Source organism: Pseudomonas sp. SWRI51 (assembly GCF_014268825.1).
Classification (GTDB): domain Bacteria; phylum Pseudomonadota; class Gammaproteobacteria; order Pseudomonadales; family Pseudomonadaceae; genus Aquipseudomonas; species Aquipseudomonas farsensis.
Window position 1 is genome coordinate 1 of record NZ_JABWRG010000018.1, and the last position, 55,508, is coordinate 55,508.

The 55,508-nt window shown below is 64.7% G+C and carries 54 protein-coding genes; 27 read left to right on the top strand and 27 right to left on the bottom strand.

Annotated elements, in window-relative coordinates; all coding sequences use genetic code 11:
- Positions 1-176: 176 nt before the first annotated feature.
- The 3 genes from HU720_RS08555 to HU720_RS08565 all read right to left on the bottom strand — a co-directional run bounded on the left by HU720_RS08555 (position 177) and on the right by HU720_RS08565 (position 3,124).
- Positions 177-821 (bottom strand): oxidoreductase, encoded by a 645-nt coding sequence (locus tag HU720_RS08555; protein ID WP_186519110.1) that lies wholly within the window; start codon positions 819-821, stop codon positions 177-179.
- Between the two features lie 27 nt (positions 822-848).
- Positions 849-2,582, bottom strand: a complete 1,734-nt coding sequence (locus tag HU720_RS08560; RefSeq protein ID WP_186519112.1) for a C13 family peptidase — start codon at positions 2,580-2,582, stop codon at positions 849-851.
- 86 nt (positions 2,583-2,668) lie between these two features.
- A complete protein-coding gene (locus tag HU720_RS08565; RefSeq protein WP_186519114.1) occupies positions 2,669-3,124 on the bottom strand; it encodes a MaoC family dehydratase in 456 nt (151 codons plus the stop codon).
- A 148-nt stretch (positions 3,125-3,272) separates the two neighbouring features.
- Between HU720_RS08565 and HU720_RS08570 the strand changes: the two genes are divergently transcribed.
- Genes HU720_RS08570 through HU720_RS08580 form a run of 3 tightly spaced genes read left to right on the top strand, consistent with a single transcriptional unit; the run spans position 3,273 to position 4,948 of the window.
- A complete protein-coding gene (locus tag HU720_RS08570) occupies positions 3,273-3,635 on the top strand; it encodes a CidA/LrgA family protein (RefSeq protein ID WP_186519116.1) in 363 nt (120 codons plus the stop codon).
- Positions 3,632-4,348, top strand: coding sequence for an LrgB family protein (locus HU720_RS08575; RefSeq protein WP_186519118.1), 717 nt, complete (start codon positions 3,632-3,634; stop codon positions 4,346-4,348). The genes HU720_RS08570 and HU720_RS08575 overlap by 4 nt, the downstream gene beginning before the upstream one ends.
- Before the next feature lie 9 nt (positions 4,349-4,357).
- Positions 4,358-4,948 carry an LON peptidase substrate-binding domain-containing protein gene (locus HU720_RS08580; RefSeq protein WP_186519120.1) on the top strand — a complete coding sequence of 197 codons (591 nt, stop codon included), beginning with the start codon at positions 4,358-4,360 and terminating at the stop codon, positions 4,946-4,948.
- Between the two features lie 176 nt (positions 4,949-5,124).
- Here the strand turns inward: HU720_RS08580 and HU720_RS08585 are convergent, their stop codons facing one another.
- Together HU720_RS08585 and HU720_RS08590 are read right to left on the bottom strand one after the other, a co-directional pair.
- Positions 5,125-6,441 carry a bifunctional DedA family/phosphatase PAP2 family protein gene (locus HU720_RS08585; RefSeq protein ID WP_186519122.1) on the bottom strand — a complete coding sequence of 439 codons (1,317 nt, stop codon included), beginning with the start codon at positions 6,439-6,441 and terminating at the stop codon, positions 5,125-5,127.
- A gap of 3 nt (positions 6,442-6,444) precedes the next feature.
- On the bottom strand, positions 6,445-7,131 hold the full coding sequence (locus HU720_RS08590) for a DNA-3-methyladenine glycosylase (RefSeq protein WP_186519124.1): 687 nt from the start codon (positions 7,129-7,131) through the stop codon (positions 6,445-6,447).
- A 251-nt stretch (positions 7,132-7,382) separates the two neighbouring features.
- On the opposite strand from HU720_RS08590, the gene HU720_RS08595 reads away from it, so the two are divergent.
- The 13 genes from HU720_RS08595 (at position 7,383) to HU720_RS08655 (ending at position 19,880) form a co-directional block, all read left to right on the top strand.
- A complete protein-coding gene (locus HU720_RS08595; RefSeq protein WP_186519127.1) occupies positions 7,383-8,654 on the top strand; it encodes a glutamate-5-semialdehyde dehydrogenase in 1,272 nt (423 codons plus the stop codon).
- Between the two features lies 1 nt (position 8,655).
- Positions 8,656-9,315 (top strand): nicotinate-nucleotide adenylyltransferase, encoded by a 660-nt coding sequence (gene nadD, locus HU720_RS08600; protein ID WP_186519129.1) that lies wholly within the window; start codon positions 8,656-8,658, stop codon positions 9,313-9,315.
- 43 nt (positions 9,316-9,358) lie between these two features.
- Positions 9,359-9,784 (top strand): ribosome silencing factor, encoded by a 426-nt coding sequence (gene rsfS / locus HU720_RS08605; RefSeq protein WP_186519131.1) that lies wholly within the window; start codon positions 9,359-9,361, stop codon positions 9,782-9,784.
- Positions 9,785-9,794: 10 nt separating this feature from the next.
- Positions 9,795-10,262 carry a 23S rRNA (pseudouridine(1915)-N(3))-methyltransferase RlmH gene (gene rlmH / locus HU720_RS08610; protein WP_186519133.1) on the top strand — a complete coding sequence of 156 codons (468 nt, stop codon included), beginning with the start codon at positions 9,795-9,797 and terminating at the stop codon, positions 10,260-10,262.
- Positions 10,263-10,279: 17 nt separating this feature from the next.
- Positions 10,280-12,178: a penicillin-binding protein 2 gene (gene mrdA / locus HU720_RS08615; protein ID WP_186519135.1), complete on the top strand. Its 1,899-nt coding sequence runs from the start codon at positions 10,280-10,282 to the stop codon at positions 12,176-12,178.
- 38 nt (positions 12,179-12,216) lie between these two features.
- Positions 12,217-13,320 carry a rod shape-determining protein RodA gene (rodA, locus tag HU720_RS08620; RefSeq protein WP_186519222.1) on the top strand — a complete coding sequence of 368 codons (1,104 nt, stop codon included), beginning with the start codon at positions 12,217-12,219 and terminating at the stop codon, positions 13,318-13,320.
- Between the two features lie 17 nt (positions 13,321-13,337).
- Complete coding sequence (mltB, locus tag HU720_RS08625; protein ID WP_186519137.1) at positions 13,338-14,348, top strand: lytic murein transglycosylase B; 1,011 nt, start codon at positions 13,338-13,340, stop codon at positions 14,346-14,348.
- Positions 14,348-15,352, top strand: coding sequence for a septal ring lytic transglycosylase RlpA family protein (locus HU720_RS08630; protein ID WP_186519139.1), 1,005 nt, complete (start codon positions 14,348-14,350; stop codon positions 15,350-15,352). Before mltB ends, HU720_RS08630 begins: the two co-directional genes overlap by 1 nt.
- Positions 15,353-15,628: 276 nt before the next feature.
- Complete coding sequence (locus tag HU720_RS08635) at positions 15,629-16,789, top strand: D-alanyl-D-alanine carboxypeptidase family protein (RefSeq protein WP_186519141.1); 1,161 nt, start codon at positions 15,629-15,631, stop codon at positions 16,787-16,789.
- 73 nt (positions 16,790-16,862) lie between these two features.
- Positions 16,863-17,138, top strand: coding sequence for a DUF493 domain-containing protein (locus HU720_RS08640; protein WP_186519143.1), 276 nt, complete (start codon positions 16,863-16,865; stop codon positions 17,136-17,138).
- Entirely contained in the window at positions 17,138-17,785 is a 648-nt protein-coding gene (gene lipB / locus HU720_RS08645; protein WP_186519145.1) for a lipoyl(octanoyl) transferase LipB, read from the top strand. Before HU720_RS08640 ends, lipB begins: the two co-directional genes overlap by 1 nt.
- 2 nt (positions 17,786-17,787) lie before the next feature.
- Complete coding sequence (gene lipA, locus HU720_RS08650; RefSeq protein ID WP_225917238.1) at positions 17,788-18,804, top strand: lipoyl synthase; 1,017 nt, start codon at positions 17,788-17,790, stop codon at positions 18,802-18,804.
- A gap of 137 nt (positions 18,805-18,941) precedes the next feature.
- On the top strand, positions 18,942-19,880 hold the full coding sequence (locus tag HU720_RS08655) for an LD-carboxypeptidase (RefSeq protein ID WP_186519148.1): 939 nt from the start codon (positions 18,942-18,944) through the stop codon (positions 19,878-19,880).
- A gap of 146 nt (positions 19,881-20,026) precedes the next feature.
- On the opposite strand, the gene HU720_RS08660 is transcribed toward HU720_RS08655, so the two are convergent.
- From HU720_RS08660 to leuS, 5 genes are all read right to left on the bottom strand, one after another.
- Positions 20,027-21,340 (bottom strand): lytic murein transglycosylase, encoded by a 1,314-nt coding sequence (locus HU720_RS08660; RefSeq protein ID WP_186519150.1) that lies wholly within the window; start codon positions 21,338-21,340, stop codon positions 20,027-20,029.
- Positions 21,341-21,401: 61 nt separating this feature from the next.
- On the bottom strand, positions 21,402-21,566 hold the full coding sequence (gene arfA, locus HU720_RS08665; protein ID WP_186519152.1) for an alternative ribosome rescue factor ArfA: 165 nt from the start codon (positions 21,564-21,566) through the stop codon (positions 21,402-21,404).
- Positions 21,567-21,651: 85 nt separating this feature from the next.
- A complete protein-coding gene (holA, locus tag HU720_RS08670) occupies positions 21,652-22,689 on the bottom strand; it encodes a DNA polymerase III subunit delta (RefSeq protein WP_186519154.1) in 1,038 nt (345 codons plus the stop codon).
- Between the two features lie 36 nt (positions 22,690-22,725).
- Complete coding sequence (gene lptE / locus HU720_RS08675; protein ID WP_186519156.1) at positions 22,726-23,331, bottom strand: LPS assembly lipoprotein LptE; 606 nt, start codon at positions 23,329-23,331, stop codon at positions 22,726-22,728.
- 58 nt (positions 23,332-23,389) lie between these two features.
- On the bottom strand, positions 23,390-25,996 hold the full coding sequence (gene leuS, locus HU720_RS08680; protein WP_186519158.1) for a leucine--tRNA ligase: 2,607 nt from the start codon (positions 25,994-25,996) through the stop codon (positions 23,390-23,392).
- A 241-nt stretch (positions 25,997-26,237) separates the two neighbouring features.
- Between leuS and HU720_RS08685 the strand changes: the two genes are divergently transcribed.
- On the top strand, positions 26,238-26,546 hold the full coding sequence (locus tag HU720_RS08685) for a hypothetical protein (protein ID WP_186519160.1): 309 nt from the start codon (positions 26,238-26,240) through the stop codon (positions 26,544-26,546).
- A gap of 125 nt (positions 26,547-26,671) precedes the next feature.
- Positions 26,672-27,433, top strand: a complete 762-nt coding sequence (locus tag HU720_RS08690) for a YdcF family protein (protein WP_186519162.1) — start codon at positions 26,672-26,674, stop codon at positions 27,431-27,433.
- A 48-nt stretch (positions 27,434-27,481) separates the two neighbouring features.
- On the opposite strand, the gene lnt is transcribed toward HU720_RS08690, so the two are convergent.
- The 8 genes from lnt to HU720_RS08730 form a co-directional block, all read right to left on the bottom strand.
- On the bottom strand, positions 27,482-28,999 hold the full coding sequence (gene lnt, locus HU720_RS08695) for an apolipoprotein N-acyltransferase (RefSeq protein WP_186519164.1): 1,518 nt from the start codon (positions 28,997-28,999) through the stop codon (positions 27,482-27,484).
- Positions 29,000-29,007: 8 nt separating this feature from the next.
- Positions 29,008-29,847 (bottom strand): HlyC/CorC family transporter, encoded by an 840-nt coding sequence (locus HU720_RS08700; protein WP_186519166.1) that lies wholly within the window; start codon positions 29,845-29,847, stop codon positions 29,008-29,010.
- 26 nt (positions 29,848-29,873) lie between these two features.
- The gene (ybeY, locus tag HU720_RS08705; protein WP_186519168.1) at positions 29,874-30,347 is read right to left on the bottom strand and encodes an rRNA maturation RNase YbeY; all 474 of its coding nucleotides are present in this window, start codon (positions 30,345-30,347) and stop codon (positions 29,874-29,876) included.
- Positions 30,340-31,338 (bottom strand): PhoH family protein, encoded by a 999-nt coding sequence (locus HU720_RS08710; RefSeq protein ID WP_186519170.1) that lies wholly within the window; start codon positions 31,336-31,338, stop codon positions 30,340-30,342. The genes ybeY and HU720_RS08710 overlap by 8 nt, the downstream gene beginning before the upstream one ends.
- Positions 31,339-31,643: 305 nt before the next feature.
- On the bottom strand, positions 31,644-32,189 hold the full coding sequence (locus HU720_RS08715; protein WP_186519172.1) for a tetratricopeptide repeat protein: 546 nt from the start codon (positions 32,187-32,189) through the stop codon (positions 31,644-31,646).
- A gap of 154 nt (positions 32,190-32,343) precedes the next feature.
- Positions 32,344-33,627: a glutamate-1-semialdehyde 2,1-aminomutase gene (gene hemL, locus HU720_RS08720; RefSeq protein WP_186519174.1), complete on the bottom strand. Its 1,284-nt coding sequence runs from the start codon at positions 33,625-33,627 to the stop codon at positions 32,344-32,346.
- 17 nt (positions 33,628-33,644) lie between these two features.
- Complete coding sequence (gene thiE / locus HU720_RS08725) at positions 33,645-34,268, bottom strand: thiamine phosphate synthase (RefSeq protein WP_186519176.1); 624 nt, start codon at positions 34,266-34,268, stop codon at positions 33,645-33,647.
- Positions 34,269-34,282: 14 nt separating this feature from the next.
- On the bottom strand, positions 34,283-35,080 hold the full coding sequence (locus HU720_RS08730; protein ID WP_186519178.1) for a hydroxymethylpyrimidine/phosphomethylpyrimidine kinase: 798 nt from the start codon (positions 35,078-35,080) through the stop codon (positions 34,283-34,285).
- Positions 35,081-35,343: 263 nt separating this feature from the next.
- Here HU720_RS08730 and HU720_RS08735 point away from each other — a divergent pair, with 263 nt between their 5' ends.
- The 4 genes from HU720_RS08735 (at position 35,344) to HU720_RS08750 (ending at position 41,388) form a co-directional block, all read left to right on the top strand.
- Complete coding sequence (locus HU720_RS08735; protein WP_186519180.1) at positions 35,344-37,335, top strand: hybrid sensor histidine kinase/response regulator; 1,992 nt, start codon at positions 35,344-35,346, stop codon at positions 37,333-37,335.
- 85 nt (positions 37,336-37,420) lie between these two features.
- Entirely contained in the window at positions 37,421-39,064 is a 1,644-nt protein-coding gene (locus tag HU720_RS08740; protein ID WP_186519182.1) for an acyl-CoA dehydrogenase family protein, read from the top strand.
- A 200-nt stretch (positions 39,065-39,264) separates the two neighbouring features.
- Positions 39,265-40,752, top strand: a complete 1,488-nt coding sequence (gene amn / locus HU720_RS08745) for an AMP nucleosidase (RefSeq protein WP_186519184.1) — start codon at positions 39,265-39,267, stop codon at positions 40,750-40,752.
- Positions 40,753-40,758: 6 nt separating this feature from the next.
- Complete coding sequence (locus HU720_RS08750) at positions 40,759-41,388, top strand: pseudouridine synthase (protein WP_225917239.1); 630 nt, start codon at positions 40,759-40,761, stop codon at positions 41,386-41,388.
- Positions 41,389-41,566: 178 nt separating this feature from the next.
- Here the strand turns inward: HU720_RS08750 and HU720_RS08755 are convergent, their stop codons facing one another.
- Positions 41,567-41,770, bottom strand: coding sequence for a DUF2788 domain-containing protein (locus HU720_RS08755; protein ID WP_186519186.1), 204 nt, complete (start codon positions 41,768-41,770; stop codon positions 41,567-41,569).
- A 53-nt stretch (positions 41,771-41,823) separates the two neighbouring features.
- On the bottom strand, positions 41,824-42,300 hold the full coding sequence (locus HU720_RS08760; protein ID WP_016712159.1) for an Lrp/AsnC family transcriptional regulator: 477 nt from the start codon (positions 42,298-42,300) through the stop codon (positions 41,824-41,826).
- A gap of 378 nt (positions 42,301-42,678) precedes the next feature.
- Between HU720_RS08760 and HU720_RS08765 the strand changes: the two genes are divergently transcribed.
- Positions 42,679-43,509: a DUF6515 family protein gene (locus tag HU720_RS08765; protein ID WP_186519188.1), complete on the top strand. Its 831-nt coding sequence runs from the start codon at positions 42,679-42,681 to the stop codon at positions 43,507-43,509.
- Positions 43,510-43,512: 3 nt separating this feature from the next.
- Here the strand turns inward: HU720_RS08765 and HU720_RS08770 are convergent, their stop codons facing one another.
- A complete protein-coding gene (locus tag HU720_RS08770) occupies positions 43,513-44,382 on the bottom strand; it encodes a cation diffusion facilitator family transporter (protein ID WP_186519190.1) in 870 nt (289 codons plus the stop codon).
- 25 nt (positions 44,383-44,407) lie between these two features.
- Entirely contained in the window at positions 44,408-44,827 is a 420-nt protein-coding gene (locus tag HU720_RS08775) for a polyribonucleotide nucleotidyltransferase (RefSeq protein ID WP_186519192.1), read from the bottom strand.
- 117 nt (positions 44,828-44,944) lie between these two features.
- Between HU720_RS08775 and hrpB the strand changes: the two genes are divergently transcribed.
- Entirely contained in the window at positions 44,945-47,470 is a 2,526-nt protein-coding gene (hrpB, locus tag HU720_RS08780) for an ATP-dependent helicase HrpB (protein ID WP_186519194.1), read from the top strand.
- A gap of 148 nt (positions 47,471-47,618) precedes the next feature.
- Here hrpB and HU720_RS08785 read toward each other — a convergent pair whose 3' ends face one another.
- Both HU720_RS08785 and HU720_RS08790 read right to left on the bottom strand, forming a co-directional pair.
- Positions 47,619-48,686, bottom strand: coding sequence for an endonuclease/exonuclease/phosphatase family protein (locus tag HU720_RS08785; protein ID WP_186519196.1), 1,068 nt, complete (start codon positions 48,684-48,686; stop codon positions 47,619-47,621).
- Between the two features lie 60 nt (positions 48,687-48,746).
- Entirely contained in the window at positions 48,747-49,403 is a 657-nt protein-coding gene (locus HU720_RS08790; protein ID WP_186519199.1) for a YciC family protein, read from the bottom strand.
- A 155-nt stretch (positions 49,404-49,558) separates the two neighbouring features.
- Between HU720_RS08790 and HU720_RS08795 the strand changes: the two genes are divergently transcribed.
- The 3 genes from HU720_RS08795 (at position 49,559) to HU720_RS08805 (ending at position 52,135) form a co-directional block, all read left to right on the top strand.
- Positions 49,559-50,182: a DUF2076 domain-containing protein gene (locus tag HU720_RS08795; RefSeq protein WP_186519201.1), complete on the top strand. Its 624-nt coding sequence runs from the start codon at positions 49,559-49,561 to the stop codon at positions 50,180-50,182.
- An 87-nt stretch (positions 50,183-50,269) separates the two neighbouring features.
- Positions 50,270-50,749, top strand: coding sequence for an NYN domain-containing protein (locus tag HU720_RS08800; RefSeq protein ID WP_186519203.1), 480 nt, complete (start codon positions 50,270-50,272; stop codon positions 50,747-50,749).
- 54 nt (positions 50,750-50,803) lie between these two features.
- Positions 50,804-52,135, top strand: coding sequence for a DEAD/DEAH box helicase (locus tag HU720_RS08805; RefSeq protein ID WP_186519205.1), 1,332 nt, complete (start codon positions 50,804-50,806; stop codon positions 52,133-52,135).
- 185 nt (positions 52,136-52,320) lie between these two features.
- Here the strand turns inward: HU720_RS08805 and HU720_RS08810 are convergent, their stop codons facing one another.
- From HU720_RS08810 to HU720_RS08820, 3 genes are all read right to left on the bottom strand, one after another.
- Complete coding sequence (locus tag HU720_RS08810) at positions 52,321-53,556, bottom strand: TIGR03862 family flavoprotein (RefSeq protein ID WP_186519228.1); 1,236 nt, start codon at positions 53,554-53,556, stop codon at positions 52,321-52,323.
- Positions 53,557-53,705: 149 nt separating this feature from the next.
- Complete coding sequence (locus HU720_RS08815; RefSeq protein WP_186519207.1) at positions 53,706-54,620, bottom strand: histone deacetylase; 915 nt, start codon at positions 54,618-54,620, stop codon at positions 53,706-53,708.
- A gap of 70 nt (positions 54,621-54,690) precedes the next feature.
- The gene (locus HU720_RS08820) at positions 54,691-55,356 is read right to left on the bottom strand and encodes a histidine phosphatase family protein (protein ID WP_189660053.1); all 666 of its coding nucleotides are present in this window, start codon (positions 55,354-55,356) and stop codon (positions 54,691-54,693) included.
- Positions 55,357-55,508: the final 152 nt, after the last annotated feature.

The following is a 55,508-nucleotide window of genomic DNA, read 5'->3' on the forward strand; positions in this document are numbered from 1 at the left end:
GGGCTGCGAAGCAGCCCCAGGATCTGTGCACCCACCAGAATAGCTGGGGCTGCTTCGCAGCCCATCGCGACACAAGGCCGCTCCTACACTGACCGCGTAAAACGGCACCGATATAGCGACAAGCCACATTCTGTGGGAGCTGGCGATAGCCTGCGATGAGGCCCGAACAGTAAGACCTAGTTCTTGCCCAGCCTGCGCAATTCATCCGACTCGATCACCCGCACGCCGTCTTCCTCCTCCAGTGCCAAACGCCACAGCGCCCGGGCCAGGGTGCAGGCTTCGATGCCGCGATACTTGCCCGGGATCAACTTGGAAAACGGCGCCGCCAGGGTTTCGCCAAGGCGCGGCTCCAGCCGTTCGCCCAGCAACAGCGACGGCCGCACGATAGTCAGTTGTGGCCAGTCCTGCTGCCTGAGCGCCTGCTCCATCTCGCCTTTGACCCGGTTATAGAACACCGACGATTTAGGGTCTGCCCCCAGCGCACTGACCACCAGCAGGTGCCGCGCGCCCATTTCCCTGGCGCGCTTGCTGAAGGCCACCACCATGTCCAGGTCGACTGCGCGAAACGCCGTCTCGGAACCTGCCTGTTTGAGCGTGGTACCCAGGCAGCAGAACGCGATATCGACCCTGCCACCGAGCTGCGGCAGAAATACCGCAGGGTCGCCCACTGGGTTTTCCAGGTGCGGATGTTCGGCCAGCGGGCGGCGGGTCGGCGCCAGCACGCGGCTGATGGTGGGCTCGTTGAGCAGGCGGTCGAGCAGGTGTTCACCTGTCAGACCCGTGGCACCGGCAAGCAGGACATGCTGAGGCGTCAAGTACATGATGTCTCTCCCTTGTTACAACACAGCTTAGTGGGCGCGAGGTGTTTTTGCCTGCGCCCCGGCTGCAGGCTGGGCTTCATTGCGCAACGCGGTTTCGGCCTGTTGCTTGCGTAACCGCTGCCAGTGGGCAAGCACCGCTGGCGGTGCCCAGAGCTGCGGCTCGGATGCTTCAAACCCTTCCCGTCGTTCCCTTTCGGCAACGCTTTGCCGCGCCAGTTCAAACGCCTGTTTCAGGTCGTCGGTCTGGTTCAGTGCCTGGGCGAACAGGGCATCGCCGAAATAGGTGAAATCGGCCTCTTCCGAGCAGCCGAACGACACCCGGTCGGGGCGCGCGGCGGTCATGATCAGGGTCCGGTCATCCTTGAGCGGGGTGATATAGCCACCGGAATAACAGGCTGAAATGACAATCACCTTGTCGCGGTTCTTCAGCGGCGCCAGGGCGCTGGCCAGCTCGCGGGCGGACAGGTCGGCCAGTTGCAGACGCGGCTGGTCGAGTACCAGTTGGTGGTCCTGGCTGCCGTGGCTGGTCAGGTAGATGAATACCAGGTCCTCGGAACCTGTGCGTTCGGCCAGCACCTTCGCGGCGCGGGCAAGGCTCTCGCGGGTGGCCATGGGGCGGTCGGCCATGTGGTCGCGGTGGTTGACCAGCGTTACCTGGCCATAGGCGCCAAAACGCACCTTGAGCATGTTGCTGACGTAATCGGCCTCGCGCATGAACACGCTCTGCTGGCCGTCCCCGGCCACCACCAGGCTGTAAAGCTGCACCGGCGGCACCGATGCCGGCACCTTGGCCAGCGCCTCGTCGAGCAGCTTGCCTTGCTTGAGCAGGGCAAGGTCCAGCGGGTCGGGCAGGGCCTTGCCTTGCTCGTCGCGGATGCGCACGCCGTTGGCCCAGTAACCGGCTTCAACCTGCCCGTCGGGCTGGGTCAGGCGCCCTTGGCCTTGATAGACATCATCACGCAAGCCGCCGCTGTAGTGGCTGCCATCGGCCAGTTGCAGGGTGCCCATGCCGTTGAAGCGCCAATCGCGAAAGTCGCCTTTGTACTGGCTGCCGTCGCTGCCCAGCAGTTCGCCTTCGCCCACCAGCGAGCCGTCCTTGAAATGGCCGATCCATACGTCACCGTCGGCGCTTTCGTATCGGCCACGGCCTTCCAGGCGGTTGTCCTTGAAATCACCGATGTACTGCTCGCCGTCGGCGCTGTCGTAAGTGCCGGCGCCTTGCAGTTGGCCATCGACGAAGGTGCCGCCATAGCGGTTGCCGGCGGCATCGCTGCGCACCCCGGCGCCGTTTGGCTTGCCGTTGGCGAACAGGCCTTGGTAGCGGCTGCCATCGGCAAGCTCAAGCTGGCCTGCGCCGTGGTACTGGTCGTCCTTGAACTGGCCGCTGTAGGTCTGGTCGTTCTGCTTGAGGGTGCCTTCGCCATCGCGGCGGCCATGCTTGAAAGTGCCGGCATAGCGGCTGCCCGGTGTGGTCAGCTCGCCCAGCCCTTCGAACAGCCCTTGGCTGAACTGGCCGCGATAGACTTCGCCGTTGCTGCCATGCCATTCGCCCTGGCCGTGCCACTGGCCGTCCTTGAAAGCGCCGGCGTACCAACTGCCGTTGGGGTAGTCGATACGCCCCTCTCCCTGCAGCAGGCCATCGACCACCTGGCCTCGATAGCGCCCGCCGTCGGGCAGGCGGGCGTCGGGTGGCGATAGCGGTTCACCGTCGCCACAGGCAGTGAGCAGCAGGGCAAAGGTCAGGGGGAGCAAAGGGCGCATGGCGTTTTCCGGGTGGAACGATGCGCCGAGTATGCCGCACCGGCCTCATTGCAGGCTATTGCCAGCCTGCGATGAGCCGGTTGCCGTCAAACGAAGCAGAGCGACAGCGGTTCGGCGATGTAGGCCGGTTTCTCTTCGCCTTGGATTTCCAGCGTGGCAGTAGCCTTGAGTAGCCACTGGCCGGGCTTTTTCTCGGTGACCTCTTTGAGTTCCACCTTCAGCCGCACCTGGCTGTCGACCTTGACCGGCTGGATGAAGCGCACGCTGTCCAGCCCGTAGTTGACCACCATCTTCAAGCCTTCAGGCAGCACGAGGATGTCTTCCATCAGCTTGGGGATCAGCGACAACGTCAGAAAGCCATGGGCGATGGTGCTGCCGAATGGGGTTTTGGCGGCCTTGGCCGGGTCGACGTGGATGAACTGGAAATCGCCGGTGGCCTCGGCGAACAGGTTGATGCGCTGCTGGTCGATCTTCAGCCACTCGGAATGGCCCAACTCCTTGCCCACATATTGCGAAAGCTCTGTAACCGGTACATAAGGCATCGCGACTCTCCAGGTTGTCATTTGGCACGAGGGTGCAAGATCAGCACGCCGAACCGTTTCAGTCAAGTTGAGGGTTTTTCGGCGAATATCGCCTTATAGCCACTTGCTTAGCGTGCTTATAATGGCCACCTGCTTTGGGGAGGTCCGTATGTTGTTGCGTGGTTTGACCTGGCTGGTGCTGTTCCAGCTGCTGGGGACGGCGATCAATCACCTGTTCCTGCCTATTCTGCCTGGGCCGATCATCGGCCTGTTGCTGCTGTTGGCTTACCTGATGATGCGCGGCGAAGTGGGCAAGCCGCTGAACGAGGCGGCCAGCAGCCTGCTGCGTTACCTGCCATTGCTGCTGGTGCCGCCGGCGGTCGGGGTGATGGTGTACGCAAGCGACATCGCTGCCGATTTCTGGGCCATCGTCGGCGCGCTGTTTATTTCCTGCCTTTTGACCCTGGTGTTCGTCGGCGTGCTGATGCAAAAGCTCATCCAGCGCCAGGCCCGGCGCGAGGAGCGGCCATGATCCTCGACTGGCACGGCGCCCTTGAGGCGGTCATTCATCACCCGTTGTTCGGTATTGGTGTCACCCTGGCGGCCTACCAATTGGTGCTGGCGGCTTACGACAAAACCCGCTGGATCTTCCTGCAACCGGTGTTGGTATCGATGCTGGTGGTGATCGCTGTGCTGCTGGTGTGCGGAATCGACTACGCCGAGTACCGCAAGAGCACCGAGATCATGAACATTCTGCTCGGCCCTGCCACCGTGGCGCTGGCGGTGCCGCTGTACCTGAACCTGCGGCGCATTCGCCAACTGTTCTGGCCGACCTTTACTACGCTGGTACTCGGGGGGCTGTTTGCCACCGTGGCCTGCGTGGCGCTGGGTTGGTGGTTCGGTGCCGAGCACATGATCCTGATGACCATGGCGCCCAAGTCGGTGACGTCGCCCATTGCCATGCTGGTGGCCGAACAGATTGGCGGCGTCGCGGCGCTGGCGGCGGTGTTCGTGTTGATCACCGGGGTTGTCGGGGCGATCTTCGGCCCGGCGCTGCTTAGCCGCTTCGGCGTGCTCAGCCCCGAGGCGCGCGGCATGGCGCTGGGCGTCACGGCCCATGCGGTGGGGACTTCGGTGGCCTTGCAGGAAGGGGATGAATGCGGCGCTTTTGCCGCGTTGGCAATGAGCCTGATGGGTGTGGCCACAGCGGTGTTCCTGCCGTTGGCGGTCAGCCTGGTGGCTTGAGGACAGGACATGACGCTACCGCTGTTTCCGCTCAATACCGTGTTGTTTCCTGGCTGCCTGCTTGATTTGCAGATATTCGAGGCGCGTTACCTGGACATGATTGGCCGCTGCATGAAGCAGGGTGAAGGGTTCGGTGTGGTGTGCATTCTTGAAGGCGAGCAGGTGGGCAAGGCGCCGCCGCTGATTGCCTCGGTCGGCTGTGAAGCGCTGATCCGCGATTTCGAGCAGCAGGACAACGGCCTGCTGGGTATTCGAGTCGAGGGCGTGCGGCGTTTTCGCGTCGAGCAGACCGAGGTGCGCAAGGACCAGCTACTGACCGCTGAAGTGCATTGGCTGCCAGAGCTTGCCGATACCCCGCTGCAAGAAGACGACGATGACCTGCTGGCGCTGCTGGTGGCGCTTGGCGAGCACCCGATGGTCGAGGCGCTGGGCATGCCGCGCGATGTCGATGGCCGTCAGGCGCTGGCCAATCAGCTGGCCTACCTGCTGCCGTTCATGGAGCAGGACAAGGTTGACCTGCTGGCGATGGACCCGCCGCAGGCCCGGCTGCAAGCCATCCAGACGCTGCTGGAGCGGATGCAAGGCGAGTTGTTTGCCTGACGGCGCGCGGGCCTGTGTAGGAGCGGCCTTGTGTCGCGAAAGGGCTGCGAAGCAGTCCCAGCGATTCTGCATGATGCGCAGATCCTGGGGCCGCTTCGCAGCCCTTTCGCGACACAAGGCCGCTCCTACAATTACCCTTATGGGGTCCGAGGGGTGAGGCCTCCAGCGAAGCGCTATCAGTACTGATAGCGCACCAGTGCCTGCGGCAGCGCATGCAGCGCAAAGAACGACAGCAGCGCCACACATGCCGGCAGCACCAGCCACCACACCCGCTGCGGCAGCGCCGTGAGCGGCTGGCGATACTGCACCAGCGTCAGGCTGAGCGCGCACAGGCAGCACGCCAGCAACGCCCCTGCCAGGATATCGGTCGGCCAGTGCGCCCCCAGGTAAACCCGAGACAGCGCAATGGCCAGCGCCGGAATACAGCCCAGCATCACCCAGGTCAGGCGCATGCGCGGCGGCTGGCTGCGCCCGGCCAGAATCGCCAACACCAGAAAGAACGCAAACGACGCCGAACTGTGCCCGCTGGGCATGCTGTAGCTGGTCAACGGGTCCGTGAGCACTTCGGGCCGGGCGCGGGCGAACAGCCATTTCAGCGTGCCATTGGACGCCGCCGTGCCCACCAGCGCAGCACCTGCAAACACGGCGTGGCGCCATTGCCGGGTCAGTAGCAACAGGCCGGTCAGCAAACCGCCAAGGAAGAACTGCGTACGGAAATCACCAAGCCGGGTGATCACCACCACGATGCCGTCCAGCGCAGCGCTGCGGTGCTCCTGCACCAAGGTCATCACACCCTGGTCGAACTCATGCAGGTAAGGCCAGCCAACGAACAGCGCCGCCACAGCAATCCCGCTGAGCCCGGCGATCAGGCGGGTGCCGTGGCGCTGGTCGCGAATGCTGCTGGTCAGGCTCAGGCCGATCAACACGGCCAAGGTGCCGAATACGATGCCGGCGTCCAGCCAGAAGCCTTCTGGCAGCGGCAGGCGCATGGCCGCGCCGGTTGCCCAGCCCGGCAGCAGATAGGCCACCGACCAGCCAGCACCGGCCAGCAGGCTGACACCGATGAAGCGCGGCACGGGCATGTCCAACATGCCGGCAACCATCGGCAGCATGGGCCGCAACGGGCCGATAAAGCGCCCTACCAGCAGGCTTGCGATACCGTAGCGCTGGAAGTACGCCTCGGCGCTGCCAACCCACTCCGGGTGATTGCGCAGCAGGGGCAGGCGGCGGATGTTCTGGTGAAAGTACTTGCCGATGCAGAACGACAGCACGTCACCCAGCAGGCCCCCCAGAAACCCCAGCAGCAGGGTTTCGCCGAGGCTGAACGTGCCGCTGCCAGCCAGCACCGCGACGGCAAACAACAGCACCGTGCCGGGCACGATGATGCCGGCAATGGCCAGGCATTCCACGCAGGCCACCACAAAAATCGCTACACCCAGCCACTGCGGGTTGGCGCCCAGCCAGGCGGTCAGGCTGTCGAGCCATTGGCCCATGGTTCAGTTTCCTTGTTCGAGAATGAAGAAATCCTGCCCTTCGACCTGCCCGCGGCGCAGAGGGTTTCGCGTGCAGTGGCGGGCGTATTCGGCGTCGACGAAGCGGTACGGCAGATGTTCGTCACGGCCGTGGGGGATGCCCAGGCGTGGGGCCTGGATCACCCTCGGCACGGCAATGCCGCAATCCTCGACATACAGCCGCTCGGGGTCGAAACGTTGCCCGTCCCAGTGCGGCACCTTCAGGCCCAGCGCCCGGCACAGCAAGGTTTGCCCGGCGCACAGGCGCTCAGGCGGGCGCAGTTGGCCGCGGGCATCGGGGTTGTTCAATTGCATTTGCGCCAGGCTGTTTGCGCCTGACAGCGCATCGACGTAGGGGTAAGCCGACTTGATCAGCACTGCGTTGCCGGGGCCGTGGGCGCTGAAGTTCAGCGAGTCGCCGCCGCGTGCGTAGTACATATAGATGTGCCCGCCATCGAGAAACAGCGCCTTGCGCTTCTCGGTGTAGCCCAAGGATGCGTGACTGCCTTTGTCGGTGAGGTAATAAGCCTCGGTCTCGATGACCCGCGCGGCCAGCCACAGGTCGCCGTGGCGATGGCGGATGACCTTGCCCAGCAGGGCGCGGGCGAGGGTTTGCGCATCGCGGTCAAAAAAGCGGTCGGGCAGCGCGCGGGCAGGGCTGGGCGTCGGCATACGGGCGGTTCGTGGGGGCGATGGCGCAGATGATAACAATTAATCGCTTAATCGAGGCTGAATGGCCATTTTGCTACCGCCACCCCGCAGCCGCCGACAGGGCAGGGCTGTCAGGGTTTTCCGGCCTGGTCGCTACATATTTCCTAAACATTACTGACAGCCATTTTCTACCATCCGCCACCCGCCGCTGGGCGTACCGAGGCGCGCCAGTTATAATCAGCCGATTTCCCCTTTGCCAAGACACCGAACCCATGACCGAGTCCGTTCTTGACTATATGACCCGCCTGGGTCGCGCCGCCCGTGAGGCCTCGCGAGTGATCGGCCGTGCCAGCACCGCGCAGAAGAATCGCGCCCTGCAGGCCGCCGCAGACGCTCTGGATGCAGCCCGCGACGCGCTCACCGCAGCCAATGAACAGGACTTGGCCAATGGTCGCGCCAATGGCCTGGAGCCGGCGCTGCTTGATCGCCTGGCACTCACCCCGGCCCGCATCGACGGCATGATCACCGGCCTGCGCCAGGTGGCAAGCCTGCCCGACCCGGTCGGCGCCATCCGCGATATGAGCTACCGCCCGTCGGGCATTCAGGTCGGCAAGATGCGGGTACCCTTGGGCGTTATCGGCATCATCTATGAGTCGCGCCCGAACGTGACCATCGATGCCGCCAGCCTGTGCCTGAAATCGGGTAACGCCACCATTCTGCGCGGCGGCTCCGAAGCCATTCACTCCAACCGCGCCATTGCTACCTGCATCCAGCGCGGCCTGGCCGAAGCCGGGCTGCCGCCAGCGGTGGTGCAAGTGGTCGAAACCACCGACCGCGAGGCGGTCGGCGCGCTGATCAGCATGCCTGAGTACGTCGATGTGATCGTGCCCCGTGGCGGGCGCGGCCTGATCGAACGCATCAGCCGCGATGCGCGGGTGCCGGTCATCAAGCATCTGGACGGCATCTGCCACGTCTTCGTCGACCAGCACGCCGACCTGGACAAGGCCTGGCGCGTGGCATTCAACGCCAAGACCTACCGCTATGGCATTTGCGGCGCCATGGAAACCCTGCTGGTCGATGCTGCCGTGGCCGAGCGCTTCCTGCCGGAAATGGCCCGCCGCTTCGCCGAAAAAGGCGTCGAGCTGCGCGGCTGCCCGCGCACCCAGGCGATCATCGACGCCAACGCGGCCACCGAAGACGACTGGCACACCGAGTACCTGGACGCGATCCTGTCGGTTCGCGTGGTCGACGGCCTCGACCAGGCCATCGAGCACATCAACCATTACGGCTCGCACCACACCGATTCGATCATCACCGAACACCAGGGCCAGTCGCGGCGCTTCATCGCCGAAGTCGACTCGGCCTCGGTCATGCTCAATACCCCGACCTGCTTTGCCGATGGCTTCGAGTACGGTCTGGGCGCTGAAATCGGTATTTCCACCGACAAGCTGCACGCCCGTGGCCCGGTCGGCCTCGAAGGCCTGACCTGCGAAAAATACGTAGTGATCGGCGACGGCCAGCTGCGCGGCCAGGAGTCCTGCTGAGTTGAGCAAGGCGGCGGCAGTCCGGCGTATCGGCATTCTTGGCGGAACCTTCGACCCGGTGCATATCGGCCACCTGCGCAGTGCGCTGGAAGTGGCCGAGTTCATGGGCCTGGACGAGCTGCGCCTGCTGCCCAACGCCCGGCCACCGCACCGCGACACCCCGCAGGTGACGCCGCAGGACCGCCTGGCCATGGTGCGCTGCGCCGTGCAGGGCGCCGGCCGGCTGAGCGTCGATGCCCGCGAGCTGTCCCGCGACAAGCCGTCGTATACCATCGACACCCTGGAGTCGGTGCGTGCTGAACTGAACCCTGAAGACCAGCTGTTCCTGCTGCTGGGCTGGGACGCATTTTGCGGCCTGCCCAGCTGGCACCGCTGGGAAGAGTTGCTGCAACACTGTCACATCCTGGTGCTGCAACGCCCGGATGCCGACGTAGAACCCCCTGACGAGCTGCGCAATTTGCTGGCAGCCCGTTCGCAGAGCGATCCCACCGCCATGTCCGGCCCGGCGGGGCATATTTCGTTCGTCTGGCAGACCCCGCTTGCGGTGTCTGCCACACAGATCCGACAGCTGCTGGCCAATGGCAAGTCGGTTCGGTTCCTGGTGCCGGACGCCGTATTGGCTTACATCGAGGCGCACGGTCTGTATCGTGCGCCGAACTGACGGCGCTTGAGGCGCCTCATCCAACGAGTTGAACGAGTTTTATATGAGCAAGAAACTGAACACCGTGCACGGCGAAGAACTGGTCAAACTGGCCATTCAAGCGCTGGAAGACGTCAAAGCCCATGACATTCAGATCATCGACGTGCGTGACAAGCACAGCCTGACTGACTACATGATCATCGCCACCGGTACCTCCAATCGCCAGATCAACGCGATGCTGGAAAAGGTCCGTGAAGTGGTCAAGGCCAAGGGCGCACAGCCGCTGGGTGAAGAAGGCAAGGGCGACAGCGATTGGGTGCTGCTCGACCTGAACGACGTCATCGTGCACATGATGACCGCCGCTGCTCGCCAGTTCTACGACCTCGAGCGTCTGTGGCAGGGCGCCGAGCAGAGCCGTGCCGCCGATGGCAAGCACCACAACCCGGAAAACGCCCACGAGTACTCCGAAAAGCTCAAGGACCGGGAATAAGGAAAGCGCCGTGCGTCTGCGTCTGATCGCGGTCGGCTCGCGCATGCCCAAGTGGGTCGAGGAAGGCTGGCATGAATATGCCAAGCGCCTGCCCTCGGAGCTTGCGCTGGAGCTGGTGGAAATCCCGCTGAACACCCGCGGCAAGAACGCCGATATCGCCCGCCTGATTCGTCAGGAAGGCGAGGCGATGCTGAGCAAGGTGCAGCCCGGCGAGCGCATCGTCACCCTTGAGGTGAACGGCAAGCCGTGGAGCACCGAGCAGCTTGCCGGCGAACTGGACCGCTGGCGCCTGGATGCGCGCACGGTCAACCTGATGGTGGGCGGCCCGGAAGGGCTGGCACCGGAGGTCTGCGCGCGCAGCGAACAGCGCTGGTCGCTGTCGCCGCTGACACTGCCGCACCCGTTGGTACGGATACTCATCGGCGAGCAGATCTACCGCGCCTGGACCGTGTTGTCCGGGCATCCTTACCACAAATGAGCCTGTAAGCCCGCCCGATGCCGCAGCAGATCCCCCTCAAGGACCACGAGAAAGACGCCCGCCTGGTGCGTAACCGCGTCGTCGTGGGCGCCGTGGCGATCATGCTGCTCATCTGCGTGCTGATTGCGCGGCTTTATTTCCTCCAGGTCATCCAGTACGACTATCACTCGACGCTGTCGGAAAACAACCGGGTGCATGTGCAACCGATTCCACCGACTCGCGGGCTTATTTTTGACCGAAACGGCGTGATCGTCGCCGATAACCGGCCAAGCTTCAGCCTGGTGATGACCCGCGAACGTGCCGGCAGCCCCGGCAGTTGGGCGCAGGTGCTGGATGTCATCGTCGAGGTGTTGCAACTGACTCCCGACGACCGCGCCCTGTTCGAAAAGCGCATGCGCCAGGGGCGCAGGCCGTTCGAGCCGGTGCCTATCCTGTTCGAACTCACCGAAGAGCAGATCGCCCGTATCGCCGTGAACCAGTTCCGCCTGCCCGGCGTCGAGGTGGCTGCGCAACTGGTGCGGCACTACCCACAGGGCGCGCACTTTGCGCACTCGGTGGGGTATGTCGGGCGCATCAACGAAAAAGAGCTCAAGACCCTCGACCCGGTCAACTACAGCGGCACCCACCATATCGGCAAGACCGGCATCGAGCGCTTCTACGAAGACGATCTGCACGGCCAGGTGGGTTACGAAGAGGTCGAGACCAACGCCCGTGGCCGCGTATTGCGCGTGCTCAAGCGCACCGACCCCAAGCCTGGCAAGGACATTGTGCTGAGCCTGGACATCAAACTGCAGGAAGCTGCCGAGCAAGCCCTTGGCGGGCGGCGCGGTGCCATCGTGGCGCTTGATCCGCGTACTGGCGAGGTACTGGCGATGGTCAGCCAGCCAAGCTTCGACCCTAACCTTTTCGTCACCGGCATTGGCTTCAAGGCCTATGCCGAACTGCGCGACTCGATCGACCGGCCGCTGTTCAACCGCGTGCTGCGCGGGCTGTATCCGCCGGGCTCGACCATCAAGCCAGCGGTCGCTATCGCCGGCTTGGACAGCGGCGTGGTCAATGCCAGCAGCCGGGTATTCGACCCCGGTTACTACCAACTGCCCAACTACGACCACAAGTACCGCAACTGGAACCGCACCGGTGACGGCTGGGTCGACCTGGACCTGGCGATCATGCGCTCCAACGACACCTACTTCTACGACCTGGCGCACAAGATGGGCATCGATCGCCTGTCGAGCTACATGAACCGCTTTGGCCTCGGGCAAAAAGTGGCGCTGGACATGTTCGAAGAATCCTCAGGCCTGATGCCGACCCGTGAATGGAAACGCGCCACCCGCCGCCAGGCCTGGTTCCCCGGCGAAACGTTGATCCTCGGCATCGGCCAGGGCTACATGCAGACCACGCCGTTGCAGATGGCCCAGGCTACCGCGCTGATCGCCAGCAAAGGCAAGTGGTACCGGCCGCACCTGGCCAAGACCATCGAAGGCCAGCCGCCGGTGGATGAAAACCCCATTGCTGACATCGTGCTGCGTGACCCGTCCGACTGGAACAAAGTCACCCACGGCATGGAGCAGGTGATGCACAACGCCCGTGGTACCGCTCGGGCGGCGGCAACCGGTGCGCAGTACCGCATCGCCGGCAAGAGTGGTACCGCGCAGGTGGTGGCGATCAAGCAGGGTGAAAAGTACGACCGCAACAAGGTCCAGGAACGCCACCGCGACCACGCCTTGTTCGTCGGCTTCGCCCCCGCCGAAGCGCCACGCATCGTGATTTCGGTAATGATCGAGAACGGCGAGGCGGGCGGCCGTGTTGCTGCCCCGGTGATGCGTCAGGTCATGGATGCCTGGCTGCTCGATGAGAACGGCCTGCTCAAGCCTGAGCCCGGTCCTGCCACAGTCGCTCAGGAAACGGCCCCGTGATAAACAACTTTGATCGCATGCTCTCAAGCGAAGACGTGATGCGCAGGCGGGCAAGCTTCCTGCAGCGCATCCACGTCGACGGCCCCTTGCTGCTGATTTTGCTGACGTTGGCAGCCGGCAGCCTGTTTGTGCTGTATTCGGCCAGCGGCAAGAACTGGGACCTGCTGATGAAGCAGGCCAGCTCGTTCGGTATTGGCCTAGTGTCGATGTTCATCATCGCCCAGCTCGAACCGCGCTTCATGGCGCGCTGGGTGCCACTGGCGTACCTGACCGGCGTGCTGTTGCTGGTGGTGGTCGACGTGATGGGCCACAACGCCATGGGCGCCACACGCTGGATCAACATCCCCGGGGTGATCCGCTTCCAGCCCTCGGAATTCATGAAGATCATCATGCCGGCAACCATCGCCTGGTACCTGTCCAAGCGCACCTTGCCGCCGCACCTCAAGCACGTGGCGATCAGCCTGGTGCTGATTGGCGTGCCGTTCATCCTGATCGTGCGCCAACCCGACCTGGGTACCGCGCTGCTGATTCTGGCCTCCGGCGCCTTCGTGCTGTTCATGGGCGGCTTGCGCTGGCGCTGGATCATCAGCGTGATCGCCGCGGCAGTGCCGGTGGCGGTGGCGATGTGGTTCTTCGTCATGCATGACTACCAGAAGCAGCGCGTGCTGACCTTCCTCGACCCCGAGAGCGACCCGCTTGGCACCGGCTGGAACATCATCCAGTCGAAGGCGGCCATCGGTTCGGGCGGCGTGCTAGGCAAGGGCTGGCTGCTGGGCACCCAGTCGCACCTGGACTTTCTGCCGGAAAGCCACACCGACTTCATCATCGCCGTGCTGGGCGAGGAGTTCGGGCTGGTGGGTATCTGCCTGCTGCTGATCATCTACCTGCTGCTGATTGGCCGTGGCCTGATGATCACCGCCCAGGCGCAAACCTTGTTCGGCAAGCTGCTGGCGGGCAGCCTGACGATGACCTTCTTTGTTTATGTATTCGTCAATATCGGTATGGTCAGCGGCCTCTTGCCTGTAGTGGGCGTGCCGCTGCCCTTCATCAGCTATGGCGGAACTTCGTTGGTGACGCTGCTGTCAGCGTTTGGCGTTCTGATGTCGATCCACACGCACCGCAAGTGGATCGCGCAAGTTTGAAAAAGGTGAAGAATTCAATGCAAGCAGTGCGTGGCTGGGCTGCCCGACTGGCGCCGTGGATCGGCGCGTTGGGGTTGTTTGGCGCTGTCCAGCAGGCCCAGGCCGGTGACTACGATGGCTCCCCCCAAGTGGCCGAGTTCGTCGGTGAGATGACCCGCGACTACGGCTTTGCCGGCGAGCAACTGATGGCGGTGTTCCGCGAGGTGCAGCGCAAGCAGGCGATCCTCGATGCGATTTCGCGCCCGGCCGAACGGGTCAAGCCGTGGAAAGAGTACCGGCCAATGTTCATCACCGATGCGCGCATCGCCCGTGGTGTGGACTTCTGGCGCCAGCATGAGGCCGTGCTGGCCCGTGCCGAGCAGGAATACGGCGTGCCGGCCCAGTACATTGTCGCGATCATCGGCGTCGAGACGTTCTTTGGCCGCAATACCGGCAATTACCGGGTGATCGACGCCTTGTCGACCCTGGGCTTCGATTACCCGCCGCGCGCCGAGTTCTTCCGCAAGGAGCTGCGCGAATTCCTGCTGCTGGCCCGTGAAGAGCAGCTCGACCCGCTGACCCTAAAGGGCTCCTACGCCGGCGCCATGGGCTTGCCACAGTTCATGCCCAGCAGTTTCCGCAACTATGCGGTGGACTTCGATGGCGACGGCCATATCAACATCTGGACCAACCCGGACGATGCCATCGGCAGCGTTGCCAGTTATTTCAAACGCCACGGCTGGGTTGCCGGCGAAGCAGTGGTCAGCAGCGCCACCGTGCGCGGCGAGCGCGCCGATGAAGGCCTGACCACCGGCATCGAGCCGGTCAAGACCGTGGCCCAGTTGCAGGCGCTGGGGTGGTCGAGTCATGATGCGCTGCGCGATGATCTGCCGGTGACCGCCTTCCGCCTGGAAGGTGAAAACGGCCCGGAATACTGGATGGGCCTGAAGAACTTCTACGCGATCACTCGCTACAACCGCAGCGTGATGTATGCCATGGCGGTGCATCAGCTTGCTGAACAGCTGGTCCAAGCACGGGGCGTCAAGTAATGCGCGCAATGATTTCTGCCAATACCTTCAAGCTGCTGACCTGCGTGACCGTCGGCATGTTGCTGGTCAGTTGTTCCTCCAGCCGCCCGACCTCGCAGAGCAGTGGCAGCGGCAATACCGTGCGCGCCCAGCCAGGCCTGGACATCAACCGGGCGCACAAGGACGGCGCGCCATGGTGGGACGTCGACGTCAACAAGATCCCTGACGCCACCCCGACCGTGCATACCGGTAACTACAAGGCCAACCCGTACACGGTGCTGGGCAAGACCTATTACCCGATGCAGGACTCGCGCAACTACCGCGCCGAGGGCACCGCGTCGTGGTACGGCACCAAGTTCCATGGCCAGAACACCGCCAACGGCGAGCTGTACGACCTGTATGGCATGAGCGCGGCGCACAAGACGCTGCCGCTGCCGGCCTATGTGCGGGTGACCAACCTTGCCAACGGGCGTAGCGTGGTGCTGCGGGTCAATGACCGTGGGCCGTTTTATTCCGACCGCATCATCGACCTTTCCTACGCTGCCGCGAAGAAGCTCGGCTATGCCGAAACCGGCACCGCCCATGTGCGTGTCGAGGGTATCGACCCGCAGCAGTGGTGGGCCGAGCGTGGCCAGAAGCCGCCGCTGGTGCTCAAGGAACCGCAGGTTGCCCAGGCCCAGCCGCTGCCGGCCAGCACTGGCCGCGTCGAGCAATGGACGCCGCCTGCGCAGCAGCATGCGGCGCCGGTGGTGCCGGTGCAGGTCGGCGGCAACAACGTACCGTCCAGCGCCGGCGGCAGCATTCTGCAGGTCGGCGCGTTCGCCAACCCGGATGCCGCCGAACTGCTGCGCTCCAAACTGAGCACCATGGTCAGTGCGCCGGTGTTCATCAGCTCGATCGTGCGCAACCAGCAAACCCTGCACCGTGTGCGCCTCGGCCCGATCAGCAGCCAGGGCGAGATCCAGCAGGCGCAGGACAGCATTCGCCTGGCCAACCTGGGCCAGGCCAAAGTTGTAACTGACTGACAGCAGCGGCAAGCGTGAAGCTGCAGGCGGCAAGAAGAAGCCGGGCTGCGAAGCTGCTCTATCTTGTAGCTTGCCGCTCAAGGCTTGCCGCTGCTTTCAGTCGGTTTGTTCATGAATTGCCGGGCCTTGGCATGTACAATGCCCGTTTTTGCCCAGAGCGGCATTACGCCGCAGCGACGTGGGCCAGGCCTCAGGCCATAAAACCAGACTGACGGGGCGCCGGGCACACGATGTGGCCCGCGGAACATCAGACCATTAGCGATTTACGAGAGACGGATGAACATCACCAACCTTGCCAAACGACTTTGCCTGCCCGTTCTTCTGCTGATCACCCCTGCTGCGTTCGCAGCGGAGCAGATGATGCCGGCTCCTCCACAACTGGCTGCCAAGTCCTACGTGCTGATGGACGCGTCCAGCGGCAACGTGCTGGTCGAGAACAACGGTGACGAGCGTCTGCCACCTGCCAGCCTGACCAAGCTGATGACCGCCTACATCGCCACCCTGGACATCCGTCGTGGCCAGATCGGCGAGAACGACCCGGTTACTGTCAGCGAAAACGCCTGGCGTACCGGCGGCTCGCGCATGTTCATCAAAGTGGGCAGCCAGGTCACCGTCAGCGACCTGCTGCACGGCATCATCATCCAGTCGGGCAACGATGCCTCGGTCGCCCTGTCCGAGCACATCGCAGGCTCCGAAGACGCCTTCGCCGACATGATGAACAAGACTGCCGCCGACCTTGGCATGAGCAACAGTCACTTCATGAACCCCACTGGCCTGCCTAACCCGGAGCACTACTCTTCGGCCCACGACATGGCCCTGCTGGCCCGCGCGATCATCAACGAAGACCCCGCGCACTACGCCATCTATTCGCAGAAAGAGTTCTTCTGGAACAACATCAAGCAGCCTAACCGCAACCTGTTGCTGTGGCGCGACAAGACCGTCGATGGTCTGAAAACCGGCCACACCGAAGAGGCCGGCTTCTGCATGGTCGCTTCGGCGGTGCGTGACGGCCAGCGCCTTATCGCTGTAGTCTTCGGCACCAACAGCGAGCAGGCCCGCGCCGCCGAGACGCAAAAGCTGCTGACCTACGGCTTCCGCTTCTTCGAAACCCAGACCTTCTACCAGAAGGGCACCGAGCTGACCCAGTCGCCGGTGTGGAAGGGCGCCACCTCGCAAGTCAAGGCGGGCCTGGCCAACGACCTGACCATGACCTTGCCTAAAGGCCAGCTCAAGCGTCTGCAGGCTTCGATGACCATGAACCCACAACTGACCGCGCCAATCGCCAAAGGTGACGTGATCGGTAAAGTGGAAGTCAAACTGGACGAGAAAGTGGTCCACAGCGCCGACCTGATCGCCCTCGATGGCGTCGAGGAAGGTGGTTTCTTGCGCCGTATGTGGGATAGCATCCGTCTGTTCTTCTACGGGTTGTTCAACTGATACGTGACCTGCAGGCCCCCGCGCACCATGCGGGGGCATTGTTGTTGCCACGGCTTACGAGGCCGTTTCCGCCATGAGCGAAGCTGACGTCAAGTCGCACAAGATCGAATTCCCCTGCGCCGACTACCCGATCAAGGTGATCGGCGATACGGTGGTAGGTTTTCGCGACACCGTGATCGAAATCCTCAAGAAGTACGCTGAGGTCGACCTGACGACCCTGGCCGAACGCCAAAGCAAGGAAGGCAAGTACACCACGGTGCAACTGCATATCGTTGCCACCGGTGAAGACCAGCTGCACGACATCAACAGCGCCCTGCGCGCCACCGGCATCGTGAAAATGGTGCTGTGATGAGCGCTTGTCTCGGTATTCGCGACCTTGGCCTGCAGCCCTATGAACCGGTGCTGGAGGCCATGCGTCGCTTTACCGGGCAGCGGGGGCCGGATACCCAGGATGAAGTCTGGCTGGTCGAACACCCGGCCGTTTTCACCCAGGGCCAGGCCGGCAAGGCCGAGCACCTGCTGGTGCCCGGCGATATCCCGGTGGTGCAGACCGACCGCGGCGGCCAGGTGACCTACCACGGCCCCGGCCAGTTGGTGGCCTACCTGCTGCTGGATGTGCGCCGCCTGGGTATGGGTGTGCGCGAGCTGGTCAGCCGCATCGAGCAGACGCTGATCGAGCTGCTGGCAAGCTATGGTGTAGAGGCGGCGGCCAAGCCCGACGCCCCCGGTGTCTATGTCGATGGAGCGAAAATCGCCTCCCTTGGCCTGCGCATCCGCAATGGCCGTTCGTTTCACGGCCTTGCCCTGAACGTGGACATGGACCTTGCGCCATTCCGCCGAATCAACCCCTGTGGGTATGCGGGGCTGGCAATGACCCAGCTGCGCGACCTGGCAGGCCCGATCGAACTCGACGAGGTCAGGACGAGGCTGCGCGAACAGCTGGTCAGGCACCTCGACTATGCTGAGCAGACGACCCTGACGGGCGGAATCGACTGATTATGACAACTGTGCAAGAAGCCGTGCCGAACCTGATCCCCGCGCAAGACGTGACCCCGCGTGTGGCGCCAAAAAAAGTCGAAGCCGGCGTGAAGCTGCGCGGCGCCGATAAAGTCGCGCGCATTCCGGTAAAGATCATCCCCACCGACGAACTGCCGAAAAAACCTGACTGGATTCGCGTGCGCATTCCGGTTTCGCCGGAAGTCGACCGCATCAAGCAGCTGCTGCGCAAGCACAAGCTGCACAGCGTCTGTGAAGAGGCGTCCTGCCCGAACCTGGGTGAGTGCTTCTCCGGTGGCACCGCCACCTTCATGATCATGGGCGACATCTGCACCCGTCGCTGCCCATTCTGCGACGTCGGCCATGGCCGGCCCAAAGCGCTGGACGCGGACGAGCCGAAGAACCTCGCCGTGGCCATTGCCGACCTGCGCCTGAAGTACGTGGTGATCACCTCGGTGGACCGCGACGACCTGCGTGACGGCGGTGCCCAGCACTTTGCCGACTGCATCCGTGAAATCCGTGCCCTGTCGCCGGGCGTGCAGCTCGAGACCCTGGTGCCGGACTACCGCGGGCGCATGGACGTGGCACTGGCCATTACCGCGCAAGAGCCGCCAGATGTGTTCAACCACAACCTCGAAACCGTGCCGCGCCTGTACAAGGCTGCGCGCCCGGGCTCGGACTACGACTGGTCGCTGGACCTGCTGCAGAAGTTCAAGCAGATGGTCCCGCACGTACCGACCAAGTCCGGCCTGATGCTGGGCCTTGGCGAGACCGACGAAGAGGTCATCGAGGTGATGCACCGCATGCGTGAGCACGATATCGACATGCTCACCCTTGGCCAGTACTTGCAGCCGTCGCGTAGCCACTTGCCAGTGCAGCGCTTCGTGCACCCAGACACCTTCGCCTGGTTCGCCGAGGAAGGTTACAAGATGGGCTTCAAGAACGTCGCCTCGGGGCCGTTGGTGCGGTCTTCGTACCATGCCGACCAGCAGGCTCACGAAGCCAAGATCAAGCTCTGATACGGGCTTGAGTGGCACATGCCGATGCGCGCCGTGAGGTGGCATCGGCATTTTTGTTTGTGGGGCATCGTTTCCCCGTCGGCAGTTCTGAGGGGGTTGCGCAGACTGTCACGCCCCAACGTGCAAGGAGTTACCTGATGAACGATGTGCCGACCACTGAGTCGATGTTGCCCAAGGCGTTGCCGGCCAACGCCTGTTTCGCCATCATCGCCCCGGCGGGCCCAGCCCGGCTGGATGCGGCCAAGGCGCGGCAGTGGTTCGAACAGCGCGGTTATCGCTGCCGGATCTATCCGGGTGTGGGCCAGGCCCAGGGCTATTTGGCCGGCAGCGACCCGCAGCGCCTTGAGGACCTGCATGACGCCTTCAGTGACCCGGATATCGACGCCATCCTGTGCTTGCGCGGCGGCTACGGCAGCATGCGCCTGCTGGACCGGCTCGACTTCGAACTGATCCGCCAGCACCCCAAGCCGCTGGTGGGTTATAGCGACATTACCGCCCTGCACACGGCCATCAACCGGCATACCGGGCTGATCACCTTCCATGGCGGCATGCTCAATGCCGACTTGCTGGGCGCCAAGCAGGAACCGACCGTCCAATCGCTGTTTGAACAATTGCGTGGGCAGCTTGCGGCGGGCGACAGCATTGGCCACCCTGCGGCCTGGCCGTTGACCACCGTGCTGCCCGGCGTGGCCAGCGGGCGCCTGGTCGGTGGCAACCTGTCATTGCTGGGTGCAACGCTGGGTACGCCCGCCGAAATCGATACCCAGGATGCGATCCTGTTCATCGAGGACGTCAACGAGCCGCTGTACCGCATCGACCGCCTGCTGACCCACCTGCGCCTGGCCGGCAAGCTGGCGGGGGTGAAGGGGGTTCTGGTGGGGGATTTTGCTGGCGTGACCGTGGCGGCCCTGACGCCCCTGTTGCTGGACATCTTCGCGCCGCTTGATGTGCCAGTGCTTGCAGGCTGGCGCAGCGGCCATTGCGACCCGAATGTGTGCCTGCCCCTGGGGGCGCAGGTTCGGTTGGATAGCAGCGCGCAACATCTGAGCCTGTTGCAGGCTTTGTTCCAGCAATAAAGCGATTGCGGGGAGTTATGTACAACCCGGCACCGGCCTCATCGCAGGCTGGCGCCAGCTCCCACAGTACTGCGCACAGTAGCGATATTGGGGCCTTGCCCAGATCCTGTGGGAGCGGGCTTGCCCCGCGATGCGACCTGGCCGCCTCAGCGGCGCAGGCTGTCCAGCAGCTTGTGGGTAGGGTAGCCATCGGCCGGCCAGCCTTGGGCCTGCTGGGCGTTGCGGATGGCCTTGCGGGTATTGGCGCCGATGATGCCGTCCGGGTTGCCTGCCTCATGCCCGCTGGCATTGAGCAGCGTCTGCAACTCGATACGCTCGCTGCGGCTCAGCGGCAGGTCGTCTTTGGGCCAGCTACCAGCGATGAAACCCCAGTTGGAGAAACGGTCGCCCAACAGGCTGACCGCCAACGCGTACGACGACGAATTGTTGTACTTGAGGATTGCACGGAAGTTGTCCAGCACCAGGAACGCCGGGCCGCGTGCACCCGCGGGCAGCAGCAGGGCGGCAGACAGGTTGTTGCTACCGGCCGGCAGTTGCGTGCCGCTCGGCAACTTCACACCCAGTTGCAACCATTGGTCGACGGTCTTGCGCTGGCTGCCATCGGCCAGCCACCAATCGAACCCGCTCGGTACTTGCACCTCGAAACCCCAGGGTTGGCCGGCCTTCCAGCCAGAGCTTTGCAGGTAGTGCGCGGTCGAGGCCAGGGCGTCCGCCGTGCTGCTCCAGATATCGCGGCGACCATCGCCGTCAAAGTCTACGGCGTGGGTCAGATAGGTGGTGGGGATGAACTGGGTCTGCCCCATGGCGCCGGCCCAGGAGCCGCGCATGGCATCAGGCTGGATATCACCGTTTTGCAGAATCTGCAGGGCGGCGATCAGCTGGTCTTGGGCGAACTGCGGGCGGCGGCCTTCGTAGGCCAGGGTGGCCAGCGAGCGAATCACCGACTTGTTGCCCTGGAACTGGCCGAAATTGCTTTCCATGCCCCACACCGACACCAGCACCTGGCGGTCGACGCCATAGCGCTGCTCGATGCGGCTCAGCAGCTCGGCATTCTGTTCCAGCAGTTTTTTACCATTACGCACACGCAGCGGCGACAGCGCGCCGTCGAGGTATTCCCACACGGGGCGGGCGAATTCGGGTTGGCTGCGGTCGGCCTTGATCACGTCCATGTCTGGCGTGACGCCGAGGAATGCACGGTCGAACAGGCTCGGGTTGATACCGGCTTGCAGGGCTTGCTGACGAAAGCCCGCCTGCCATTGGGCGAAGGTTTGCAGTGGCTGGATTTCGCTGCTGACGTCGGCAGTGGTGCCGGGCAGGGTGACAACCGGAGCGGGCTGGGCAGGTGCCAGCGGCAGAGCATCGGCGGCGGTAGGTTTTTCCGCACAGGCGACAAGAAGAATGAAGCTTGCGGCCGCGATCAGTTGGCGGGGCTGCCGGCGAAGCGTGAGACTAGAGGGCATGCACAAATCCAGAATTGCAGGTCAGGTAGCGACCATATCATGCCTGCGCAATTCATGCCTTTCATGCCGCCAGAAAGGAAGAAGCCTCCCAATCTCTCGATTGGAAGGCTTCGCGGCGGTAGCTGCCTTTGCCTTTTTCTGCCCGTTCCTGGCGGCAACGGAACAGCGGTTGGGCGACGATGGATTTGGCTTTGTTGGGGCCGTGCTTGCGCGGCTTCTTGCTCATGGCATGTTCCCGATGGGGTGGGTTTCGGGGCGCACTTTAGGCCGCAGCGGGCGGCTCGGCCAATTGATTGTATATATGGCGGCTGCTATTGCACCGGCAGGTTCAGGCGCTGCCCGGCCATCAACAGTGCCAGGCGGGACAGGCTGGTCCATGGCGAACCCACCGCCTGGCCCTTGATCTGCGCATCGATGTGCTGGGCATCCTGCAGCAGCATCGCCCAGCGCTGCGCCGACAGGCGCTGCAGCGCCTTGCTTACCAACGGCCGGCGTTTGTCCCACACCGGTGGCCTGGCTTGGCTGAAGGCCTTGTCCAGCGGCACGCCCTGGCTGAACTGCTGCGCAAGCCCCGCGAGCAGGCGTAGTTCGCGGGCCAGCGCCCAGAGGATTACCGGCGGCTCGACACCTTCGCCGCGCAACCCTTCGAGCATGCGCAAGGCGTGCCCGGCTTCGCCGTTGAGAATCGCATCGACCAGGCCGAAGACATCGAAGCGTGCGCTGTCGGCCACCGCTGCCTGCACCGTCTCGACGGTAATCGAGTTACCTTCGGCCAGCAGCTTGAGCTTTTCGATCTCTTGCGCTGCCGCCAGCAAGTTACCCTCGACACGCGTTGCGATCAGGTCGACGGCATCGCGCTGCGCCGAAAGCCCGGCCTGGGCCAGGCGCTGGTTGATCCACTGCGGCAATTGGTGGGCATCCACCGGCCAGATCTGGATGAACTGGCAGTTGCCGCCCTCGACCAGCGCCTTGCCCCATTTGGTTTTCTGCGCGCTGCCGTCCAGCTTGGGCAGGCTGATCAGCAGCAGCGTGTCCTCGGCCGGCTTGGCACAGTACTCGATCAGCGCTGCCGCACCCTTGTCGCCCGGTTTGCCGGACGGCAGGCGCAGCTCCAGCAGGCGCCGCTGGGCGAACAACGACAGGCTGGCACCGGCCATGAGCAAGGTGCCCCAGTCGAAGTTGGCGTCGGCACTGAACACCTGGCGCTCGTCGAAGCCCTGCTGGCGGGCGGCTGCGCGAATGGCATCGGCAGCTTCCTGGCACAGCAGCGGGTCATCGCCACTGACGATATAGACCGGCGCCAGCGAGCCTTGCAGGTGCTTGTTGAGTTGGGCGGGGGATAGTTTCATAAGGCAGGCGGGGCACCCTGGGTGCCCCGCTCAGGCTCACTGCGCAGGCATCTGCATCGGCGACTGTTGCGGCGTCTCGTCCTGGATGCGCTGGGCTTCCTGTTCGGCACGGGCTTCGGCCTTGGCACGTTCGTCAGCCTTGCGCTGCAGTTCGTCCAGGTGTTCCGGGGTGATCTGCTGCAAGCGAACCATCAGGCGTTGAACCAGTTCGCGGCGTGCTTCGCGGCGGATCTGTTCGCTTTCCTGGCTGCCGGCGGTGACGTTGTTGCCGTCACGCACGAAATAGCGGCGGACTTCGACTTTGTCCCCCATCAGCAGGGCGTCGTTGCGGCCCTTGATGACGTAGTCCACGGTGGTGGTCAGCTCGTATTCGGCCGAGCGGGAAGCGCGGGTGGAACTGACCGCGCGGTCTTCATCCTGCTCGTTGGTCAGTACCAGTTTGTACGGCGCACCCTTGTGCACGTTAACGCCGCTGTTTTCGAGCGTGCGGCGCAGCTGGGTCACGACTTCGCCGTAGGCGTTGCGCGCGCTGAGGTCCAGCTCGGTGATGGTAATTTCGTTGCCGCCAGTACCGCGCAGCTGGAACCCGCAGGCGCTGAGCAGCACGGCCAGGCCGATTACCAGCAGATTGCGTTTGATCATGTTGTAGCTCCCTCGTGGGCCAGATACGCCCGCCCTGTATTGGGGGCGGGCGCTGCCATCAATTGGCGACGATGTTGACCAGTTTGCCCGGCACCACGATGACCTTGCGGATGGTCAGGCCGTCGGTGAAACGCAGGACATTTTCGTTGTTGCGGGCCGCAGCCTCGATTTCTTCGCGGCTGGCGGCGGCTGGCATTTCTACCTGGCCACGCAGCTTGCCGTTGACCTGCACCACCAGGGTGACGGTGTCCTGCACCAGCGCGCTTTCGTCGACGCTCGGCCAGCCGGCGTCGATGACCGCCTGCTCGTGGCCAAGGTGCTGCCACAGCGAGTGGGAGATGTGCGGGGTGATCGGCGCCAGCAGCAGGGTGACCGCTTCCAGGCCTTCCTGCAGCAATGCGCGGTCCTGGGCAGTGGCTTGCGGGGCCTTTTCCAGCACGTTCATCACGGTCATCACCTGGGCGATGGCGGTGTTGAACTTGTGGTACTGGCCCACGTCGGTGCTGGCCTGTTTGATGGCAGCGTGGATGGCACGGCGGATGACCTTTTGCTCATCGTTCAGCGCGGCGGTGTCCAGCTTGCCCGGCAGGCCTTGGGCCACGTGGGCCTGGGCCAGGCGCCAGACGCGACGCAGGAAGCGGCTGGCACCTTCGACGCCGGAGTCGGACCATTCCAGGCTCATGTCAGGCGGCGAGGCGAACATCATGAACAAGCGGCAGGTGTCGGCGCCGTAGGCTTCGATCATCGATTGCGGGTCGACGCCGTTGTTCTTCGACTTGGACATCTTCTCGGTGCCGCCGATTTCGACCGGCAGGCCGTCGGTCTTCAGGCGTGCGCCGATGATCTTGGCCTTGCTGTCGCGCTCGATTTCGACGTCCGCCGGGTTGAACCAGTCCTTGCCGCCGTTGCTGGCAACGCGGTAGTAGGTTTCGGCAACGACCATGCCCTGGGTCAGCAGGTTCTTGAACGGCTCGTTGGAGGTGACCAGGCCTTCGTCGCGCATCAGCTTGTGGAAGAAGCGGGCGTAAAGCAGGTGCAGGATGGCGTGTTCGATGCCACCGATGTACTGATCGACCGGCAGCCAGTGGTTGGCCGCTTTCGGGTCGACCATGCCACCTTCGTAGTTTGGCGAGGCGTAACGGGCGAAGTACCAGGACGACTCGACGAAGGTGTCCATGGTGTCGGTTTCGCGCTTGGCCGCGGTGCCGCATTTCGGGCACGTGCACTCGTAGAACTCAGGCATGCGCGCCAGTGGCGAGCCGGCGCCGTCCGGGACGACGTTTTCGGGCAGGGTGACCGGCAGTTGGTCTTCCGGCACCGGCACGTCACCGCAGGCTGGGCAGTGGATGATCGGGATCGGGCAGCCCCAGTAGCGCTGGCGGCTGATGCCCCAGTCGCGCAGGCGGAACTGGGTGCGCGACTTGCCGAGTTCCTTGCGGATCAGCGCGGCTTCGATGGCGTCGAAGGCGCCGGCGAAGTCCAGGCCGTCGAATTCGCCGGAGTTGATCAGTTGGCCGTGCTCGCCGTAGGCGGCCTGCCATTCGGTGCCGACTTCGTCACCGGCACTGGTGCGCACCACGGCCTTGACGGGCAGCTGGTACTTCTGGGCGAACTCGAAGTCGCGCTCGTCATGGGCAGGAACGGCCATGACCGCGCCATCGCCGTAGTGCATCAGCACGTAGTTGGCGACCCACACCGGCAGTTTTTCGCCGGTGAGCGGGTGCTCGACGAACAGGGAAGTGGGCATGCCCTTCTTCTCCTGGGTGGCCATGTCGGCCTCGGCGACGCTGCCGCCTTTGCATTCGTCGATGAACGCCTGCAGCGCGGCATTGCCCTGGGCCGCCTGGGTGGCCAGCGGGTGCTCTGCAGCGACCGCCACGTAGGTGGCGCCCATCAGGGTGTCGGGGCGGGTGGTGAAGACTTTCAGTGCGCCTTGGTGGCCAATGCTTGCGACATCGTAAGGGAACGCCACTTCCATGCCGCGCGACTTGCCGATCCAGTTGCGCTGCATGGTCTTGACCTGCTCAGGCCAGCCGGTCAGCTCGTCGAGGCTTTCCAGCAGCTCGTCGGCGTAGTCGGTGATGCGGAAGTAGTACATCGGGATTTCGCGTTTTTCGATCAGCGCGCCCGAACGCCAGCCACGGCCATCGATGACCTGCTCGTTGGCGAGGACGGTCTGGTCGGCCGGGTCCCAGTTCACGGTACCGTTTTTACGGTAGATGACGCCTTTTTCGAACAGGCGGGTGAACAGCCACTGTTCCCAGCGGTAGTAGTCCGGCTTGCAGGTGGTGACTTCACGCGCCCAGTCGATGGCCAGGCCCAGGCTTTGCAGCTGGGTCTTCATGTAGTCGATGTTTTCGTACGTCCACTTGGCCGGTGCGACGTTGTTTTTCATCGCGGCGTTTTCTGCCGGCATGCCAAAGGCGTCCCAGCCCATCGGCTGCAGGACGTTCTTGCCCAGCATGCGCTGGTAGCGGGCAATCACATCGCCAATGGTGTAGTTGCGCACGTGCCCCATGTGTAGCTTGCCGCTCGGGTACGGGAACATCGACAGGCAGTAGTAGGTGTCCTTGCCTGGCTGTTCGGTAACAGCGAACGACTGTTGCTCGTCCCAGAAGGTCTGGGCGGCGGCTTCGATATCACGGGGCGTGTATTGTTCGTGCATGGCTACTTTAATTTACTGAGAGAGGAAAGACCCTGTTCACAGGCCGCGAAAGCTCGCAACGACCGGCACTGCGGTGTCGATAGAGTGAACGCCGTAGCATACATGAGCGCCGCGTATCGTGGGAAACCCTGATTGCATCGCCCGCCGCGTGGGCCGTTGGTCGCAGCGACCGGCTGCTTTCGCAGGCACCGCTAAGCTGATTTGTGGGGGGAGATATTCTGACCTTCAATGAGGTGAACGGATGGGAGATTCGCAACTAACCGCTATCAAACCGGAGCTGTATGAACGCCTGATCGACCGTCTTGGGCTGGCACTTGAAACGGCCAGAACCTCGGTACGATTACGCGACGAGATGCCTGCAGAGCTCGAATTGAGTGGGCTTAGCCACGCCGAGTTCGAGGTGATCAAGGCCTACCTGGAATCCCTCCCGGAAGGCCGCGATGCCAGCGCCGCTACCCGCGCGCAACCGGCTTCGGCCAGCATCACCTGGCTGAAGGATCGCAAGCGCAGCGATGCGCACGCCAAGCCCAGGACGCGAATGTCGCGTTAGTCGTTCAGGCAGGCCTGCGCAGTCATCGCGCAGGTTCATCATTACCCTGCACTGTCCGGCGCCGGTAGCCTCTTGAGGCCCGGCGCCGATACTTTTAGGCTGCATGCCTTCCATGGAGGTGTGTAATGCCGATTCGCTTTTTCATCAAACAATGGCTGATGCCACCGGGCCTGCTGCTGCTCTTGCTCCTTGCTGCGTGGTGGCTGCGCCTGCGCCACCCGCGCCTGGCGCTGGGCTGCTTTTGCCTGGGCGCCGGGGGCTTGCTGTTGATGAGCCTGCCGCTGGTGGTCGAACAGGCGGCGCGGCGCCTTGAAACCGAGGCTGCGCTGGCACCGGCCAGTTGGGCGAACCTGGCGAAACAGGCCGACGCCATCATCGTGCTGGGGGCAGGGCGCGAGCGTGGCGACCCGGCATGGGGCGGTAGTGACCAGCCTAGCTACATGGCGTTGGAGCGCATGCGGTATGCCGCGGCACTGGCCAAAGCCTCAGGCGTGCCGGTGCTGACCAGCGGCGGGCTGCACTACGGCACACCGCCGAGCGAGGCGCAATTGATGGCCGAACGCTTGCAAGCGGACTTTGGCGTCAGTGTGGCCTGGAAGGAAGAAACTAGCCGCACCACCTGGGAGAACGCCGAATACACCGCCAAGGTGCTGCAACCCCTGGGCATCCGCCGAGTGATCGTGGTCACCCAGGCCTGGCACATGCAGCGCGCACGCTGGAGCTTCGAGCAGAACGGTTTCGAGGTGGTGCCGGCGCCGGTGGGCTTCCTGGGGCGCGAACATGCGCGGCCATTCGCCGGGCTGCTGCCGGAAAGCCGCGCATTGTGGCAAAACGGGCAGTTGCTCAATGAGGCGGTGGGGTTGCTGGGGTATCGCTTGTTCTACTGACAACGGCGCTTTGCAGGCATTGCCTGCAAAGAGCCAATAGCGGTGCGGTCAAACGGTCTTGGCGATCCGTCCGGCCAGCAGCGCCCAGCCCAACAGCAGCCCACAGACGATTGCCAGTGGCCACGAACGCCATTGCAGGTAAGGCGTCAGCTGTTGCATGGGTACGACTTCGCCGTACAGCACGGCGCGTTCGAACTGCGGAATCTGCGTGGTGATGCGGCCAAACGGGTCGATCAGCGCAGTCACGCCATTGTTGGTGGCGCGGATCATCCAGCGGCCCGCTTCGAGCGCTCGCATTTGTGCCATTTGCAGGTGCTGCAGCGGCCCGATCGAGGTGCCGAACCAGGTGTCGTTGCTGATCGTCAGCAGCAGGTCGCTGCGTGCCGCAAGGCCTGCGGCGAACTCGGGGTAGACCACTTCGTAGCAAATGTACGGCGCGATTTGATAGCCCTTGGCCTGCAGCAGTGGCTGGTCGTCCGGGCCACGGGCGAAGTCCGACATCGGCAGGTTGAAGAACTCGATGGCGCCGCGCAGCATGTCCTGCAATGGCACGTATTCACCGAATGGCACCAGCTTTTGCTTGAGGTAGGTGCCGTCGCCTTCACCGGTAACCGTCACCCCATTGAAGTAGCGGCGCTGCTGATGGACCACCTGGCGCACCGGCACCCCGGTAATCAGCGCGGTATGCCGCTCGGCGGCAAATGCGCCCATCATGTCGAGGTAACCCTGGGCCTGGTCCTTGAGCACCGGCACCGCTGTTTCTGGCCACACCAGCAGGTCAACCGGCTTTGAGCTGAAACTCATGTCGCGGTACAACGCCAGTTGCGTATTGACGTGGGCCGGGTCCCATTTCAGGTCCTGTTCGACGTTGCCTTGCAGTGCGGCCACTTTCAGCGGCTCGCCGGCAGGTTGGGTCCAGGCATGGCCCTTCAAGGCCATGCCGATCACCCAAGGCGCCACCAACAGCACAGCGCCAACCGCCAGGAACGACGGCCGCGCACGCAGGCGCGGCAGGTTGCACAGCAACGCGGCGCTCATCGCCAGGGCGAACGACACCAACCACACCCCGCCGACCGGCGCCAGCCCCGCCAACGGCCCGTCGAGCTGGCTGTAGCCGGCATAAAGCCAAGGGAACCCGGTGAGGAACCAGCCGCGGAACGCCTCTTGCAGCAGCCACAGCGCGGCAAAGCTCAAGGCATCGGCCAGTGGCGCTTCATCGCGGCGCAGCCAGCGCGCCCACAGCCAGGCGGGCAGGGCGAAGAACAACGCCAGCAAGGCGAAGAAACCCAGCAGCAGCAGGATCGCCAGCAACGGCGAGGCGCCGCCGTAGGTGTTCATGCTGACGTAGATCCACCAAGTGCCGGCGCCATACAGGCCAAAGCCGAAGCTCCAGCCACGGGCCAGTGCCTGGCGTGGGCTCAGTTGGCGCAGGCCAAGGTAGAACAGGGCAATCGACAGCAGCGCCAGCGGCCAGATGTCGAACGGCGCCAGGGCCAGCAGGGTGGAAGCGCCGGCCGCCATGGCCAGCAGGTTACCGGGCCAGCCGGGGCGGGTGATCCAGCGCATGTCGGTCCTTAGCGGGTAATCGGGGTCAGGCGCAGCAAGTGGATGCGGCGGCTGTCGGCATTGAGGATGCGGAACTTGTAGGCGCCGATCTCGGTGGTTTCGTTGCGCTTGGGCAGGTGCCCGAACGCGCTCATGACCAGGCCGCCGACAGTGTCGAATTCATCGTCGGAGAACTCGCTGTCGAAGAACTCGTTGAAGTTCTCGATCGGGGTCAGTGCCTTGACCAGGAAGTCACCGCTGGGCAGCGGCTTGATGTAGCTGTCTTCCTCGACGTCGTGTTCGTCTTCGATGTCGCCGACGATCTGTTCGAGCACGTCCTCGATGGTCACCAGGCCCGCCACACCGCCGTATTCGTCGATGACCACGGCCATGTGGTTGTGGTTGGCGCGGAACTCGCGCAGCAGCACATTCAGGCGCTTGGACTCGGGCACGAAGGTGGCCGGGCGCAGCAGGTCCTTGATGTTGAAGCTGTCGCCGTTCTCTTTGAGGATCAGCGGCAGCAGGTCCTTGGCGAGCAGGATGCCGAGCACATCGTCATGGCTTTCGCCGATCACCGGGTAGCGCGAGTGCGCCGCATCGATGATTGCCGGCAGGAATTCGCGCGGCGTCTGGCTGGCCTTGATGCTGATCATCTGCGAGCGCGGCACCATGATGTCGCGCACCTGCAGGTCAGCGACCTGGATGGCGCCTTCGACGATGGTCAGCGCTTCGCTGTCGAGCAGCTTGTTCTGATGGGCTTCGCGCAGCAGCTCAAGCAGCTCCTGGCGGTTTTTCGGCTCATGGGCAAAAGCCTGGGTCAGTTTGCCCAGCCAGGACTTTTGCCCGTTGCTCGATCGGTCTTCGCTCATGGCGGTTACTCGTGTTCCTTGCAGTGTCAGTGTGTGATTGAGTCGGTTTCGTCGCAGGCGTAGGGGTCGGGGTGACCCAGTTCAGCCAGCAATTCTCGTTCCAGCGCTTCCATTTCTTCGGCTTCGTCATCGTCGATGTGATCGTAGCCGAGCAGGTGCAGGCAGCCGTGGATAACCAGGTGCGCCCAGTGCGCCTCGAGCGCCTTGCCTTGTTCGGCAGCCTCGCGCTCGACCACGGCCACGCAGATGACCAGGTCGCCCAGCAACGGGATGTCGAGCAGGTCGTCGGGCACATCGGCCGGGAAGGACAGTACGTTGGTGGCGTAGTCCTTGTGCCGGTAGGTGTGGTTCAGCTCGCGGGCTTCGGCTTCGTCGACCAGGCGAATGGTCATTTCCGAGTCGGCGCTGCGCTGGCGCAGGGCCAGTTCGCACCAGCGGCGGAAGGCAGCATCGTCGGGCGCAGCGGCGTCGGTTGCGCGTTGCAGGTCAAGTTCAAGCATCTTTGTTGCTGCCCTCGGGGCCGGCCTGACGGCTTTCGAAGCGCTCGTAGGCCTCGACGATGCGTTGCACCAACGGGTGGCGCACCACGTCCTTGGGCTGGAAATGGGTGAAGCTGATGCCTGGCACGTCGCGCAGCACCTCGATGACATGCGCCAGCCCCGACTTGGTGCCGCGCGGCAGGTCGACCTGGGTGATGTCGCCGGTGATCACGGCGGTGGAGCCGAAACCGATGCGGGTGAGGAACATCTTCATCTGCTCAAGCGTGGTGTTCTGACTTTCGTCGAGAATGATGAAGCTGTTATTGAGCGTGCGCCCGCGCATGTAGGCCAGCGGGGCGATTTCGATGACTTGGCGCTCGATCAGCTTGGCCACGTGCTCGAAGCCGAGCATCTCGTACAGGGCGTCGTAGAGCGGGCGCAGGTACGGGTCGATTTTCTGGGCCAGGTCGCCGGGCAGGAAGCCGAGCTTTTCGCCGGCCTCGACCGCCGGGCGTACCAGCAGGATGCGGCGCACCTGCTCGCGCTCCAGCGCATCTACCGCGCAGGCCACGGCCAGGTAAGTCTTGCCGGTACCGGCCGGGCCCACACCGAAGTTGATGTCGTTGGCGAGGATTTCTTTCACGTAGCGCTGTTGGTTGGCCCCACGCGGGCGGATGGCGCCCTTGCGTGTGCGCAGCGATACGCTGACCTCGTTGACTGCTGGGTTGTCGAGGGTTTCGACCGTCGATTCCTGCAGGTAGAGATGGACGGTTTCCGGCGACAGGTCAGTGGCCTTGGCCTCGCGGTAGAGGCGGCGCAGCAGCTGTTCGGCAGCGGCAGTGGTCCGGGGTTCGCCAATCAGTTCGAACTGATTGCCGCGGTTGCGGATCTCGATGGCCAGGCGTTGCTCGATCAGGCGCAAGTGCTCGTCGAACTGGCCGCACAAGTTGGCGAAACGATGGGCCTCGAACGGTTCGAGGATGAAGCGATGGGGTTGTATGGGTGCGTTCAAGGTGGTTTTTTAGCCGCTCGTCGGCAATGAATGTGGACCAAGAATAACCCTTGCTGGGCAGTGGCGAAAGCACTGAAACGATCAAGGGTATGCAGCGCCTGTCCGGGCCCTGTCACAGCTGGTCGCAGTTTTCTGTAGGAGCGGCCTTGCGTCGCGAAAGGGCTGCGCAGCAGCCCCGAAGATTTCTGCATGGGGCCAAAGTATTGGGGCCGCTGCGCGCCCCTTTCGCGACACAAGGCCGCTCCTACACAAACGAAGTGGTTTGCCTGGAGGCATAGGTCTTTTCAGGAGCCTGCGCTGACGGCTCAGGGCAGTGGCGAGAACGGCGAGCGACTTTCGGCGTTTTGCAGTTCCAGCAGATACCTGCGGAAAATCTGCCCGAGCACTTGGGTTGCGTGTTCGAGTTCGTCGCGGGGCATCTGTTCGGTGACTTCGTCGGCAAGGTCGAGCGCATCTTCAGCGCCGTTGACCGCGGCCATTTTCAGCAGGATATAGGCCTGCACGTTGTTGGCCTTGACCCCTTCGCCGCGATAAAACATCGAGCCGAGGCGGTATTGCGCCTGGGCGTTGCCTTGCAGCGAGGCTTTTTCGAACCACTTCAGGGCGCTTTCGAGGTTGCGCGGCGTGGCACTGTAGTAGAACTCGCCGAGTTCGTACTGCGCCGAGGCGTCCCCGCTTTGTGCCGTCCGCTCGCAGGCCTTGAGGGCGTTCTCCAGGTCCTCTGGTGCCACGTTCAGCGTGCAGCGCCCCGTCGCCGGAATCAGCAACGAGTTACCGCCCTCTGCCAGGGCCAGCAAAGGCTGAAGAAGCAACAGGCAGCCCAGGGTCAGGGCGCGGCCGGTGCGGTTCATGGGGATCGACTTACCTCTGCAAAACTGCGACCAATGTCTCTGGTGGCACATTATGGGATAAGCAGCGCCAACCTTACAAAGTTTTACTGACATTTCTGCTAGGGCGGCGCGAAGCACAGGGCTGTGACGTGCATCACAGCCCTGCCTGGCGGGCTTACTTGAGCTTGGCGAACGCGCGTTCGGCGGCATCCAGGGTGATCTGCAGCTCCTTGTCGCCGTGGGCGATGGAGGTGAAACCGGCCTCGAATGCGCTCGGCGCCAGGTACACGCCACCTTCGAGCATCAGGTGGAAGAAGCGCTTGAAGCGCTCGGCGTCGCTCGCCATGACATCTTCAAAGGTGACGATGTCGTCAGCGCCGCTGAAGTACAGGCCGAACATTGCACCGGCCTGGGTGGTGACGAACGGAATACCGGCAGCATCGGCGCGCTGTTGCAGGCCATCGAGCATACGGCTGGTGAAGTCGGTCAGCTCGGCATGGAAACCTGGGCGGCTGATCAGGCGCAAGGTGGTCAGGCCTGCCGCCATGGCCAGTGGGTTGCCCGACAAGGTGCCGGCCTGGTACACCGGGCCCAGCGGGGCGATGCAGCCCATGATTTCACGCTTGCCGCCGAAGCAGCCGACCGGCATGCCGCCACCGACAATTTTGCCGAAGGTGGACAGGTCCGGGGTGATGCCGTAGTGGCCCTGGGCGCCGCCCAGCGAAACGCGGAAGCCGGTCATCACTTCATCGAAGATCAGCACCACGCCGTGTTTGTCGCACAGGCTGCGCAGGCCTTCGAGGAAGCCCGGCGCCGGGGGCACGCAGTTCATGTTGCCGGCAACCGGCTCGACGATGATGCAGGCGACGGTCTGGCCGACTTCGGCCAGGGTCTTTTCAACCTCGGCGATGTTGTTGAACGGCAGCGTCAGGGTGTGCTTGGCAAAGTCTGCCGGCACCCCGGCCGAGCTCGGCACGCCTTGGGTCAACAGGCCGGAGCCGGCTTTTACCAGCAGGCTGTCGGAGTGGCCGTGGTAGCAGCCTTCGAACTTGATGATGGCGTCACGGCCGGTGTAGCCACGGGCCAGGCGGATGGCGCTCATGGTGGCTTCGGTGCCGGAGCTGACCATGCGCACCATTTCCATCGACGGCACGATCGAGCAGACCAGGTCTGCCATTTCGGTTTCCATGGCGGTCGGGGCGCCGTAGGACAGGCCGTGCTGCAACTGGTTGCGCACCGCATCCAGCACCTCGGGGTGGCCGTGGCCGAGAATCATCGGGCCCCAGGAGCCGACATAGTCGACGTAGCGCTTGTCGTCTTCATCGATGACGTAGGCGCCTTCGGCGTGCTTGAAGAACAGCGGCGTGCCGCCGACGCTCTTGAAGGCGCGCACAGGCGAGTTGACGCCACCGGGGATGTGTTTCTGGGCTTGGGCAAACAGGTCTTCGGAACGGGACATGGAATTTTCTCTTTGAATCAGCAAGCGAACAGGGCGTTGAAGGCGCGGGCGCGGCGGGTGACTTCCTGCGCGCTGTCGGCACCGAACAAGCCGTGGATCACCGCCAGCAGGTCGGCGCCGTGGGCGACCAACGGGGCGGCGTTGTCGAGGGTGATGCCGCCGATCACGGCGATCGGCAGGCGAACCTGGGCGCGGGCCTGCTCCAGCAGGTCAAGGCTTGCAGCCGGTGCGCCCGGCTTGGTTACAGAATTGAAGAAGCGCCCGAAGGCGACGTAGTTTGCCCCCTCGCTGGCGGCCTGCCGGGCCAGCTCAAGGCTGGCGTGGCAGGTGGCGCCGATCACCGCGTGGCGGCCGAGCAGGGCGCGGGCTGGGGTCAGCGGGCCGTCGGTCTGGCCCAGGTGCACGCCCACGCCCAGGCGCGCGGCCAGTTCGGCGTCGTCGTTGATGATCAGCTGCGTGCCGTAGCGTTCGCAGAGTTTCATCAGGGCTTCGGCTTCACGCAGCCGGCGCGCCGCATCGTCGCCCTTGTCGCGGTACTGCAGCAGGCACACACCGCCTGCCAGCGCCGCTTCGACGTGGGACAAAAACCGGCCGGCGAGCAGCTGGCTGTCGGTGATCGCATACAGACCGCGGAGCGTCATCGGGTGGCCTCGTGTCAGGAACAGAAATCCAGGGGCAGGCGGCGCGGCACATACTGGCCTTTGCCCAGTTGCTCGGCGTCGCGCAGGGTTCGCCAGGTGTAGTCCAGGGCACTGCGCACTGCGCTTTGCAGTTGCTCGCCGTGGGCCAGGCGGCCGGCCAGGGCACTGGCCAAGGTGCAGCCTGAACCATGGTAGCTGCCCGGCAGGCGCTGGCAGGTCCAGGTGTGTTGCTCGCCATTGCGGCTGTACAGGCGATTGTGGATTTCGTCCTCGTCGCCGTGGCCGCCGGTAATCAGCAGGTGCCGGCAGAAGCGCAGCAGTACGTCGGCGCATTCATCGGCCGTGCCCTCGGGCAGTTCGGCCAGGATGCGCGCTTCGGGCAGGTTCGGGGTGGCGATGGTCGCCAGTGGCAGCAGGCGCTCACGCACCGCGTAGCCCACTTCATCCTTGCCCAGCCGGCCGCCACCACCTGCGCGCAGCACCGGGTCGCAGACCAGCGGCAGGTGCGGGTGGGCGGCAAGCAGTTCGGCGACGGTATCGACCATGGCGATCGAACCGAGCATGCCGAGCTTGACCGCAGCCACCGTGGAGTCGGCCAGCACGGCATTGGCCTGGGCCAGCACCCACTCGCGGTCGAGCACACGGAAGTCGGAGACGTTGACGGTATCCTGCACGGTCAGGGCGGTTACCGCGGGCGCGGCATGGCATCCTTGGGCGAGCAGGGCTTCGATATCTGCCTGCAGCCCGGCGCCACCACTGGGGTCGTGGCCGGAGAGACAGAGGACAACGGGGCGGGAGCTGTAGGTATTCATGGTCGGCGAGCTTATCACCAAACCCTTTTGCGCGGCTCGGTCGCCGCGCAAGAGTTGCTGATCGAACCGTCAGGTAGCGTGCCCGGAGGGGCTGTAAATGGCTGGCTAGAGCCTTCAGTGGCAAATTGCGCGGCCTCTCGGCTGATGCCTGGAAGCTATGCTAGAGTGCGCGCACAAATCGATAACGGGTTCTGCCGGCTTACGTCGTCTCAAAAGGAAAGGAGGCCACCGCGACGCAACTGGACTGACCATGCTGGGGCTGTATGCGCTATCTGCTGATTTTGCTTTTGGGCTGCTTGCCCCTGTTCGCCGGGGCGGTCGATTTCGACGACGCCACCGGGCGCCTGCCGCTTGGGCGGCACATGCAGGTCTTCGAGGATACCGACGGCAGCGCAAGCATCGCCCAGGTCAGCTCGCCTGCGTTCGCCAGCCGCTTCCACACGCACCCCTACGAGGTGCTCAACGCCGGCTACTCCAACTCGGTGTTCTGGTTGCGCATCGACCTGCACTACCTCGCCACGGCCAACGCCACCGCGCGCCAATGGCTGCTGGAACTCGCCTACCCGCCGCTCGATCACCTCGAACTCTATCTGCCCGACCCGCAGGGCCAGTACCGCCTGACCCAGCGTACCGGCGACGCGCTGCCGTATGCCAGCCGGCAGATCCGCCAGAACAACTACCTGTTCGAGCTGCCCATGACGCCGGGCGAGGAAACCACGGTGTACCTGCGCCTGCACAGCGAGGGTTCAGTGCAGGCGCCGCTGACCTTGTGGTCGCCCGAGGCCTATATGGAAGACCAGCCCACGCGCCTGTATGTGCTGGGCATGATCTACGGTGTGCTGTTGGTGATGCTGGTGTACAACCTGTTTATCTTCCTGGCCGTACGCGACGTCAGCTACCTGTACTACATCCTTTATATCGGCTCGTTCGGCCTGTACCAGGTGTCGGTCAACGGCGCCGGCATTGCCTATTTCTGGCCGGACAACCCCTGGTGGGCGAATGCCTCGACGCCGCTGTTCATTGGCGCTGCCGGGTTGTTTGGCTGCCAGTTCGCCCGCCACTTCCTGCAGATGAACCGGCTCAGCCGTGCCTTCGACCGGCTGTTGCTGGGTTTGATGGCAGGCGGCGCGCTGGTGATGGTGCTGGCGGTGACCCTGCGCTACGGCGTGGCACTGCGCATGGCCACGGTGCTGGCGCTGCTGTTCACCGTCGGCATTTTCAGCGCCGGGCTTTACGCCTGGTGGCGTGGGCTGCGGGTGGCGCGCTGGTTCATCATTGCCTGGAGCGCGTTCCTGCTTGGCGGGCTGGTCAATACCCTGATGGTGCTGGGCTACCTGCCCAACGTGTTCATCACCATGTACGCCAGCCAGCTTGGCTCGGCGCTTGAAGTGGCGCTGCTGTCGCTGGCGCTGGCCGACCGCATCAACAGCCTGCGTGACGAACAGGCGCGGACCCTGCGCGAAACCGGCCGCACCCTTGAGCAGTTGAACCAGCAGCTGGCACACAGCAACCGCCTCAAGGACGAGTTCCTGGCCACGGTCACCCACGAATTGCGTACCCCGATGAACGGCGTGATTGGCTCGTTGGAACTGCTGCACACCTTGCCGATGAGCGCCGAGCAGGCCCAGTACCACCGCACCGCCACAGGCTCGGCGCAAGACATGATGACCATGGTCGACGACATTCTGCTGCTCACCGAGCTGCAGGCCGGGCGCCTGCGCAAGCATGGCGTGCCGTTCAGCCTGCGCCGCTTGTTGCAGGAGCTGCGCGCAGGCTACGCCGGCCAGGCCTTGGCCAAGGGCCTGTACCTGAGCCTGGACCTGCCGGCGGAGCTGCCCGACAACCTGATCGGCGACCCGCAAAAACTTGCCCGCTGCCTTGCCTGCCTGGTGGACAACGGCCTCAAGTTCACCCATCAGGGTGGCGTTACCGTGCAAGTGCGCGGGCGCCTCACCGGGCCACAGACGCTGGCCTTGTGCATCACCGTCAGCGACAGCGGCATCGGCTTCGAAGACCTCGACCAGGCGGTGCTGTACCAGCGTTTCTACCAGGTTGATGGGTCGATGACCCGGCGCTATGGCGGCCTGGGTATTGGCCTGTCGATCTGCCGGCAAATGGGCGACTTGATCGGCGCCACGCTGGCCCACGAATCGACGCCGGGCCTGGGCAGCCGCTTCGAGCTGAGCCTGAACCTGGCGCTGGCCAAGGCGCAGATGCCGGCGGATCGGCTGAGCAAGGGTGTGCAGGGCGGCTGAGCATTAGTCCGTTTTGTCACTTTGACGGGGCGGATTGCAGTGCTTCACTGGATGTCCAGGCATGACCTGAACCAGGAGGCCCGCCATGAACCTGCATCAGTTCGCTGAAACCCACGAAGTCAGCAACCAGCCGCCACCGCTGGACGGCGCCAACCTCTACCGCCTCGACCTGCCCCTGCAGGAATGGGTGCGGCGCTGTGGGGCCGGCTGGGCCGAGTCGCGCATCGATGCCTACGGTGCGCTGGCCGGTGGCCCGCTGATGGACGCAGGGTTTCTGGCCAATGCGCACAAGCCCGAATTCAGTAGCCACGACCGCTACGGGCAGCGCATCGACCTGGTGACGTTTCACCCGGCCTACCACCAGCTGATGCGTACTGCCGTCGAGCATGGCCTGCCATCGCTGCCCTGGGCCGAGCCGCGCGCGGGCGCCCATGTCGCCCGCGCGGCCATGACCTACCTGCACAGCCAGGCCGAAGCCGGCAGCGGCTGCCCGCTGACCATGACCTTCGCGGCGGTGCCGGCGTTGCGCCTGCAACCGGAGCTGGCCGGCTACTGGTTGCCCAAATTGCTCAGCCGCGAGTATGACCCACGCAACGTAGGGGCCCAGCACAAGGCCGGGGTCACCTTCGGCATGGCCATGACCGAGAAGCAGGGCGGCACCGATGTGCGCGCCAACACCACCCGCGCCTACCCGGTGGGCGCCCCCGGCCCGGCGCAGCCCTACGAGCTGGTGGGGCACAAGTGGTTCTGCTCGGCGCCGATGTGCGACGCCTTCCTGACCCTGGCCCAGACCGACAAGGGCCTGAGCTGCTTTTTGCTGCCGCGCCACCGCCCTGACGACCAGCGCAACCAGTTCTATATCCAGCGCCTGAAGAACAAGCTCGGCAACTGCTCCAACGCGTCCAGCGAAGTCGAGTTTCGCGGCGCGCTGGCGTGGATGGTCGGTGAAGAAGGCCGCGGCGTGCCGACCATCATTGAAATGGTCGGCATGACCCGCTTCGATTGCATGGTCGGCTCCAGCGCACTGATGCGCCAGGCCCTGACCCAGGCAGCGCACCACTGCGCGCATCGCAAGGTGGGCGGGCGCCTGCTGGCCGAGCAGCCGTTGATGCAGAACGTGCTCGCCGACCTGGCGCTCGAAAGCGAGGCCGCGCTGGCGCTGAGCCTGCGCATGGGCCAGGCGCTGGACCAGCCCGACGACCCGCAGCAGGTGCACTTTGCCCGGCTGGTCACCGCGGTGGGCAAGTACTGGGTGTGCAAGCGCGCCCCGGCGATGATCAACGAGGCCGCCGAATGCCTGGGCGGCGCGGGGTATGTCGAAGACAGCATCCTGCCGCGCCTGTACCGCGAGGCGCCGGTCAACTCGACCTGGGAAGGCTCGGGCAACGTGCAGTGCCTGGATGTACTGCGCGCCCTGTCCAAAGAGCCCGGCGTGTTGGATGCGCTGTTTGCCGAACTGGGCGATGGCCACGGCGACCCGCGTCTGGCAGCGTTCATCGGCAACCTCAAAGGGGCGTTTACCGACACCGCCGACCTGCCTTACCGCGCCCGCCAGTTGACCGAAGACATCGCCCTGGCGCTGCAGGCCAAACTGTTGCTCGAAGCCGGAAATGCCACGGTCAGTGATGCGTTCATCGCCAGCCGGCTGGCCGGTGGTGGCCGGGCGTACGGCGCGCTGCCACGCGGGGTGGATGCCGAGGCACTGGTGGCGCGTGTTACACCGCTGTAATTACCTGCTCACGCCTGTGTAGGAGCGGCCTTGTGTCGCGATGGGCTGCGCAGCAGCCCCAGGATCTGCGTATCGCGCAAAATTGCCGGGGCCGCCTCGCAGCCCATCGCGGCACAAGGCCGCTCCTACATGATCACGCTCTGGCGAGCACTTTACGGGGGTGTATTTACCTTGCAACGCAGGCAAGATGGCTGTCATGCATGTCTGAAGACAGGATACCTAGCGTGAGCCAAGCGTTTGAAGTCGTTACTACCCCTGAACAGGCCGTCGACCGTCTGGCGGCCCTGCATGAACAAGCCACCGGTGCCCTCAGCCAGGCGCTCAAGCGTTACCTCAAGGACCGCACCGAGCCCAGCGAGGACGAGCGCGCGCTATACCGCTACCCGGCGCTGCGCCTGACCTACTTCAGCCAAGGCGAAGTCGCCGCCACCACCCGCGCCTACGCCAAGGTGCAAGTGGCCGGCACCTACAGCGTCACCGTCACCCAGCCCGCTGCATTTCGCGGCTATCTGCTCGAGCAACTGCGCCCGCTGATGCATGACTACACCGTCACCGTCGAAGTCGGTGTCAGCGAGCAGAACATCCCGTACCCCTATGTGGTCGATCAGGGCGACGAGCTGGCCGGCAGCGGCATCACCGCCGCGCAGCTGGCGCGGGTATTCCCCAGCACCGACCTGTCGGCGGCCACTGACAACATTGCCGACGGCCTGTACGACTGGGAAAGCGCCGAAACCCTGCCGCTGGCGCTGTTCGACGCCGCCCGCACCGATTTCTCGCTGCGCCGCCTGGTGCATTACACCGGCAGCGACTGGCGGCACATGCAACCGTGGATTCTGCTGACCAACTATCACCGCTATGTCGACCAGTTCATCGCCCATGGCCTTGAGCAACTGCGCGATGACCCGCGCTTCGTGCGCATGGTGCTGCCCGGCAATGTGGTCATCGAAAAGGCCATGGACAACGGCGAGGCCCAGGCGCTGGTTGCCGGTGTGGTCTGGCACCGCTACCAGATGCCGGCCTACCACTTGATCGCCGCCGACGGTGACGGGGTCACTTTGGTCAACATCGGCGTCGGCCCTTCCAACGCAAAGAACATCACCGACCACCTGGCTGTGTTGCGTCCGCACTGCTGGCTGATGATTGGCCACTGCGGCGGCCTGCGCCAGTCGCAGACCATCGGCGACTATGTGCTGGCCCACGCCTACATGCGCCGCGACGGTATTCTCGACCGCGTGGTGCCGCCGAACATCCCCATCCCGGCGCTGGCCGAGGTGCAGATGGCCTTGCAGGAAGCGGCGGCGCAAGTTACCGGCGAGCGTGGCGAGCAGTTGAAGAAACGCCTGCGCACCGGCACCGTGCTGACTTACGACGACCGCAACTGGGAGCTGCGCTGGGCCCAGGAACGGCCGTTGATCAACCTGTCGCGTGCCGTTGCGGTAGACATGGAAAGCGGCACCATCGCCGCCCAGGGTTATCGCCTGCGCGTGCCGTACGGCACGTTGTTGTGTGTCTCCGACAAGCCGCTGCACAGCGAGATCAAGCTGCCGGGCTCGGCCAATGCGTTCTACAACCGCGCGGTCAGCCAGCACCTGAAAATCGGCATCGCGGCGCTGGACCTGCTGCGTACCGAGCTCAACTCGCTGCACTCGCGTAAACTGCGCAGCTTCGATGAGCCGCCGTTCCGCTGAGGACCCATGCCCCTGCCTCCCCGCAACACCCCGCGCCGCCCGGCGGCGCGTCCTGCCGGCCCACGGCGCCAGCCCAAGGCGCCGCCGGCCGAGCCACGCCTGATCCTGTTCAACAAGCCGTTCGACGTACTCACCCAGTTCAGCGACGGCGAGGGCCGCGCCACGCTCAAGGACTACGTCGATATCCCCGGTATCTACCCGGCCGGGCGGTTGGACCGCGACAGTGAAGGCCTGCTGCTGCTGACCAACGACGGGCGCCTGCAAGCGCGCATCGCCGACCCCAAGCACAAGCTGGCCAAGACCTACTGGGTGCAGGTGGAGGGCGAGCCGAGCGCCGAGCAGGTGCAGCGGTTGCGCGAGGGTGTCGAGTTGAACGACGGGCCAACCTTGCCGGCCGAGGCGCGCGTGCTCGATGAGCCGCAGCTATGGCCGCGCAACCCGCCGGTACGTTTTCGCAAGAGCGTGCCGACGGCGTGGCTGGAGCTGGTGATTCGCGAAGGGCGCAACCGCCAGGTGCGGCGCATGACCGCTGCGGTCGGGCTGCCGACCTTGCGCCTGGTGCGGGTGAAGATTGGCGACTGGACCCTCGACGGCCTGGACCAAGGCTGCTGGCGCGAAGTGCCGGCCACGCTCTGACTTGCCATAGCGGCTGGCCCCGGCCTCTGTAGGAGCGGCCTTGTGCCGCGAAAGGGCTGCGTAGCAGCCCCAATATCGCGACTTCATGCAGAATCGCCGGGGCCGCTACGCAGCCCTTTCGCGACACAAGGCCGCTCCTACAGAAAGCGCGATAGCGCAGGTATACGGCCCTGGCGGGCTAAACCCCTTCGATAAAGCCCACCACCACGCTCTTGATGATGAACGCCAGCACCCCCAGCCCGAGCACAAAGAACAGGATCATCGTGCCGAAGCGCCCGGCCTTGGACTTCTTCGCCAGGTCCCAGACGATGAAACCCATGAAACCGATCAGTACGGTGACCAGGATGATCATCATCCATTCTTCGAATACGGCGGGATCCATCTGTTCGCTCCGGGCAGGTTGAAAACCCGATCATACGCCGGGCGGCAGGTGATTCAACGCAGGTGGGTCAATGGCATCTCGGTACTGGCCAACACCTGGTTCAGCACAAAGCTCGAACGCACGCTGGTTACCCCTTCGATGCGCGTCAGGCTGCCGAGAAGCAATTTCTGGTAATGGTCCATGTCCGGCACCACCACTTTCAACTGATAGTCGGCGTCCATCCCGGTCACCAAGCTGCATTCGAGCACCTGTGGCAGGTTGCGGATGGCCGCCTCGAACGTCTCGAAACGCTCAGGGGTGTGCCGGTCCATGCCGATCAGCACATACGCGGTAAGGCTCAACCCCAGCTTCTTGCGGTCGAGCAGCGCCACCTGGCGCGAGATATAGCCGTCGTCTTCGAGCTGCTTGACCCGGCGCGAGCACGGCGAAGGCGACAGGCCGATGCGCTCGGCCAGTTCCTGGTTGGAGATGCGCGCGTCGCGCTGCAATTCGGCAAGAATGCTCAGGTCGTAGCGGTCGAGCTTGCTCATGAAAGGGGCCTTTTCTATACGGATTGCGGTGAATTATCGAACCTGAGTGAAAAATTGCGCAAGTGCTATTTATCAGAGCAATCTTCGCAATCCTGTGCTGGCGCCTGTGGCCTATCTTTAACACCAGAATCACTGCCCGGACATCAGTCCACGGCGACGCGCCCCAGGCGGGCGGTCGCGGCTAGCGAACCGATCGGTTTTGCAGCCCCCGGGCTACGCACTGTCCAGAAGACGGTACGAGGTGAGCCGGTGTCACAAGCGCCGAGCACGGACAACATTTCCCGAAGGGAGGCCGCAAGGCCTCCCTTTTTTCATGCCTGCGCCACGGCCTGGCGCGGTAGACTGGCGGCCTGCAGGTTTTCCATAGCGAGGCAAAACATGAGGTCGCGCATCTGGCAGTTGGCAGGTGTTGGTCTGCTGGGCCTGGGCATCAGCCTGGGCGCGTTGGCCCAAGGGCCGGGCGACGGTCCACAGGACCCCAATGCAAATGGCAATGGTGGGCGTGGCTCGCCGCTGAACTCGCGCGATGAGGTGCGCCAGACCCAACCGCCGCGCCAAGGCTATTACCAGGATATCCCCCGGCGCCCCGGCGAAAATCGCCAATGGCAGGCCGGCGGCCCCGGTCAGCGCCACGGCGGCGAATGGGCCGGGCGCCCGGACGGCCACGGTAATGGCTGGGGGCCGGGGCCGCAGTATCGGCCTGGCCACAGCATCGACCGTTTCCCTGAGCGTTCATGGAAGGTGCCGTACCGGGGCCAGGAGTATTACTACTCCGGCGGCTACTGGTATCGCCCCAATGGCGGCAGCTATATCGTGGTCAACCCGCCTTATGGGGTGCGGGTGAGCTACCTGCCGTCCTATGCGCGGGAAGTCTGGTCGGGCGGGGCGTTGTTCTTTCTGGTGGCCGACACCTGGTACCAGTACCAGTCGAGCAGCCAGGAGTATGTGGTGGTCAGCCCGCCGGTGCAGGCGCCAGCGCCGCTGCCAGTGCAGCAACAAGGCAACAGCTATGATGTGGTCGCCTACCCGATGTACGGCCAAGGCCCCGAGCAGCAGGAGCAGGACCGCTTCCAGTGCCACCGCTGGGCCGTCAGCCAGTCCGGCTTCGACCCGGCCACGGCCACCTACGCGCCACCGGCCAACGTCGCCGACAACTATCGGCGCGCCCTCGGTGCCTGCCTGGGCGGGCGCGGCTACAGCATCAACTGACGGCTACACGGGGTCGGCGTGCACCATCACATCGGCCCGCGGGTAGCGCTCGCGGATCGCCGCCGAGGCCTGCACGCACAGCTCGTGGGCCTGGTGCAGCGGCAGGTCGCCGGGCAACTCCAGATGCAACTGCACGAACCAGTGGCTGCCCGATACCCGGCTGCGCAAATCGTGCACGCCTTGCACCCCAGGTATCGCCAGCACCACTTCGAGCATGCGCTCGCCAATATCGGCGGGCAGCTCCTGGTCCATCAGGATCGCGGTACTTTCCCGGGCGATTTGCAGCGCGCTCCAGAGGATGTACACGGCGATGCCCAGGCCGAACAGCGCATCCAGTTGCGGCCAGCCAAAACGCGCCAGCACCAGTGCAAGCAGAATGCTGCCGTTGAGCAGCAGGTCGGAGCGGTAATGCAGCGAGTCGGCGCGCACGGCGGTGGAGCCGGTGAGGCGGATCACCTTGCGCTGGAACGCCAGCAAGGCCACGGTCAGCACCAGTGACAGCACCATCACGCCGATGCCGGCCGCCGTGTCGCCCAAGGGCTGCGGCGCCTGTAACCGCTGCACCGCCTGCACCCCGATCAACACCGCACTGACGCCAATGAACAGCGCCTGCGCCATGCCGGCCAGGGCCTCGGCCTTGCCGTGGCCAAAGCGGTGGTCGTCATCGGCCGGGCGCAATGCGTAATGCACCGCGAGCAAATTAAGGAAAGACGCGACCGCATCCAGCGCCGAATCGGTAAGCCCGGCCAGCAGGCTCACCGAACCACTCAGCCACCAGGCGATGGCCTTGGTCACCACCAGGATGCTCGCCACCGTTAGCGAGGCGCGGGTGGCCAGGCGCAGCAGGCGTTGGTGTTCGGCGCTGACGGTCATGCTGCTGGCCCGGCGAGAGGTTGGCTCAAGCGGCTGGCACCAGGCCGTAGGCCGCCAACTGCTCGACGCTGCCGCGATGCTGGATCAGCCGTGGGTCGTCCAGCGGCAGGCGCTGGCCCAGTTCGCTTTCGAGAATAGCCTGCAGCTTGGCGTTGTCGACCTTGCCATCGGCATTGATCGCCGGCTTGAGCTTGGCCGGGTCGATTTGCGCGCTCTTGCCGCCGGGGTAGTAGATGGCGCCGGTGGCGAAGTCGATACCGAAGGCGATCAGGCCGGGGATGACGTAGAACAGAATACCGATGGCGTCCATTGCCACAACGACGGGGTCGATCTTGCCTTCGATCTGACCGCGGCGGTCAGGGTAGAAGATGGTGCCGCAGGCCGTCATTTGGGTCAGCAGGGTGGCGATCAGGGCGCCGCCGATGACACGGGAAGGGATGCGCATGTGTTTCTCCGAAAATAGACACTACAAGGGGCGTGCATTCGCGCTCGCCTGAAGCTCAGACCATGATCGGGCCGGCTCGGTTCGCCGTTATACTCGGACGATTGTTCGAGGACCACCATGATTTCATTACCGATCGATGCTGTACTGCCCGACCTGCGCCAGGCGCTGGCCGCCCGTAACGAAGCGGTGCTCGAAGCGCCACCCGGCGCCGGCAAGACCACCCGCGTGCCCTTGGCACTGCTGGACGCGCCCTGGCTCGACGGGCAGACCATCGTCATGCTCGAACCGCGCCGCCTGGCTGCACGCGCTGCGGCCGAACGGCTGGCCAGTGAACTGGGTGAGAAAGTCGGCGAAACGGTGGGTTACCGCATTCGCCTGGACAGCAAGGTTGGGCCGAAGACCCGTATCGAAGTGGTCACCGAAGGCATCCTCACCCGCCGCCTGCAGGCCGACCCCGGGCTTGAGGGCGTTGGGCTGCTGATATTCGATGAGTTTCACGAGCGCAGCCTCGACGCCGATCTGGCCTTGGCCCTGAGCCTCAACGGCCGCGCGTTGCTGCGCGACGAGCCGCTGAAAATTCTGCTGATGTCGGCCACCTTGGAGGGCGAGCGGCTCTCGAAACTGCTCGACGATGCGCCGGTGGTAAGCAGCCAGGGCCGCATGCACCCGGTGGATATCCAGTGGGGCCGCCCGTACCAGCCCGGCGAGTTCATCGAACCGCGCGTGGTGGATTGCATACTGCAAGCGCTGGCCGAGCAGAGCGGCAGCGTGCTGGTGTTTCTGCCGGGCCAGGCCGAGATTCGCCGCGTGCACCAGGCGCTGCAAGAAAGCCTCGGCGAGCGCCCCGAGGTGTTGCTGTGCCCGCTGCATGGCGAGCTCGACCTCAACGCCCAGCGCGCCGCCATCGAACCCGCGCCCACGGGCCTGCGCAAGGTGGTGCTGGCGACCAACATCGCCGAGACCAGCCTGACCATCGACGGCGTGCGCGTGGTTATCGACGCAGGCCTGGCGCGGGTGCCGCGCTTCGACCCCGGCAGCGGCATGACCCGCCTCGACACCCAGCGCATCTCACGCGCCAGTGCCACCCAGCGCGCCGGCCGTGCCGGGCGCCTGGAGCCGGGGGTGTGCTACCGACTGTGGTCTGAAGCCCAGCACGACCAACTGGCCGCTCATGGCAGCGCAGAGATGCTCCAGGCCGACCTCGCCGGGCTGGCGCTGCAACTGGCGCGCTGGGGCGTGACGCCGGATCAACTGAGCTGGCTCGACCAGCCGCCGACGGCCGCCTACGGCCAGGCCCAGGACCTGCTGGCCAGGCTCGGCGCCTTCAAGCCCGGCAGCCGCGACAACCTCAGCGCGCACGGCCAGGCCATGGCCGAACTGCCCGCACACCCCCGCATCGCTCACTTGCTGCTGCGTGGCCAGGAGCTTGGCCTGGCGGACATGGCCTGCGACCTCGCCGCCTTGCTGGGCGAACGCGACATCCAGCGCGGCGGTGGGGCCGACCTGCACACTCGGCTGGCCCTGCTCAGCGGCGAAGGCAAAGTGGCGCGGGGCGGGCAGGGCGGGGTGCAGCGTGCCCGGCAGCTGGCGCGCCAGTACCGTGGGCAGCTGCGCGGCAAACCGCGTAACCCGGTTGCTGACCCCGACCACTCGCGCTGGCTCGGCGCCCTGCTGGCGCTGGCGTACCCCGACCGCGTGGCCCGGCAACGCCGCGAGGGCGGCGCAGAGTATCGCCTGGCCAATGGCCGCGCCGCGTTGTTCAGCGAAGCCGACGCATTGATGAAGCAGCCCTGGCTGGTAATCGCCGACCTGGGCAGCCGGCAGGGCCAGCGTGAAGAGCGTATCTACCTGGCGGCTGAGTTCGACCCGGCGCTGTTTGACGATGTACTGGCAGAGCAAGTCGAAACCCTCGACCTGCTCGACTGGGATGAGCGCGAGCAGGTGCTGCGCGCCGAGCGCCAGCGCAAGGTCGGCGAGCTGGTACTGAGCCGCGAGCCGCTGCCGGGGCTGGACGACGACGCCCGCGCCCGCGCGTTGCTGGGCCTGGTGCGGCGCAAAGGCCTGAACCTGCTGACCTGGACCCCAGAGCTGCGCCAGTGGCAGGCGCGGGTCGCGCTGCTGCGCGAGTTGGACCTGCAAAAAAACGGCGCCAGCGAGTGGCCGGACCTAGGCGACGAAGCGCTGCTCGCCAGCCTGGAAGACTGGTTGCAGCCGTACCTGGGCAAAGTCTCGCGGCTTAGCCACTTTGCGGCGCTCGATTTGCCATCGCTGTTGCGCAACCTGTTGCCCTGGCCGTTGCCGCAGCGCCTGGACGAACTGGCCCCGGTGCACCTGAGCGTGCCGTCGGGTTCGAACATTCGCCTGGACTACAGCGAGCAGCCGCCGATTCTGGCCGTGCGCCTGCAAGAGTTGTTCGGCCTGGCCGACACCCCGCGCATTGCTGGCGGGCGCCAGCAGGTGAAGCTGCACCTGTTGTCGCCGGCTCGCCGACCGGTGCAGGTGACCCAGGACCTGGCCAACTTCTGGCGCACCACCTATGCCGAGGTGAAGAAGGACCTGAAAGGGCGATATCCGAAGCATTACTGGCCGGATGACCCGCTGGTGGCGGAGGCCACAGCCCGGGCCAAGCCACGGGGGACTTAGATTTCAGGATGGGGTGGTTAGTGTAGGAGCGGCCTTGTGCCGCGATGGGGCGCGCAGCGGCCCCAAGGTTTTGGCCTCATACAGAATCGCTGGGGCTGCTGCGCACCCCATCGCGGCACAAGGCCGCTCCTACACGGGTAGCATCAGGTCACAACCGCAAAACCCCAAGCACCGGCAAATGATCGGAAATCTGCAAGGTATCCTCCTGCAACACCTGCGCCTGCTCGCGCAGCAAGCGCGGGCTGTGCAGCAGGTAATCCACTGTCCGGTCCGGCGCGCTGACGGCCGGGTCGTTGGGGAAGTGGGTCAGCCATGCGCTGCGCTCGGCGCCGCCGGCTTCGGCATTGCTGGGGATCATCGGGTATTTGTCCCACAGCAGATGCAAGTCGCTGTCAGCCGGGTAATTGCCACGCATGGCTGGCGGCAGGCGCCGGTACTGGCCCAGCGGCAACAGGTTGAAATCGCCGCCGATCAGCCAGGGCGTGCCTTGGGTTTCCAGGCGGTCGAGCACCTTGGCCACATGCTGTACCTGGCGCAGTTGCAGGTCGCTACCCGGCTGGAAAGCCGAAAGCTGGGTGTTGAGCACGGCCAGGCGGGTGCCGTCGCTGATCGGCAGATAGCTCACCAACAGCGCTGGCTGGCGCTCGCGCAGGCGGGCCAGGGCGCCGTCGGCGGCGTTGGGCAGTTGCAGGCGTTCGGCCTTGGCAATCGGGTAGCGGCTCAAGGTGGCGAGCGTGCGGCCTACGCTGCCGAAGATGTGCCGGTCTGGCACAAAGCCTGATTGCCAGTCATACGCCTGCACGCTGCAGGGGTACAGGTCGGCCAGGCGTTCGCGCAGCAGGGCCAGCTGGTCCTGGTAACCGGTGGCCTTGGCATCGCGGTCCAGTTCCTGCAGCAGGACGATATCGGGCTGTTCAGCGCGGATCACCCGGGCGACTTCGTCGAGGTTGAAGGCCAGGTCTTCGGCGCTTGGGCGGGTGTCGCTGCCACGGCCCTGGTCGTACCAGAACACATAGCGCTTGCCGGCCAGGTACTGCACGTTCCAGCTCATCACCTTCAGCGACTGGCCCGGCGTCAGCGGCGCGGGGCTGCCTTGGCAGGCGACGGGCAGGGTTTCACGCGGGGCGGGCTGCCAGCCAAGGTGGTCGGCCAGCAACCACAGGGCGGTGAGCAGCAGGAGCATAAACAGCAAGGCATTGCGCAGTAAGCGGATCATCGGCTCGGCTTGTCGGGGCAGGTGCCGCCAGCATAACCGAGCCGTTCGTCGGGCTGCCAGTCAGGCGCTGGTTTCGCTTTCAAGCAGCATGAACAGCCGGTACAGCACCACGGTGCTGAACAACTGCAGGAAGCCGCTGAGGCTGTCCAAGGCCAGTTGCACACCCGGTTGCGGGTCGGGGAACACTGTCAGCAGCAGGCCGTCGATCAGCCACAGCGGCGCCAGCACGGCGAGCATGCACACCATGATGCGCATGAAGTGCCCGGTGGTCATGCGCGAGCTGGTGCGCATGGCCTCCAGCACCGGCAGCCCGCGCAGCACCAGCAGGTACTCGGCAAACACCAGGTTGACCATCACCCACACGCCCGGAAGCAGGAACAGCGCCAGCCCCGCCATGATCAGCAGCGAGCTGACCAGAATCAGCACGGTCAGCGTCGGCCACAACTGCACGGCGCGGGCGAACAGGTCGCGCTTGGCGATGTGCTGGCCGTTGCTGCGGGTGTCGAGGTAAAGAATCAGTGCGGCGCTGTACAGCGGGTAGAACACCAGGCTCACCAGCATGCCGTAGCCCGGCGAGGCCTGGTCGCCCATCTGGCGGTACAGCACCTGTGTGCACAGCGCTTCGAGCACTACCAGCGGCAGGCACAGTTGCAGGATGCTCGCCAGGTGGCGCTGGAAGAAGTGCAGGGAGTCGCGCAGAACGCTAAGCGGATTCATCGGTAACATCGCAGTCAGGAAAAACCGGGCATAACTTTAGCCCAGACCGCCGCGATGCTGAAAAAAGTTTCATCGCCCTTTCAATTGATTCGCCCCGCCCCGCGCCCCATCTTTGACGCTGTCCGATGTCCTGTTCAGCGTACGAGGTTGTCCCGATGAACACTGATGAACAAACCCTGATCGACGGCCTGTTCAGCCGCCTCAAACAAGCCGAAGACTCCGCCCAGCCACGCGATGCCCAGGCCCAGGCGCGTATCGAAGAGCACCTGCGCCAGCAGCCGGCAGCGCCGTACTACATGGCCCAGGCGATTCTGGTGCAGGAAGCGGCGCTCAAGCGCCTGGACCAACAGAACAAGCAACTCGAAGCCGAGCTCAAGCAGGCCCGCGCCACCGCCCCGGCCGGCAACAGTGGCGGTGGGTTTCTGTCCGGGCTGTTCGGCGGTGGTACACGCACCCCTGAGCCGCAGCGCCCACCTGCCCCTGGCGGTGGCTGGCGCGACCCGGCACCGCAGCCCTACGCGCCAGCGCAACCTGCGCCCAGCGCCGGCAGCAGCTTCATGGGCGGCGCCATGAAGACCGCCGCCGGGGTGGCCGGGGGGGTGTTGCTGGCGCAGGGCATCAGCAGCCTGTTCGGCCACCATTCGCAGCCTGAGGAAGTGGTGGAGGTGTTCCACGATGCACCAGGCCAGCAGGGCGGCTGGAACGACCAAGGGGCCATGAGCGACACCGACTACAGCAGTGACGACGGCGGGTTTTTCTCCGACGACGACTACGTCTGAGGCCTCTGGCATACTGCCGGGCTTACCCAACGCACAGGGGCGCAAGCCCGCTCCCCGGTTGCGTCAGCAGACCCACAGGTGGCCAACTTGAAAAAAATCGCGCTGTTTGCCGACGTGCAGAACCTCTATTACACGGTTCGCCAGGGCCACGGCTGCCATTTCAACTACGCCGCACTGTGGGCCGACGTCAGCCGTGAAGGGCAAATCGTCGAAGCGCTGGCCTACGCCATCGACCGTGGCGACAGCAAGCAACAGCAGTTTCAGCAGATTTTGCGCAACCTGGGTTTCGAGGTGCGCCTCAAGCCCTATATCCAGCGCGCCGACGGCTCGGCCAAGGGCGACTGGGACGTGGGCATCACCTTGGATGTGATCGAGGCTGCCGCACGGGTAGATATTGTGGTGCTGGCCTCCGGTGACGGTGATTTCGACCTGCTGCTGGAGCGGGCGATGCAGCGCTATGGCATCGAAACCGTGGTGTATGGCGTACCGGGGCTCACCGCGCTGTCGGTGATTCGCGCCGCCACCCGCTATGTGCCGATCGAGGGCAAGCTGCTGCTGCGTCACTGAGTGGCAACTCGGTGTAAACTTGCCGGCTTCGCTGAACCCCCCGACGGTATTGCCATGAATTTCGCCCAACTCGGCCTGATCGAACCGCTGCTGCGTACCTTGCAGAAGCTCGACTACACCACCCCAACCCCGGTCCAGGCCAAGGCCATCCCCGCCGTGCTCGCCGGCCGCGACCTGATGGCTGCGGCCCAGACCGGCACTGGCAAGACCGCAGGCTTTGCCCTGCCGGTGTTGCAGCGCCTGGCCCTGGAGGGCGAGAAAGTAGCGCCCAACTCGGTGCGCGCGCTGGTGCTGGTGCCTACCCGTGAGCTGGCCGAGCAGGTGCACGCCAACGTGCGCGAATATGCCGAAGAGCTGCCGGTATCCACTTATGCGGTGTATGGCGGGGTCAGCATCAACCCTCAGATGATGCGCCTGCGCCGGGGTGTCGACATTCTGGTGGCAACGCCAGGCCGGCTGCTCGACCTGTTCCGCCAGAAAGCCGTCAAGTTTGGCCAGGTGCAGATGCTGGTGCTGGATGAAGCCGACCGCATGCTCGACCTGGGCTTTGCCGAAGAGCTGCAGGCGGTGTACGCAGCGCTGCCGCGCAAGCGCCAGACGCTGCTGTTTTCGGCGACCTTCTCCGAGCAGATCCGCATGTTGGCGGGGCTGGCGCTGAACGACCCGTTGAGCATCGAAGTCAGCCCGCGCAACACCACGGCCAGCACCGTCAAGCAGTGGCTGGTGACGGTGGATAAAAAGCGCAAGGCCGACCTGTTCTGCCATTTGCTGCGCAAGCAGCGCTGGACCCAGGTGCTGGTGTTCGCCAAGACCCGTAACGGTGTCGACCAACTGGTCGAGCGCCTGCTGGCCGAGGGCATCAACGCCGACGGCATTCACGGCGACCGCCCACAAGCTACGCGCCAGCGTGCGCTGGATACCTTCAAGTTGCGGGAAATCCAGGTGCTGGTGGCCACCGATGTGGCGGCCCGTGGCCTGGATATCGACGACTTGCCGCTGGTGGTCAACCTCGACCTGCCGATCGTTGCCGAAGACTACGTGCACCGCATTGGCCGTACAGGCCGTGCGGGCAACAAGGGCGAGGCGATTTCGTTGGTGTGTGCCGATGAGGTGCAGTTGCTGGCCTCGATCGAAACGTTGATCCGCCAGCAGTTGCCGCGCCATGAAGAGCCGGACTTCATCCCCGAGCACCGCGTGCCGCAGATCGATGCCAGCGGGCAGGTGGTGAAGAAGGCCAAGAAGCCGAAGAAGCCCAAAGAAAACAGCGCCAAGCGCGGTTTGGGGCGCTGGATGGACAACGCCGATTCAGCCCCGGCGGCGCCGGCGGTCAAGGCCGTGCGCAAGGTGCCGAGCTTTGGCGGCAAGCCGGCCAAGCGTAAGCCGTGAGTGGGCGTCTGCGGGCTTTAGGAATGTCGCTTTTGATCGTGTAGGAGCGGCCTTGTGTCGCGATGGGGCGCGCAGCGGCCCCAGCGATTTTGCGTATAGCCGCGATTTCAGGGCCGCTGCGCGCCCCATCGCGGCACAAGGCCGCTCCTACAGGGGGCCGCGTCAGCTGCGGTAGTGATGTCCGGTCAGCGCAGTACCCACTCGGCAGCGGCTTCACCAGCCTTGCGCCCGCTGGCAAAACACGCGGTCAGCAAATACCCCCCGGTCGGCGCCTCCCAGTCGAGCATCTCGCCGGCACAGAACACCCCCGGCAGCGCACGCACCATCAACCCGTCATCCAACCCTTCAAAGCGCACCCCGCCCGCACTGCTGATCGCCTCATCCAGCGGCCGCGTGCGCACCAGCTCGATCGGCAGCGCCTTGATGGCCGCCGCCAGGCGCGCTGGGTCGGCGAAGGTCGCCGCGTCGGTCAGCTCACGCAGCAGCGCAGCTTTTACCCCGTCGATACCCAGTTGCCCATGCAGATGCTTGGCCATCGACCGCGACCCTCGCGGTTTGGCCAACGCCTGGGCTATCTTGTCCACAGGCCGGTCAGGCAACAGGTCGAGCAGCAAGGTGCCATGCCCGTCCCGGTTGATCGCCTCGCGCACCGCCGCAGACCAGGCATACACCAGGCTGCCCTCGACACCCTGCGCGGTCAGAATGAACTCACCCTTGCGCGGCGCTGCGCCGGGCACGCTCAAGGCGATGTTCTTCAGCGGAGCGCCGGCAAACCTGGCGGTCAGCACCTCGCTCCAGCCGGCCACCTCGAAACCACAGTTGCTCGGCTGCAACGCCGAGATATCCACAGCCCGCTCAGCCAGCATCGGCACCCAGGCGCCATCGGACCCCAACCGCGCCCAACTGCCGCCGCCCAAGGCCAGTATCACGGCATCGGCGTGTACGCTCAGTTCGCCTTGTGGATAACTGATGCGCAGCGCCCCCTCTGCACCCCAGCCGAGCCAACGGTGGCGCGTGTGGATAACTACGCCGCTGTCGCGCAGGCGCTTGAGCCAGGCGCGCAGCAGTGGCGCGGCTTTCATGTCGCGGGGGAATACCCGGCCCGAGGTGCCGACGAAGGTTTCGATGCCCAGGCCGTGAATCCACTGGCGTAGCGTGTCGGCATCGAAGCCGCGCAGCAGCGCGTCGACCTCGCCCTGGCGCTGGCCATAACGGCTGACGAACGCCGGGTAGGGCTCGGAGTGGGTAATGTTCATGCCGCCGACCCCGGCCAGCAGGAACTTGCGGCCCACCGACGGCATGGCGTCGAACACTTGCACCGCTACACCCCGCAGGGCCAGGGCCTCGGCGGCCATCAGGCCAGCGGGGCCGGCGCCGATAACAGCGACGACAGGGCGTGGGGCAGGGCGGGTATCGGTCATGGCGGGCAGCAGGCTGTGGACAAGGCCGCGCATTCTACCCCAGCGGGCTGTGCACAACCACTGGTCAAAAAATGATCAGCTTTGCGCAGGCCACGCCGTTAAAGGCCTGGCGCGGCTTTCGCGCAGGTTATCCACAGGCGGTTCCACAGTCATTGTGAACAACCCATGACCCGCGCCGCACTGTGGTGAAGGATGCCGTGGCGCCGCGCCAGCGCTTTGCGGTCCTTGCTGTAGCCGCCGCCGATCACACCCATTACCGGGATATCGCGGCCAAGGCACTGGCGCAGCACCTGCTCATCGCGGGCGGCAAGGCCCTGGTCGGTCAGTTGCAGGTAGCCCAGGGCATCGTCCTTGTGCACATCGACGCCGGCGTCGTACAGCACAAGGTCGGGCTGGTACAGCGGCAGCAGGTAATTAAGGGTGTCCTCGACCACCTTGAGGTAGGCGCCGTCGTCCATGCCGCGTGGCAAGGGGATATCCCAGTCACTCTGGGCCTTGCGCGCCGGGAAGTTCTGCTCGCAATGCAGCGACACGGTGATCGCCTCGGGGGTGTCGTGGAGGATGCGCGCGGTGCCGTCGCCCTGGTGCACGTCGCAGTCGAAGATCAGCACCCGCTGTACCCGCCCGGCTTCGAGCAGGTAGCGGCTGATCACCGCCAGGTCATTGAAGATGCAGAACCCGGCCGGGTGGTCGTAGTGGGCGTGATGGGTGCCGCCCGCCAGGTGGCAGGCAACGCCGTGCTGCAAGGCCAGCTCTGCGGTGAGCAGCGAGCCACCAACCGCGCGCACCGTGCGCCGGGCCAGCGCTTCGCTCCACGGCAGGCCGAGGCGGCGCTGGTCTTCGCGGGACAGCTCGCCGTTCATGTAGCGCTCGATATAGCCGCGGTCGTGGGCCAGGGCGAGGATATCGTTGGGGCAGATTTGCGGGCGCAGCAACGCCGCGTCCGTGGTCAGCCCGCTGTCGACCAAGTGGTCGCGCAGCAAGCGGAACTTGTCCATCGGGAAACGGTGGTCGGCGGGGAACTCGGGGCTGTAGTCGTCGTGGTAGATCAGCGGCAGGGGCATGGCGGTATCAAAGTCAGGGCCTGCGCTGATCTTGCCAGTTTTCCTCAGCCGCTGCCGAGGGCAGATGGCCTCAGTTGGCGGTGCTGGCCAGTACCCGCTGCCACTGCGGCTCGTTCATGCGCCCAAGAATCCGCGCCTTGCCGTTGCCGTCCACCGACACGAACAGCGCGCTGGCATAGCCGCTTTCGCGTTCACCGCCGGGCACACCTTGCTGGCGCGCGAAGTGGTCGATGCAGCCGTTGTGGGTCACCAGCACCAGGTTGTGCCCGGCACGTTTGTGCGCCAGGGCTTCGCTGGGGAACTGCGCGTCGCAGGTTTCCAGCCACTGGGCGCTCTCGGCCTCCTGGCCAAGCAGGTAGTGCGCCGTTTGGCGGGTGCGCAGTTTGGGGCTGTCGAGCATGTCGGCCTCGGCCAGGCCCAGGCGCTGCAAGCCCTGGCCGACGCGTGCAGCCGCCTGGCTGCCGGCCACGGTGATACCGGTGCTGTCATCCAGACATGGCCCCGGCGCGCTGTCGCAACGTTCGGCGTGGCGGATCATCACCAGCACCGCGCCGTTTTTCCACGCTTGCAGCAGGCCGCTGTTGTTCAGTTGTTGCTCGTTTCCAAGGTCCACGATGTGAGTCCTCGTCGCTAGCCAGGCGGCCAACCCGGCCAGCACGATCACCATTGCCAAGGCCCAGGGCTGCGGGCGGCGGCGCACGGTGCGCGGCGGGTTGTCCAGTGTGAGTGAAAGCATCTTGTCGCTCCGATGGCAGTGCGGCGTCGACGTGTGGCCGCTGTATTTGCCGGCATTTTGCGAAGCTGGCTGTAGGAGGCCGGTGAACGGGGTGTGAAAAATCCATCGTGGCCTACAGCGAAGGGTGAAATTTCATTCATCCGCCTACGCTG

Bases quoted from the DNA above. Each gene is read 5' to 3' on its own strand.
- HU720_RS08555 (WP_186519110.1), bottom strand. From the start codon at position 821: ATGTACTTGACGCCTCAGCATGTCCTGCTTGCCGGTGCCACGGGTCTG.
- HU720_RS08560 (WP_186519112.1), bottom strand. From the start codon at position 2,582: ATGCGCCCTTTGCTCCCCCTGACCTTTGCCCTGCTGCTCACTGCCTGT.
- HU720_RS08565 (WP_186519114.1), bottom strand. From the start codon at position 3,124: ATGCCTTATGTACCGGTTACAGAGCTTTCGCAATATGTGGGCAAGGAG.
- HU720_RS08570 (WP_186519116.1), top strand. From the start codon at position 3,273: ATGTTGTTGCGTGGTTTGACCTGGCTGGTGCTGTTCCAGCTGCTGGGG.
- HU720_RS08575 (WP_186519118.1), top strand. From the start codon at position 3,632: ATGATCCTCGACTGGCACGGCGCCCTTGAGGCGGTCATTCATCACCCG.
- HU720_RS08580 (WP_186519120.1), top strand. From the start codon at position 4,358: ATGACGCTACCGCTGTTTCCGCTCAATACCGTGTTGTTTCCTGGCTGC.
- HU720_RS08585 (WP_186519122.1), bottom strand. From the start codon at position 6,441: ATGGGCCAATGGCTCGACAGCCTGACCGCCTGGCTGGGCGCCAACCCG.
- HU720_RS08590 (WP_186519124.1), bottom strand. From the start codon at position 7,131: ATGCCGACGCCCAGCCCTGCCCGCGCGCTGCCCGACCGCTTTTTTGAC.
- HU720_RS08595 (WP_186519127.1), top strand. From the start codon at position 7,383: ATGACCGAGTCCGTTCTTGACTATATGACCCGCCTGGGTCGCGCCGCC.
- rsfS (WP_186519131.1), top strand. From the start codon at position 9,359: ATGAGCAAGAAACTGAACACCGTGCACGGCGAAGAACTGGTCAAACTG.
- mrdA (WP_186519135.1), top strand. From the start codon at position 10,280: ATGCCGCAGCAGATCCCCCTCAAGGACCACGAGAAAGACGCCCGCCTG.
- rodA (WP_186519222.1), top strand. From the start codon at position 12,217: ATGCGCAGGCGGGCAAGCTTCCTGCAGCGCATCCACGTCGACGGCCCC.
- mltB (WP_186519137.1), top strand. From the start codon at position 13,338: ATGCAAGCAGTGCGTGGCTGGGCTGCCCGACTGGCGCCGTGGATCGGC.
- HU720_RS08630 (WP_186519139.1), top strand. From the start codon at position 14,348: ATGCGCGCAATGATTTCTGCCAATACCTTCAAGCTGCTGACCTGCGTG.
- HU720_RS08635 (WP_186519141.1), top strand. From the start codon at position 15,629: ATGAACATCACCAACCTTGCCAAACGACTTTGCCTGCCCGTTCTTCTG.
- HU720_RS08640 (WP_186519143.1), top strand. From the start codon at position 16,863: ATGAGCGAAGCTGACGTCAAGTCGCACAAGATCGAATTCCCCTGCGCC.
- lipB (WP_186519145.1), top strand. From the start codon at position 17,138: ATGAGCGCTTGTCTCGGTATTCGCGACCTTGGCCTGCAGCCCTATGAA.
- lipA (WP_225917238.1), top strand. From the start codon at position 17,788: ATGACAACTGTGCAAGAAGCCGTGCCGAACCTGATCCCCGCGCAAGAC.
- HU720_RS08655 (WP_186519148.1), top strand. From the start codon at position 18,942: ATGAACGATGTGCCGACCACTGAGTCGATGTTGCCCAAGGCGTTGCCG.
- HU720_RS08660 (WP_186519150.1), bottom strand. From the start codon at position 21,340: ATGCCCTCTAGTCTCACGCTTCGCCGGCAGCCCCGCCAACTGATCGCG.
- arfA (WP_186519152.1), bottom strand. From the start codon at position 21,566: ATGAGCAAGAAGCCGCGCAAGCACGGCCCCAACAAAGCCAAATCCATC.
- holA (WP_186519154.1), bottom strand. From the start codon at position 22,689: ATGAAACTATCCCCCGCCCAACTCAACAAGCACCTGCAAGGCTCGCTG.
- lptE (WP_186519156.1), bottom strand. From the start codon at position 23,331: ATGATCAAACGCAATCTGCTGGTAATCGGCCTGGCCGTGCTGCTCAGC.
- leuS (WP_186519158.1), bottom strand. From the start codon at position 25,996: ATGCACGAACAATACACGCCCCGTGATATCGAAGCCGCCGCCCAGACC.
- HU720_RS08685 (WP_186519160.1), top strand. From the start codon at position 26,238: ATGGGAGATTCGCAACTAACCGCTATCAAACCGGAGCTGTATGAACGC.
- HU720_RS08690 (WP_186519162.1), top strand. From the start codon at position 26,672: ATGCCGATTCGCTTTTTCATCAAACAATGGCTGATGCCACCGGGCCTG.
- lnt (WP_186519164.1), bottom strand. From the start codon at position 28,999: ATGCGCTGGATCACCCGCCCCGGCTGGCCCGGTAACCTGCTGGCCATG.
- HU720_RS08700 (WP_186519166.1), bottom strand. From the start codon at position 29,847: ATGAGCGAAGACCGATCGAGCAACGGGCAAAAGTCCTGGCTGGGCAAA.
- ybeY (WP_186519168.1), bottom strand. From the start codon at position 30,347: ATGCTTGAACTTGACCTGCAACGCGCAACCGACGCCGCTGCGCCCGAC.
- HU720_RS08715 (WP_186519172.1), bottom strand. From the start codon at position 32,189: ATGAACCGCACCGGCCGCGCCCTGACCCTGGGCTGCCTGTTGCTTCTT.
- hemL (WP_186519174.1), bottom strand. From the start codon at position 33,627: ATGTCCCGTTCCGAAGACCTGTTTGCCCAAGCCCAGAAACACATCCCC.
- thiE (WP_186519176.1), bottom strand. From the start codon at position 34,268: ATGACGCTCCGCGGTCTGTATGCGATCACCGACAGCCAGCTGCTCGCC.
- HU720_RS08730 (WP_186519178.1), bottom strand. From the start codon at position 35,080: ATGAATACCTACAGCTCCCGCCCCGTTGTCCTCTGTCTCTCCGGCCAC.
- HU720_RS08735 (WP_186519180.1), top strand. From the start codon at position 35,344: ATGCGCTATCTGCTGATTTTGCTTTTGGGCTGCTTGCCCCTGTTCGCC.
- HU720_RS08740 (WP_186519182.1), top strand. From the start codon at position 37,421: ATGAACCTGCATCAGTTCGCTGAAACCCACGAAGTCAGCAACCAGCCG.
- amn (WP_186519184.1), top strand. From the start codon at position 39,265: ATGTCTGAAGACAGGATACCTAGCGTGAGCCAAGCGTTTGAAGTCGTT.
- HU720_RS08750 (WP_225917239.1), top strand. From the start codon at position 40,759: ATGCCCCTGCCTCCCCGCAACACCCCGCGCCGCCCGGCGGCGCGTCCT.
- HU720_RS08755 (WP_186519186.1), bottom strand. From the start codon at position 41,770: ATGGATCCCGCCGTATTCGAAGAATGGATGATGATCATCCTGGTCACC.
- HU720_RS08760 (WP_016712159.1), bottom strand. From the start codon at position 42,300: ATGAGCAAGCTCGACCGCTACGACCTGAGCATTCTTGCCGAATTGCAG.
- HU720_RS08765 (WP_186519188.1), top strand. From the start codon at position 42,679: ATGAGGTCGCGCATCTGGCAGTTGGCAGGTGTTGGTCTGCTGGGCCTG.
- HU720_RS08770 (WP_186519190.1), bottom strand. From the start codon at position 44,382: ATGACCGTCAGCGCCGAACACCAACGCCTGCTGCGCCTGGCCACCCGC.
- HU720_RS08775 (WP_186519192.1), bottom strand. From the start codon at position 44,827: ATGCGCATCCCTTCCCGTGTCATCGGCGGCGCCCTGATCGCCACCCTG.
- hrpB (WP_186519194.1), top strand. From the start codon at position 44,945: ATGATTTCATTACCGATCGATGCTGTACTGCCCGACCTGCGCCAGGCG.
- HU720_RS08785 (WP_186519196.1), bottom strand. From the start codon at position 48,686: ATGATCCGCTTACTGCGCAATGCCTTGCTGTTTATGCTCCTGCTGCTC.
- HU720_RS08790 (WP_186519199.1), bottom strand. From the start codon at position 49,403: ATGAATCCGCTTAGCGTTCTGCGCGACTCCCTGCACTTCTTCCAGCGC.
- HU720_RS08795 (WP_186519201.1), top strand. From the start codon at position 49,559: ATGAACACTGATGAACAAACCCTGATCGACGGCCTGTTCAGCCGCCTC.
- HU720_RS08805 (WP_186519205.1), top strand. From the start codon at position 50,804: ATGAATTTCGCCCAACTCGGCCTGATCGAACCGCTGCTGCGTACCTTG.
- HU720_RS08810 (WP_186519228.1), bottom strand. From the start codon at position 53,556: ATGACCGATACCCGCCCTGCCCCACGCCCTGTCGTCGCTGTTATCGGC.
- HU720_RS08815 (WP_186519207.1), bottom strand. From the start codon at position 54,620: ATGCCCCTGCCGCTGATCTACCACGACGACTACAGCCCCGAGTTCCCC.
- HU720_RS08820 (WP_189660053.1), bottom strand. From the start codon at position 55,356: ATGCTTTCACTCACACTGGACAACCCGCCGCGCACCGTGCGCCGCCGC.